Below are 57671 nucleotides of genomic sequence, written 5' to 3' on the forward strand. Positions count from 1 at the left end.
GGTGAGGAAAAAGCCTATCCGGTATTAGCTACCGTTTCCGGTAGTTATCCCAGTCTTACAGGCAGGTTGCCTACGTGTTACTCACCCGTCCGCCGCTAACCCAGACACTTTCCGAAGAAAGTGTAAGAGTCCGCTCGACTTGCATGTATTAGGCACGCCGCCAGCGTTCGTCCTGAGCCAGGATCAAACTCTCCATAAAAGTGTTTGACTTGCTCATTTGTAATGCTGACGAAATTCATTGCTGAATTTCTTATATCAAACGTTTCACTCGTTGTTCAGTTTTCAAAGAACAATTCGGCTCAGATCACTTATCTTACGACTCGTTTTCTTTCGCTCTCGTTCGCCGTGTTTCTCAGCGGCGACTCTTATAATATATCATGTTGTCGTTTCAGTGTCAACATCTTTTTTCAAAAACTTTTTCGTTGTCTTTCGACATCGTTTGTCTTTGTTTTTTTGTTTCGTCCGAAGCGACGTTTATTAATTTATCATACACAAGCCCCCTCGTCAACTATATAAACACTACCATTTTAAGGAATATAATTCCCGCTAATCCAGGCACCCCTAACAACCCTACTGTTATAAGGATTAATGGATTCACAGCCAGCTCTACACCCATGCCCAATCCTGACGAATTAACTAAGTACAACATAATAAACGCACTGACAGCATGAAGCATAAACCAGGACATCCCCTTGCGCATCTCTTTATTTCGCAAGAACAGCCCTAACAACAGCAATAAGGAAACTGCCATTACGACGATTACAATTAGCTTCATTACGAACACCTCTTAATCAATTGACGATAGGCATTCGTACGAAGATTAGTTTGCTTTGCTCGTTTCAACAGCATAGCTAATCGCTTTTCTGACGCTTCCATCGTAAAGATTGCATAATCTGTTTCATCCATGCCAAGGGCATGATCAAATCGTACTTGAGCTTGCCTCCACTCCACGAAAGCATCATCGAGCTCTTCGATTAATTGCTGATGTTCAAGCTCACTTTCAAGTTCAGCCTCTTTTGAATGATTTGCTTTCATTTTTGAGTCAGCATGACTTTTGAATACTTTCCTTACCTGATTATTTATGTTATCCCACCAAATCATCATCTTGAACACGCTAAACACCTCCATAAGCTCGTCTACTTTTAACTTATGGGTGAAAACTTCTATATAGAACGAAAACCGATACATGGATTCATAACAGAATCTACGTACCGGTTTATATTTGTTCATAATATATAGCCAACATGACCACTGTAGATAATTACAATTCACGACGCCCTTCTAAAGCTTTCGACAACGTGACTTCATCTGCGTACTCCAAATCTCCACCTACAGGCAATCCATGAGCAATGCGGGTCACTTTAATACCGAAAGGACGAACAAGACGCGATATATACATCGCTGTCGCTTCACCTTCGATATTCGGATTTGTCGCCAAAATAAGCTCCTTCACTCGCTCATCACTAAGGCGTTTTAATAACTCCGCTAATTTGATATCTTCCGGTCCAATCCCCTCCATAGGAGAAATCGCACCTTGCAGCACATGATAATGCCCTTGGAATTCCTTCATTCTCTCCATCGCCACTAGATCTTTCGTTTCCTGCACAACACATATAACAGAAGCATCCCTTGATTTGTCCTGACAAATTCGGCAAGGATCTGTATCCGTAATATTGCAGCAGACTGAACAGTAGGTTAGATTTCGTTTGACGTTGACCAACGCTTTGGCGAAATCAATCACGTCATCTTCCTGCATGCGAAGCACATGGAACGCAAGACGAGCAGCTGTCTTAGGCCCTACTCCAGGGAGGCGCGAGAATGCCTCAATTAGCTTCGCTATCGGTTCTGGATAATACATAATCCCGCTCCTCTTTTACTTGTCCATGAGTCCATGATACAAAATAGTGGTGCCCTGCATCCAAGTTGGAGCTTGACACCACTATAGTCGATCATTCATTTAATCAAACTACATCCACGAAATCAGGATTAGAACAATCCTGGAATTTTCATACCACCTGTGAATTTAGCCATATCATCATTAGCCATATCTTCTGCTTTAGTCAAAGCATCATTTACAGCTGTGATGATTAAGTCTTGAAGCATCTCAATATCATCTGCATCTACTACTTCTGGCTTGATATTAATGGAAAGAACTTTTTTGTGACCATTTACTTCAACGGATACAGCGCCGCCACCGGAAGTACCATTAGAGACTTTATCAGCCAATCCCTCTTGTGCCTTCAACATTTGCTCTTGCATCTTCTTAACTTGCTTCATCATTTGATTCATATTGTTCATCGCCGTATACTCTCCTTTATTGTCCAATTAGGATATTATTCCTTTATGATAACGAGTTCTTCTCCAAACATCTGGATAGCCTCGTCAATCCACTTTCCCTTTGTATCCTCCGCCCCTTCTTGTTCTAACTGAAACACTTCAGTTGGGGCATCAGAAGATTTATCCGTTACTTCCCAGTCCTTGAGCATCATTGTATCCAAACGATAAGGTTTGCCCAATACTTCCTGCAGAACACGCTCGATAACTTCACGATTGGAAGGCTTCTCAGTCGTGTCCCGATGAATGGTGTTCTTGAATGCAACCAAAAGGCCATCTTCAAGCATAGATACCGGCTCACCATTAACAAGCCATGCGTGGATCGTTACACCCACTTCTTTAACTCGTTGGAGCACTTGACCCCATTGCCCACGAACTTGTTGGAATTGCGGACTGTTGCAATTTGCTACATATTGTTCGAACTGCGGCGGCTTTTTAGCATGTACAGAAGTCCGAACATTCTGACGAACAGCAGCGGTTGTACGCTCACGTGAAGAACCTGCAGCTGACGATCCATCCGCATGAACACCTTGCTTCAAAGCATCATTCAACTTACTTTCAAGTGCAGCCACTTGGCGCTGAAGTTGCTGGACGACGCCAGAAGCCTCAGCAGGAATATTTCCAGCTGCTGGCGCTACCGATGAAGAAGCCGATACTGTTCCCGAGCGTTGCGTCGCTATATGCAAGAGTGCAACTTCAAACAAAGTCTGGGGCTGTGTTGCATACTTCATTTCTGTTTGATAACGATTTAACGTATCAATGACTGCGAATAAGTCCGAAGCGCCGTAAGATTCAGCAATATCACGGAACGTATTGACTTGTGTCAAACGCTCTGTCATCACTCCCCCATTCGGCACTAGCTTGACCATCAGCAGGTCACGGAAGAAGTATAACAAACTTTCCATACATTTGTCCGCACTTTTACCTTCTTGCATCATCTGTTCAATTACAGTCAGCACAGTCGCCACATCTTGTTCACGAACTGCTAGAGCTAACTTGGCGAACTGCTCTTCAGGCATGCCCCCTGTAATATCAAGCACTTGTTGATAAGTGACACGCCCATCTGTAAAGGAAGCCGCTTGATCTAATAGGCTTATTGCATCACGCATGCCGCCATCGGACAATTTCGCAATATATTCTAAGCCATCTCGATCTGCTTCAATCTTTTCTTCTGAACAGACTTGTGCCAGCCGATCTACTTGTTCCTCAAGGGATACTCGCCGGAAATCAAAGCGCTGACATCTCGATATAATTGTGGCAGGAAGCCGATGCGGCTCCGTAGTTGCCAAAATAAACATCACATGCGTAGGAGGCTCTTCCAATGTCTTCAACAGCGCATTGAATGCCTCGGTTGTCAGCATGTGTACTTCATCGATAATGTACACTTTATGACGAACTTCGGTGGGAGCGTATTTAACTTTCTCGCGGAGATCTCGAATTTCTTCAACACCACGATTAGATGCAGCATCAATCTCTACGACGTCCATCACTGCTCCAGCCGTTATACGTCGGCACGCTTCACATTCATTACAAGGCTCAGTGCTCGGACCACGTTCACAGTTAACCGCCTTGGCTAATATTTTGGCTGCACTCGTCTTCCCCGTTCCACGCGGGCCGCTGAACAGATAAGCATGCGAAAAGCGCTGCTCCCGCAACGAATTCTGTAGCGTTTGAATTATGTGCTGCTGGCCAACCATGTCACCAAATGACTGTGGCCGCCATGCGCGATACAATGCGATATGACCCATACTGTAACCTCGAAACGTTTATACTAACATCACTTCATACGAAGCTTGTTATATTATACTATATCACAATTACAAAAAAAACAGCCACACCCTCTAACACCTGTTATTGGGTATTAGTAAGGTATGGCTATTGTAAAGGTTGTACCGTATCCTTTGGATGCAACACGAATGCCGCCTCCCATATCAGAAATAATTCTCTGACACACAGACAACCCTAATCCGGTTCCATTAGGTTTTGTCGTAAAGAAAGGATCGAATATTTTATCTACGAGGAATCCTGGAATTCCAGGCCCAGAATCGTGTATATCCACCAGAACACACTTGCATGATTCGTCTATTTTCAAATAAATAGACAAATGTCCACCGTCAACCATAGCCTCAATTCCGTTCTTGGCTATGTTAAGGAATACTTGCTTCAACATCTCCCGATCAGCTACTACAGGCGGCAGCGGAACTGTATGTACAACACGTACGTCTACGTTATGCATAACCGCTTCATTTCGAATAATGGGAACAATCTCTTCCATTACCTGTTCGATACGAAGCTGCTCAATGTTCAAATCTTTAGGCTTGCTCAAAAGCAAGAACTCACCCACTAGCTCATTAATGCGATTTAATTCAGTAAGCATGATATCAGCAAATTCAACCTCTTTGTTCATACCACGTTCTGTTAGCGTCCTTTTGAACATTTGAAGAAAACCTTTAATAGAAGTTAGAGGATTACGGATCTCATGAGCTGTGCCAGCGGCAATTTGTCCAACCATAGCCAATCGATCATTTCGCTGAACCTGCTCTTCCAATGATTTAAGACTCGTAACATCTTTAAATAGTACATATGCCCCTAAAATACGCCCCTCTTCACAACGAACAACATTAGAATCCAGTAACAATTCATGCCGATATGTACCATTTTGCCACGAGAAAGCATAATTAGTAACAACTACTCCGCCTAAAAGCGAACGCTGGATCGGATGATGCTCTTTTGGCATTGCACCAAACAACTCGTTGATACGGTGATTCACCACCTGCTCCCGGCTCCATCCTAACAATTTGCAAGCCGTATCACTTATGTCAACCAGCCTAAATTGAAGATCTATGAGCAGTACGCCTAAATTCACATCACGTAAAAACGTATCAGCAAAACGCTGCAACAATGGTACAGCATCTCGTTCACCAGGAGATCTTCGCCCTTCCGCCAGCTTTGAGACAGCCTCTTCCAATGGTGTTGTAGGTCCGTTATGCACTCGCTCACCCCATATATATATTCATTGAAGTGTATGTTCAATGATGCATGTTTACGCTGTCGAAGCACCTCTCAACAAGCATTCATAACATCATCATTCTTATGTATTCTTCATTCACAACCAGTGCCTATCATATATTTACATATAAAAAAACACCGAGCAATATCGGTGTCAACGCGCTAGTCTAAATTATAATATAGAACCGTGCACCTGGTATTGATAATTGCGATCCAAGCGGCACTCCTATGCGACAGCTCAGGTTAGGCTTCCCTCCGGCACATATGCTAACTTACTTATGGCTGCTTCCTTCCGGACCTGACCAGGTTCATAAGCGCATATTGCGAAGGACCAAACCGTCAACACCACACATAGGCTCCAGCCTCACATCGACAAAACCTCTAACAGGAATTCAACCTCGCTACAGCGGATTGCGAGTTACAGGGCACCGCTACCTCCCCGTCTAGCACGGCAACACCTAGTATAGACTATTTACAGACAAGTTGCAACTCAAGTTAAACATTAACAGCCTAACCAACCTACTAAGTAACCATTCCATCTAACAAAAATCCAAGTGACATCTCAATGATTTTTCCCACATTACGCCTCTTCACCACGAATCATTTCAAAATCCAAATTAAGAGGATCTTCGGGCAAAGTGTGATCCTCATTTACAAATGAATCAGTAACGGGAACAGAATGATCCACTTCTTCTATTCGGATACCATCAACCCAAACCTGCCCCTCCCCACTCAATATAACGCCGAACGCAATCGCTTCGGCTAAAGGGTCAATATCAAGCACAACATCGTGCTGCGCCCAATCCTTCGTCCCCATAACTGGTCGATTCATCATATTGTCAAAGGCCAACGGTTCCTCATTCTTACTGTCCACACGCATCCACAAACCAGCCATTTGCGCTTCTTTTGTCTTTAAAAATCCAGTTAGTCGCAAGCGTTTGCCCTGATATTTTTTAGCCTTGAACATTTGCATCAAGGTCCCAAAGCCTTGCGAGTTAGCATTAACCAGCCCTTTAACAGTTGCTGACACCGTACCGCGGTGAACAACTAGTCGATCTAACTCCGCTTGATATTGATTAGGAAACACCCCCGTAAACATCCAGCCTACCGGAAGCTTGCTCTGCACTTTCTGCATCTCCTGTTGTTCTACATAATCATTGTAGTTTTGTCCCATTCCTGCCTCATACTCATTTGTAGACATATAAGAACCAACCTCCTTCTGTGTGCGTTGAAACACCCTAAATCCACTACGATACTGCTGCGGAGTCATCTGGTACTGACGCTTGAACGCCCGAGAGAACGAATCTTGGCCAGCAAAACGGTACTCCAAGGAAATGTCCAAAATACGTTTATTGGTCGAGAGCAACTCCATTGCCGCCAAGGTCAATCTGCGCTCTCTAAGATAGGCCGATGCACTAATGCCTACATGCTCCTTGAAAATACGATGAAAGTGAAATCTCGAGACGGCAGTATGCTGGACAACATCTTCGAACTCCACATCTTCTTTGAGATGAAACTCCATATAGCGAATCGCTTCTTGGACCCACTCTTTATGCTCCATCCACATAAAAGAAATGCACCTTCTTTCGTTACATCCACAGCATCATCATACAAGATAAAAAAGAGATTGTTTTGACATTTTGTGCTTATTAAAAATGGACAAAAAAATAAACTCCCTGCGTGTAAACACGAGGGAGTTTGTTCATATAAATTACATGCCGTATTTCTTTTTGAAACGGTCTACGCGACCACCAGCATCCAAGAACTTCTGCTTACCAGTGAAGAATGGATGGCAGTTGGAGCAAACCTCTACTTTAAGGTTTTCCTTAACGGAACCTGTTTCGAATGTGTTGCCGCAAGCGCAAGATACAGTCGTTACGTAGTATTTCGGTTGAATTGCTTCTTTCATCGAATTCACCTCTTTCCGCCCTGAGCCCTTTGCGTTCCCAGAGTTATAAATGACACATAGATGGATTATAGCACACGGATATATGGTGCGCAACTTGCATTTTATAATAAGAAACTTACGTTTCCCACTCTTACTTACGCTATGTTATCGGAAACTCACACGCAAAAAAATGAAGGGAGTTCAATCCCATCAATACTTTGCCTTCGCTCGCTGCAATAATTCAGGCGGAACGTGCGAGTAAGAACCAATGACGACATCTGGAAGCTCTTCCTTGAAAATCTCAATCATCGTCTTCATCCCAAGAATATCTCCTTGCGCCTTAGGAATGAGTTCCAAGTAGCTTTCAGGATCGATATTCAAGTTACGCATTTGAATGAGGCGAAGCTTCGTGCGGCGAGCGAACTCAACCATCGCTTCCACTTCTTCTTCGCGATCTGTAACCCCAGGGAATACAAGATAATTAATCGACGTATAAACACCCTGTTCTGATGCGTAACGAAGCGACTTCTCAACATTAGCCAAGTTATAAGCACGTGGTCGGTAGTAAGCATTGTAATGATCATCCAAAGCACTAATTGTACTGACTCGCATCAAATCAAGCCCCGCATCAACAATACCACGAATATGATCAGTCAAGCCCGCATTGGTATTAATATTGATGTAGCCCATATCCGTTTGGCTTCGAACTTCCTTAATCGCTTCGATAATAATTTTAGCCTGAGTAGAAGGTTCACCCTCACAACCCTGACCAAAGCTAATGATCGATTCCGGCGTCTTCAGATGCTCCATCATAATCTGTACAACTTCATCTACCATTGGTCTGAAATTCATGCGCGTCTGCGGGGCAGGGAAGCCACTATCATCCGGTTGTTCCGAAATACATCCATAACAGCCAGCATTACAGGAATAAGATACCGGTACCGCTCCTTCCCAACGCTGCAAGAAGGTGTTGGAAGCAGTCAAGCACTCATATTGCAGTGCACAATGGGATAAATGTTGATAAAGGCGATTTTCTGGATAGCGCTCCAAAAGTTCAGATACCTTCACACGAAGTTGTCTTGTATCACAATTTAACGGGTCCCACTTATGAGGATCATCCGTAGCATTAGCCGCTACATAAAATCCGCCATCTTTCCATACTACAGCTGTGTATCCAAACAACGGCAACTTCTGTTCCTTGTCTGTCTTCACATAACTTGGTATGTGCAAGCGAGTATAGCCTTGTGGTAGCAGAGCCCCTACTGCCTGTACATCTCCGGGTATAACAACCATTTCACCTGTATCTGGGTCAAGCCCAACTGGACGAGTGCTTGGTAAACCTACAAGCGTAGCCCCTTCCGGCAGAGGGATTAGCTCATCTTCAAATATTTCTACAATCATTTCCCCACTACGGGCTAGTCCAATCAAATGATCATGATCGTACATATTCCCATCTTGGTCAGCATATACTACATACATTGTCAGCAAGTCCTCCCTATATTTCGGTACATCCGTCAGCTGACAGAGGAACTGCGTGTACGGCGAGTTGGTGTTGGCGTTGGATTCGTTTCCTTAGAATCTAATGTCGCTAAAAACTCTTCGTTCGTCTTTGTATCACGCATACGACGGATAAATTGATCAACAAACTCTGGGGATTCATTCATGTTTTTACGAACCGACCATAGTTTGTCCAATTCATCCTTCGTCAATAACATCTCTTCACGACGCGTTCCAGAACGACGAATATCGATAGCTGGGAAAATACGACGCTCAGCCAATTTACGATCCAAGTGAAGTTCCATGTTACCCGTACCTTTAAATTCTTCATAAATGATATCGTCCATACGGGAACCTGTTTCAACCAAAGCAGTTGCCAAAATCGTCAAGCTTCCGCCCTCTTCAATATTTCTAGCCGAACCAAAGAAACGTTTAGGACGATGGAAAGCCGCCGGGTCGATACCACCACTTAGTGTTCTACCGGATGGAGGAACTACTAGGTTGTAGGCACGCGCTAATCTAGTAATGCTATCAAGCAAAATAACAACATCTTTCTTATGTTCAACAAGTCGCAAAGCACGCTCTAGCACTAGCTCAGCTACTTTAATGTGATTCTCAGGCACCTCATCAAACGTCGATGCAACAACTTCACCTTTAACAGAGCGCTGCATATCCGTTACTTCTTCCGGGCGCTCATCGATGAGCAATACGAACAATTCGATATCAGGATGATTCGTCGATATACTATTCGCAATCTCCTTCAGTAGTAATGTTTTACCCGCCTTAGGAGGGGCTACAATAAGACCACGCTGACCTAGACCGACTGGAGCAAGCATATCCATAGTACGGGTTGAAATCTTCTCAGGGGTTGTTTGCAATACGAGCTTCTTCTCCGGATATAGAGGAGTCAAGGCAGGGAAGTGCAGACGTTGTGAGGCTTCATCCGGATTCTCGCCATTAACCGCATTAATCTGCAGTAATCCAAAGTATCTTTCATTTTCTTTCGGTGGGCGACATTTCCCAGATACAAGGTCACCAGTACGAAGGTCAAAGCGACGAATCTGCGATTGGGAAATATAAATATCCTCTGGGCTTGGTAAGTAGTTAATAGGACGCAAGAATCCAAATCCTTCAGGGAGAATATCCAAGACACCTTCCATGAACATGAAGCCGCCTTGTTCTGCCTGTGCGCGTAAAATTGCAAAAATAAGTTCTTTCTTCTTAAGTTGACCGTAACTAGGAATCTGTAATTGCTTGGCCAGCTTATACAGCTCCGTCAATTTCTTCGTTTCCAAATCGGAAATTTGCAAATCCATGAATACAACTCCTATTCTATTCAAGAAATAACATTGATGTCTAAGTGAAAATGAGAATGAACTCCACTAGCCGCTCTGTTGTTGATATAGAGTGCCGAATACATTCATCCCAAGTATAAAGCCTGTGGCAGTCTGAATTAATGAAGGAAATAACGGGTACCTAACGCCTAGTAGAGTGGAATCATTCAAAGTAAGAATGACAGGCGATAGAATGGATAGCGTAGACTATTTATATATGATTACCCGCAATGTGAACATTTATTCTTATTCCCTCCATATTTCTGCGCCCAGCATCGTCAAGTTAGAAACGAGGTTATCATACCCGCGGTCAATAAACTCGACGCCTAGCACTTCGGTAACACCATCTTCTACAAGTAATCCCCCGATAACCAAAGCAGCTCCAGCTCGCAAATCAGCGGCCTTGACTGTAGCAGCATGTAACTTTGAACGTTCAATAATAGCAGAACGTCCTTCTACACGAATCTTGGCCCCCATACGCATTAGCTCAGGAACATATTTAAAGCGGTTACTGTACACATAATCCGTAAGCATACTTACACCTGATGCCTGTGTAAGTAGACTTGCCATAGGCGACTGTAGATCAGTAGCAAAGCCTGGGTATATTAGTGCTTTGACATCAATAGGCTCATAATCAGCCTTGCCAATAACACGAAGTGATTCGCCTGACTCAAGAATCTCCACACCCATTTCTTCCAACTTTGCAGTTAAAGCCTCCATATGCTTAGGAATTATATTATCAACGAGAAGATTACCTCGTGTTGCCGCTGCAGCAATCATATAAGTACCCGCTTGGATACGATCTGGAATAATCGAATGACGACAGCCATGCAAGCCGTCTACACCTTCGATACGAATCGTACCAGTACCAGCACCTTTAATTTTCGCACCCATTGCGTTCAGCAAGGTTGCTACATCTATAATTTCAGGCTCTTTAGCCGCATTTTCAATCGTAGTAATACCTTTAGCTCTTGTTGCCGCCAGCATAATGTTAATCGTAGCGCCTACACTTGCTACATCCAAGTAAACTTTAGCCCCACGAAGTTCTTTTGCATAAATATGAATGGAACCATGGTCATTAGTGACCGTAGCCCCTAGTGCCTCAAACCCTTTAATATGTTGATCAATAGGTCGCGGTTCAAAGCTGCAACCACCAGGCATGCCAATCGTCGCTTCTCCGAATCGCCCCAATAAAGCACCCATCAAGTAATAAGAAGCTCTCAGCTTCTTTACAAGACCATTGTGCATAGGTATAGAAATCATACGAGAAGGATCAATGTGCATCGTATTCCCGTCCCAGCTTACATCCCCACCCAATTCAACGAGGATTTCACTGTACGTTTCTACATCGCTAATTACTGGCAGGTTCTCCAACACTACGGTTGTCTCTGCCAAAATAGCAGCAGGAACAAGCGCAACTGCACTATTCTTAGCCCCACTAATCTGTACAGTACCATGCAGCGGACGACCGCCCTGAATCATTATCTTTTCCATAGTTGTAAAATGCTCCTCCTACGCCTTGCATACCTGCTTACCCAGATTGCTCGAAATAATAACTCATATCGCGATCACAGCAACACACTTCTACGATACAACACAACGGAACCCATTACGCACATGTAACTGATTGTAATTGTCCCGTCCTACAGTCTTCCCTATGAATTCGGTATCTCTACCTATATCTCTACAATTGTACTACAATAACTAGCTTAATGAAAAATGTTGAATAAGTAGAAAATGGGAAGAACACCGGACAGTCCCAGTGTCATTCCCATATCCGTTAACGTGCGAATGCGATCATCGCTTGTTATGCTTGGTTGCTGCTTCCGAACAAACGGATTTTTTCACGAACGACTTCAACGATAGATTCACGCGCTGGAGTCAAGTATTTACGAGGATCGTAAACTGTTTCTTGCTTCGCAAGAGATTCACGAATCGTCTTCGTGAAGGATACTTGGTTCTCCGTGTTCACGTTGATCTTACCTACGCCGCATGCAACAGCTTTCGTGATTGCGTCGTCAGGAACACCAGAACCACCGTGAAGAACGATTGGAACTGGAATCTTGCTCGTAACAGCTTCCATAATATCAAAGTGAAGCTTAGGCTCGCCTTTGTACATACCATGAGCAGTACCTACAGCGATTGCCAAAGCATCAACGCCTGTCTCTTCATAGAAGCGGATTGCTTCTTCTGGATCAGCCAATTGTGCATGTGCTTCATCAACTGTCAAGTCGTCCTCTGTACCGCCGATTGTACCCAATTCACCTTCAACGGATACGCCCATAGCGTGTGCAGCTTTAACAACTTCTTTAGTCAAACGAATGTTGTCTTCGTATGCATGGTGGGAACCATCGAACATAACGGAAGAGAATCCTGCACGGATACACTTCATAGCTACTTCAAATGTGCTACCATGGTCAAGGTGCAATGCGATTGGCAAGCCGGATTTCTTAGCAGCTGCTTCAGCCATTGCTACAGTGTACTCGATACCCATGTACTTCAATGCACCTTCGGAAACACCGAAGATAAGTGGGGAGTTCTCAAGCATACCAGCTTCTGTGATAGCTTGTACAAACTCAAGGTTGTTGATGTTAAACTGACCTACAGCAAATTTGTTTGCTTTAGCTTTAGGCAGGAATTCGTTCATCGATACTAATGGCATGGTTACTTCCTCCTATGGATTGTCGTCTGTTTCTGTTATGGCTAGCCGACATCTTTACAGTCGTTATTATACCACAATTGCACATCAAAAAATATACAAACTCTTGACAACAAACGAAGTTCACAAATGACTTTGCCAAGGATTATATGGTTAAAATGTCCGTTGTTATATATACATGGATATTAAGCCTAATTATCTCACCAAAACTGTATCTAAGTATGCCATCTATAGCGCTTACGAAGATATAGATACCGACGAACCTGAAGAACGCTCTAGTGTCATGTTGACAGCAACACGCATTTCATCAATATCAAACGGCTTCGTAAAATGCATCAGTGCTCCAAGATCAGTCGCTTCCTTAATCATGTCCAGCTCACCGTAAGCAGTCATCATAATGACATTTAAGTCTGGCTTCATTTCTTTAATTTGCTTCAATATTTCAAGGCCATCCATGCCGGGGATCTTCATATCAAGCAGCACAATGTCAGGTGTCTCGTTGCGCACAATTTCTAAGGCCAACTTGCCATTGGATGCCTGATAAGTTATATACCCTTCGCTGCTGAACACTTCCATGAGAAGAACACGTATACCGTTCTGGTCATCTACGATCAATACTTTCTTCTTATCCAACTGGTACCCCTCCCATTGTGTTTCACGAACGAGCAATGGTAGCCAAATGACTATCCCTCGCTTGCCCTATCATCTCATCGTCATGATGGGCAAAAACGTCGTAAAAGTACATATTCGCGTCTTCCCTTAAAATTCCTTCTTTGAAAAAGAAATCGCTTAAAGTTTCCAAAAACAATGTGGAACAACAGCATTATTACTAAAACCTATGTAATAAAAAAAGCGAGCGCATGCCCTTCACAACAACTAGGCACACACTCGCTTCCTATATATTTACACCAATAATTAACCGCGGTTCTTAATTGCAGCTTTGACGAATTCACGGAATAGTGGCTGCGGACGGTTAGGACGAGAGATAAATTCCGGATGGAATTGAACTGCCAAGAACCACGGATGGTCTGGAAGTTCCACGATCTCAACAAGACGTCCATCAGGAGATGTACCTGAGAATACAAAACCTGCACGTTCCATTTGCTCACGATATTCATTGTTGAATTCGTAGCGATGACGATGACGCTCGTAAACAAGCTCATCTTGGTAGCAATCCATCGCAAGTGTACCTGGTTGCAATTTGCAAGGATACAAGCCAAGGCGCATCGTACCGCCAAGATCTTCAATATCCTTCTGTTCTGGCAAAATATCAATAACAGGGTACTCTGTAGCTGGATTAATCTCAGAGCTGTTTGCACCTTGAAGACCAACAACAGAACGAGCGTACTCGATTACTGCCACTTGCATACCCAAGCAAATACCGAAGAATGGAATCTTATTCTCACGTGCATAGCGAATCGTAGATACTTTACCTTCTACACCACGATCACCAAATCCGCCTGGTACAAGAATACCGTGAACGCCGCCAAGTTGCTCAGCTGCATTCTCGTCTGTAATTAATTCTGCATCAACCCAACGAACTTTAACATCCGAGTTCGCTTCAAAGCCAGCATGAGACAATGCTTCTACAACGGACAAGTATGCATCATGCAACGCAACGTATTTACCCACGATTGCAATCTCAACCTGCTCTTCGAGCGACTTAACACGATCAACAAGCTGCAACCAGTCACCCATATCCGGTTCTCGTGTTTGAAGTTTCAAGTGATTCACAACGATGTCATCCATACCTTGATCACGAAGCATCAATGGCACTTCATACAAAGTAGAAGCATCTTGACATTCTACAACTGCATTTGCATCAATGTCGCAGAATAGTGCAATCTTCTTCTTCATTTCTTCTGTGATTGGTACTTCTGTACGCAATACGAGCATATTCGGTTGAATACCAATGCTGCGCAATTCCTTAACGCTATGCTGCGTCGGCTTCGTCTTCACTTCGCCCGCAACTTTAATGTAAGGAATTAGCGTTACGTGAATATACATCACATTTTCGCGGCCTACATCACTCTTGATTTGTCGAATCGCCTCTAGATAAGGCAAGCTTTCGATATCACCAACCGTACCGCCAATCTCTGTAATGACTACATCCGAACCAGATTCTTTACCTGCGCGGAATACACGCTCTTTAATCTCGTTCGTAATGTGAGGAATAACCTGAACAGTACCACCCAAGTATTCACCGCGACGCTCTTTGGAAATAACCGAAGAGTACACTTTACCTGTAGTTACATTGCTGTTCTTAGATAAGTTAATGTCAATAAAACGTTCGTAGTGACCCAAATCGAGATCCGTCTCTGCACCATCGTCCGTCACGAATACTTCACCGTGTTGGTAAGGACTCATAGTTCCTGGGTCCACGTTAATGTATGGGTCAAACTTTTGGATTGTAACTTTCAATCCGCGATTTTTGAGCAATCTGCCCAGGGATGCAGCCGTTATCCCTTTACCCAAAGATGATACGACGCCGCCCGTTACAAAAATATACTTTGTCACTGGTGAAACCCTCCTATGATCAAGTGCATTCATGACAAGTCCTCGGGAGGCTTTGATTGCGAATCAGGTTCGATGCCATTTGATGCATGTTGTTATCGTAACCCATTTGCAGGTGAAAAATTGATGCTGAGGAACATGAAATTTATCATGATTTCTCCGCTCGTTTCCACAAATCAATACCTATAAAAAACAAAAAAGTGACTCCCGTGGTCACGGGGCACTTTATACTCACAATATATATATAATTAATAGATAAATCCAAAGCCCATATGCTAGTTTACTCGTTAGGTTGTCCAATGTCAAGGGAAGGAGAAGGGGAAAAAATAAGTATAAAAAAAGCCATCCAACCTACTTGAAGCAACAATACTCCAATAGTTGGACGGCTTTTGAAAAACGAGGCGCTATTGCCTATTATTTTTCTTCTTCCTCGTCTTCATATTCATCTTCTGAGTCCTCATCTTCCGATGCTTCCTCATCCAGATCTTCGTCTTCGATCATAACTTCTTCTTCGTCTTCTTCGACTTCAGAATCTTCGTCTCTGAATGCATCATCTTCGCTGTCATCATCTGCGAAGTCAAAGTCTTCGTTGTTATAGGAATCGTCTTCCTCTGTGTAGTCGTCTTCCTCTAGATCATCATCATCATCGTTGATAATGCGCGGACGCTTCGTACCACCTGTAATATTCTCATCAGCGCGGTCAACTGGATACCAGCGTTTCAAGCCCCACATGTTGCTTCCTACACAAGCGAATCGACCATCGATATTAATCTCGGTATATAACTGAGCGATGACATCAAGAATTTGCTCCTCTGTCAATCCACGAAGCTTCGCTACTTCATTCATAAGGTCACGGTAGTAGAAAGGCGTGTTGGCTGCTTTCAATATTTCAAAAGCAAGATCCACCATCGGCATTTCTTGTACTTTGTCGGGATCCAGCTTCAATTCCAACGGGGTGCTCATACGTACACATCCTCTCGCAAAAGTTCAATAAAACACTGCTTTATCTACAAACATATCCATGTTCACACCTTAGTAAAACCGATTTGAAGTGAAAATGCAAGTTTTCTTCTTACAATTAAGCCGATATGTCAATCTAGGACCAATTACGCTTAAATTCGTCAAAAAAAGAAACGCGAAGGCTCCCCTTCGCGTTCGACTGTATCCGCGCCGGAGGGCAGTTCGCTGCTCCAGCTATGGCCTGCAGAGCCTGATAAAGCTCTACTCCATACTATGTCCTGAGTCTTTAATTGACACGGAATAAGGCCTAACTTCATTAAAAAAGGCAGCTATACCAGTCCACCTCCCGCCAAATCGCATACGATACATTCACAAGACCTGTCGGGAGGGGAATGCACATTGGATGTGTCTGTCTTTCTCCACCTAGTACTTCAAGAGATCTCCTCTGGCGGACAAGGCTTACGCCCATACCTTATCGGCTTCAACGATCGAAGTCTCTACGAGCGCTGTCGTAAAGCCCTAAAAGATCTGCGTTACAGCCATTCTGCTTTAGCAAGCATCGAAGAAAGGCCCATTATATCCAGCCTCCGCTGTTATTTTCCTAAGAAGTTGGAACAGCGCTGGTATCCGTTCAAACAAGCACTCACTGTCGAAGAGGATACTCGTATGGTGATTAACACCGCCTTCCGCACGACTTCTACTGGGGAAAGAGGTATTCCATGGGGTGTGCGTCACATTAAAGCCCCACTTGCATGGAGCACCACGACTGGTCATCGGGTCCGGATCGGAGTTATTGATACCGGAGCTGATTACCACCACCCTGATTTGCGACACTCACTTTTGTCGGGAATCAACTTTGTTCAACCTGGACGCCCTCCACAAGATGATAATGGACACGGTACTCATATAGCCGGAACGATCGCAGCCGCCAATCAAATGTACGGTATCATCGGAGTAGCGCCACGCGCACTCATACACCCCGTCAAGTCATTTGATGAAAATGGATCGGCCTATGTGTCTGATATCGTGCAGGGCATCGAATGGTGTGTGCGCAACAAGCTTCACCTTATTAATATGAGCTTTGGCATGAAAACGCGCAGTAAGTCCTTGCTGCACGCTGTTACTCAAGCTACCAACGCAGGCATTGCCGTAGTCGCCTCCTCTGGCAATGATGCCAAGCGAAAAACGATCGACTATCCTGCCCGCTACAGCCAAACCATTTCTGTAGGAGCTACCGATAACAGTCGTCGTATTGCACCATTTAGCAACAGAGGTAGCTATGTTGATATATATGCGCCTGGAGATAAAATTGTATCGGCATGGCTTCACGGTAATTATCACGAAATGAGCGGCACATCAATGGCAACTTCCCATGTAAGTGGCGCTATTGCTTTACTCCTTGCCCTTAAACCAGAATTAAAGCCAACCGAAATTAAAGCCTTACTTCGTCGTACAGCCAACCCCATTTATCCGCTACGCGGACGCGCCAGCAGTACCAAGGAGAGTGCAGCAGGAGAAATTGATATTGCAAGACTACTTCAAGAATGTAAATAAGCACCTAACCAAAACACCCGTCCCTGTTGGACCAGAGACGGGTATTCGTTATATCGCTTTACTTCTTCATGAACGTTCGCCACTTATTCAAAAAACTTTGAGATTGGGTTAACTTCAAACTTTTCCGCAGTCACTTTACCTTGTCCATTCATTTGGAACCATTGATAAAAGTCGCTGCTAAAGTTAGATGTCTTCATCATAGTTTGCATCAAAGTAGGCCAAGCATTAGCGTTAACCTGCTCTGACGTCCAGTACATGTGCATAAGTAGGCGGTCTTTATGATAAGGATGCTTTACCATATAAACTCCGGATGTATCTTTCTGCTGCATCGCCTTGTTCCAATCCAATTGAATAGCCTTTGCTCCCTTTTGAATGCTTGGCTTCAATGCTTGAATAACCGGATTGCGAAGAGAACTGCCGATCGCAATAATATGACTCTTCGAAAGTTCTTTCTCCAGCTGCTTCTTTACTAACGAGCGCTCTGTTACAATCTTCGCTTCAGCCCCACCCATTTGCATCAGGGTTTGAATCTGTTCTGCCAACTGGTTTTGTTGTTTCATTGCCCTTTTTGTTACACCATCGCTAAGCACGATCGTTACAGGCTCCCCATTATAGGCACGATGATACATACGAGCAAACACTTCTTGCGGTAAGTTGGAGTGGCCTGCAAAAATTTGATCATACGCTGACTTCATCATGAGCCCCATAAGACGCTGCTCTTCTTCGGGAGTTAACTTATACTCATCTGATATATCAAAGTTCGGTTCATACAGCGCTTTGCGCATATGCTTTTGAATATCTGCACCAGCGATATCCCCTATAGTTTGCAGCCAGTCTGTAATCGTAGCATTTCGAAGTGCATAACGATTGTAGTACTCTTGCATAATACGATCGAAGGTTGTTTGTCCTACTTTGCGATACAGCTCATAAACGGCTAACCGACCTCTTTCATAGTAAAGCGGATGTGCTTCTCCCCCTGCCTCTTCATTGTTGGAGGCGATCGCTTTATCTAAAGGCCCTGATGCCATACGCATCCCGTTAAAGCCTTGCATGTCATCCTTTTGTTCTTCATAGAAGTATGAAGTTGCAAAGTGAGTTAATCCCTCATCTAAAAATCCTTCTGTTTCGGAGTTGTTACCGATAATCGCATGGAACCACTGATGGGCAATTTCATGAATAAATACCGAATCAGCTTCCACAGCTTGTTGATCAGAAATCTGACCCATCTGGATTACCCGTGTATATTCAATCGCAACGCCCTCTACATAAGTCTCCATAATACGAAAATCTTTATAAGGATAGGCTCCGAATTTGTTTCCGAAAAACTCAATCGCCTTAGCTGCTTGTTCGACATAACGCTCGGCCACGTTCTCTTTTTCTTTGCTATCTCCGAAATAGTACATTTCAATATTAATTCCATTTACGTTCTTTGACTTCACTTTGTAGTCCGGGCTAGCAAAGAATACGAATTCACGCGTCTTATCCGCAGTGGCCGTAATAACTTTACGACCATCCCCAGCAGATGTCTCTTGCAGTTGTCCCGGCATGCTTATTTTATAATTGCTCGGTACATTCAGGCTTACTTTATAGTCAGACGCTTCAAAATAATCAGATTCGAGGGTCTTGCTGTACGGCAGGCGATTCCACTCCTGCTTGCCTTCATCATACATCGCTAAAATAGGATAGAAATGAACAGCACTAATTAATTCCTTATAATGAGCCATACGCTGCATTCCAAATGGAATATCAATTGTATAATCAAGCTCAACGACAACTTCCTCACCTGGCTTGAGTGTTTTACCAAGATTAACGGTTAACGATTGATTTTTATTTTCGAAGCTAAGTTTACTGCTGTTGGACTTGTCCATAACTCGCTGAACATCTATACCACCTAAAAAATCTTCAGGCTTCTTATCAGGATACTCTTTGGCAATGTCCTTGTTCCGTGCTTGAAACATAGATGTCTGCGTATCAACTGAACGATAGGCGTCCGCAAACGTATGGAAAACGAGTTCTGACAAGTCATCCTTCGTTTCATTACGAAACAAGACAGACTGAGTGCCAGAAAGCTTCATTTGTTTCTCATCTAGTTGGAGATTAATCGTATATTGAATAGGGCTCGTCCGTCGGCCATCTTCTACTACATTCACTGTATGGCCTGCTGCTAGAGTCGAAGCTTGTACGTTCTTTGCAGCATGATCGCTGGCTGATGCCCCTACTAATGATGGAATCATAAGAAATTGTGCTGCTAGTGTGACCGATAATAGGCCAGCAGCCATTCGGATGAAGCGATTTGACTGTTTGTTTTTCATATTTTCAAACCCCCTGGTGTGGATCAAGTTGTTGGTTGCCATTTAATGATTTCTTTCATACATGTGTTGCTTTTATTATAAATGTCGAATCTACAAAGTACCTTAGATTACCCTTGCAACATAAGCCATGAAGCTTACAGTATTGTCAGGTAGATAGACTCCTTAAAATTTTAGACACAAAAAAACAAGGCACCTCCGAAGAGATGCCCTGTCTATCTAAGATGACTGTACCTGATGGTATATAGTAATTTGGGATTACATTATGTCACAGATACTTTTTCAAGTATGGGTCGTGGTGTGTTCCATAATTGCGTCCATTTCTTAATCGCAGAGACCATAATAATGATTCCGAGAACTAGCATAATGATGGACAATGCTGCATTTAGAACGCTGTAGCCTTTTGCCGCTTCGTTCAAGTACACATTTTGAATCATCCAGAATCCTGCATAGTTTACCGTTATGAACAAGTACGCAAGTGGGATGAGACAAGTAAGTACATACCAGCGCTTGTCCGCAATTTTCAAAATAACCGTCGCTCCGATAATAAGACCAATCGATGCCATCAACTGGTTCGATACACCGAACAATGCCCATACCGAGCCGATATCGCCGGAGAAGAGTAAGTAGCCCCACATGAAGCAAGCTAATGCACTTGCAAAGATTGCCCCTGGCACCCAATCAACACGTTTAAGCGGCTTGTAGATTTCACCGAAGAAATCTTGAATCAAGTAACGAGATACACGAGTACCTGCGTCGATCGCTGTTAGAATGAATACTGCCTCAAACATAATTACGAATTGGAAGAAGAATGCTGCCAAGTTTTCAAACCAAGGAATTTGGGTGAAAATATACGTCATCCCTACCGCTAGCGTAACTGCGCCGCCTGTTCTTCCTTCTAGATCCAACCCAATTTGCTGTGCCAATTCAGGCAAGTGTACAACTTCCATACCAAGTGTCTTGAACACTTCAGGTGTCGAGTTAATTGCAAAGTAGTCAGCTGGCTGCAATGCAGTTGCTGCAATAAGAGCCATAATCGCTACTACACACTCTACCAACATCGCACCGAAACCAACGCTCTTAATATCGCTCCAGCGGTTAACCATTTTCGGCGTTGTTCCAGAACCAACAAAGGCATGGAAACCAGAAATCGCACCGCAGGCAATTGTAATCGAGATGAACGGCCATACCGGACCCGCTAGTATTGGACCGCCGCCATTAATAAATTCAGTAACAGCCGGGAAAGGAATCGCCGGGTTAATAACAAATACACCGATAATCAAGGCGATAAATACGCCAATTTTCATAAAGCTGCTCAAGTAATCACGTGGTGCAAGCAATAGCCATACCGGCAATGCTGCTGCAAAGAATGCGTATATTGGCAAAATGATTGCCAATGTGCTTGCATCTAGCGTTAACCAGTCGCCAAGCATTGTTCCTTGAATGTAAGGACCAGCGAATACACCGATCATCATCAAAATAAATCCGACTGTCGTTGCAAGCTTCAAGTTGCCTGTTTTCTTATGGAACAAGCCAACCCCGATTGCAATCGGAATCGTAATCGCAACTGCGAATGTTCCCCATGGATTGTTCTCCAATGCGTGAAGGACAACCATCGACAAGCCTGCCATTGTGATTGTAATGATGAACAACATTGCCAAGCCTGTACAGAAGCCAGCTACAGGACCAAGCTCTTCTTTTGCTACTTCAGAAAGTGACTTTCCTTCTTTGCGCATCGAAGCGAACAACACGACCATGTCGTGCACGGCGCCTCCGATAACCGCACCGACCAACAACCATATCAAACCTGGTAAATAACCGAACTGGGCTGCTAATATCGGTCCAACGAGTGGACCTGCTGCAGCGATCGCTGCGAAGTGGTGGCCAAAAGTCACCCATTTATTAGATGGAACATAGTCTTTACCGTCATTTAATTCATGCGCAGGTGTAGGCTTAGAATCATCCAATTTGAGTACCTTTGCCGCCATAAATGTTCCATATAGACGATACGCTATCATAAGAATACATATAGAACCGATTACTATCGTTACCGCGTTCATGGAGATCGACTCCCTTCTCAACTTTCTATACTTGTATTTTATGAGATGAAAACGAAAATAAAGCGTTTTCAAAATAAAATGCGTGAGATTCGCTTCCACTTGCAAAAATCGAGGGTTGAGTTGCAACAAACAAAAAAAGATCGAGCTCAGGTTCCTACAAACCACAGCTCGATCTCTTAAATCTGCTATTATTAAAATGGATACCAGAACGTCCCGAAGCCCTGCACTCGTGCCGTAATAGAAATAGCCAATACGACTGCACAAATGATAACAACCGCAACATCCACTCTTCCCCATGGAGACGAGGAATACCAGGTCCGTTTCGCATGTTTACCGAAGCCACGCAAGTCCATTGCATTTGCCACCGTATCAATCCGCGAAAGCGAAGATTGTACAAGTGGAATTGCTATTGCTGCATAATGTTTTAAACGCTGAACAATCGTCCCTTCCCCGCGAGCCATGCCGACTCCGCGAGCCTGCATCGCATTTGAAATGCTAAGGAAGTCTTTTTTCAGGTCAGGAATGTAGCGAAATGCAATATTAAAGGCATAGGCAATTTTGTATGGCACACCTAGGCGGTTCAAGCTCCCAGCAAAACGAGTCGGATGTGTCGTATATACAAACAATATCGAAATAGGCATTAGCGACATATATTTCATCGATAGTGTCAGTATATAAAATACGGTCTCTAGTGTAAGCACCTCATAACCTAAGTCTATGAGTACTGTCGTCGTCCCGTTCACTTCACTTCCATAGGCAGGTGACACAAGTATCGTAAATAAAGAGTTGAATATATTAAATACGATAATAACCCATACGAGCAGCCTAATGCGTGTCCAAGGCAGCTGCGCACTCTTAAGGAGTCCAATCCCGAAGATGAAAAGTACAATGAAGACACGAATGTCCTGAAATAAAAAGACGATCACTGTCCATGCAAGCAGCATAAGCAGTTTAACGGCACCGTCTAATCGATGGAACAAGGTATCCCGCTCGATGTACAACATGCCCGCTTTACTCATGCTCACTCACCTGCTTCTTCTGTTTCTCATACCGGATAAAGTAACGCACCAACGCTTCTGGAGTTGCCACCTCAGTCGAACGAGAAAGCATACTCAAGGATGTCTCCTTTAAATTCGCACGATTCATAATCTCTGTGTTGGTCAGTACACTAGCCGTGGAGCCTGATGCAATAATCTCCCCATTGCAAAGTACGGCAGCACGCTCTGTATACTCTAGTGCTAGATGCATATCGTGGGTAATAAAGAGCAACGATACGCCTTGCTCCGCTAGTCGTGACAAGAAGTCCATAAACTGCGTATAATGCTTGAAATCCTGTCCGGCAGTTGGCTCGTCCACAATAATAAGCTGCGGCTCCGTCACCAAGATAGAAGCGATCGTAACCCGCTTCTTCTGTCCGTAGCTAAGCGCAGATACAGGCCAGTCACGATAACTGTACAAGCCGCAAATACGCAGCACTTCTTCTACTTTAGTTGTGATTTCTGCTTGAGGCAATCCTTGTATACGCAGTGCCAAGCCGACTTCATCCCTAATCATCGTTTGGGTAATCATATGATTCGGGTTCTGCATCACGTAACCAATCTGCTCGCCTCTACGACGAATCGACCATTGACGGATGGACTCTCCATTCAGCAAAATATCACCTGATGTCGGCTTCACCATGCCAGTTAACAGTTGAGATAAGGTCGTCTTTCCTGCTCCATTATTACCAAGCAGCGCTATTCGTTCGCCCGCTCCAATCTTCAATGAAACACCTTTAATTACTTCTTTGCCTTCCCCGTAGGCAAAACGAACATTTTTCAGCTCTAGCAAAGACCCATTCTCACTATTCATCGAAGAGTTATCGATCACTTTGACCCATTCTCCAAGTGTTTGACGCACTTGCTTGTTGCTACTTAATTGCTCCAGAGAGGATGGCTGTATACCTGGTGTCAGCTCACAGCCGGCATACTTCAACGCAGAAATATACAGAGGCTCACGCAGGCCATTTTCCTTCATCACATTGGATGAAAGAATCTCATCGGGCGTACCAACCGCAACAATTCTACCTTCTGCCATCACAACAATTCGGTCAACTGGCTGTTCCAGCACATCTTCAATTCGGTGCTCAATGATAATAACGGTCTTGCCGCTGTCACGATGAATGTCTTCAATCAGCTTCATTGCATGTTTACCACTCACAGGATCCAAATTTGCCAACGGCTCATCAAATAGTAAAATATCAACGTCCATAGACATGACTCCTGCCAAAGAAACACGCTGTTTCTGGCCGCCAGACAGTTCATGCGGACTTTGATTCATGTGCTCCAGCATATCAACCATACTAAGCGCTTCGGCTACTCGTGGCTTCATCTCTTCAGGAGCAACACAATCATTTTCGAAAGCGAAGGCAACATCTTCGTCTACCGTCAATCCAATGAACTGACTGTCCTGATCCTGCATGATCGTACCGACACTGCGGCTAATCTCAAAAATACTTTGCTCTGCTGGGCAGCGACCCTTCAATGTGTAGTCGCCTGATATTTTCCCTTTATGGGCGAATGGAATTAGCCCATTGATACAATGGGCTAACGTGGATTTGCCGGAACCGCTCGGGCCAGCTATTAATATTTTTTCCCCTGGGTAAATATCGAGGCATATGTCATGAAGGGTAGGCTCAGCCAAGCTACTATATTGAAAGCTAAACTTATTAAAAGAAAGAATGGATTCTGCCATCTTATTCATTGCCCCTATTTGCCTTTATTCAAGGATTTCTGCAATCCTATTACTTTGATACTTTGAGATTGGAATTGCTGCGATTCACTTTCAACAATCCAAGTACAGCACCAACACCTAGAATGACATGCACGGTAATGTTAGCCAAAGAAGCCGCGGTGAATTGCAATAGCATTTTATCTGGCGCTTCTCCAAATAGATAAATATCAAGCACGCTAGAAATACCGAAACCAACGACCAATGCCAATGATCCGACAATAGCTAAAGTCGCAATATTACCTTTAGTTGCACGCCCTTCTTTAACACTAAATGACTTGCTCATAAATACGAGTCCCATACCTAGACCGCTAATCGCCGATCCCAACACCCAAGACCACCAGATCGTTCCACTAGATAAGTCGAACACGATGTGACCGATAGCCCCGCTCAAAAAGCCAACGATAGGACCGAACAAAGCTCCAAATATCGTCAAGATTGCAATTGCTGGACGCAGTCCAGTCTGTGGTGCTACCGGAATCGAAACCCAGTTAAGCAAACCGTACAATGCCGCTCCGATTCCAATCGCAACAACCGTCTTCGTGTCCAAGTTGAAAATAGATTGCTTCATCATCTTCACCCTTTCTTCCCCAATATGGATTTATCGCGCGCCTGCTTGAGCAGGTAGCATCATTTGTATATTACAATCTATATGCCAATCTAGTTGAACATAAAACAAGCCACTGCCTTCTATGGCAAATGGCTTAGATTGCAAGCATTATTATAGCAAGGTGCGTGTAATTATGCACCAATATTTTGCCTGCCTTTTATAGACCAAGTTTCTGCTTCAAGTCTTTCACATACGTGCGGCTGACCGGTATACTTGCACCGTCTTTCATTTTCATCACATACGTAGAATTGAACCATGGTTCAATCTCTTTTACATAATCTACATTAACTAAATAGGAGCGATGAACACGTAGCATAGAAGGATGATTCAGCTTGCGCTCCAGCACCGTCAACGCTTCACATACCTTATATCGCTGCCCTTCCGTCACAACGACTGCCTTACCTTCTTCAGACTCGATATAAATAATACGGTCAACATGTAGAACCGCAATTCGCTCATCTACGGTCACTGCTAACCGTTCTGTTCGCTCCACAGCTTTAGCAGCGTTAGAGTTAACAGCCCCACTCACTGCAATAGGCTGAGACGTAGGTACTACAGCTAGCCGCTGAATAAGTTTCTCTACCGTTTGCTGTACACGTGCCTCTTCGTACGGTTTTAAGATGTAGTCTGCAGCATTCAACTCAAATGCTTTTAGCGCATATTCATCATAAGCTGTCGCAAATACGATAGCAGATTGACATCCGTCTTCTTTAAGTCGCTCTGCAATCTCAATGCCTGTTGCATCTGTCAGCTGAATATCGAGAAAGATCACGTCAGGTGTTGTTTCCTGAATGCCATCCATCGCCTCTTCATACGACTCAGCTTCTCCAACAATGTCCACCCGCTTCGTTCTGCGAAGCAAATACATGAGCTCATCCCTTGCCAATGGCTCATCATCAACAACAAACGCTCTAATCACGCCTATGCACCTTCCTTAGTGTCATTTCGCGGCAGTTTAATGATTACCGTAGTCCCTTCTCCTAGACTGCTCTCTACTATAAAAGAAGCTTGGCTGCCGTAAATTTCTTGAATCCGACTGCGAATATTAACAAGTGCTGTTCCCGTACCCTCCTGCGAAGGCACTACTTCCCTGCCCAGTGCACCGATAGCATCTGTCGAGATGCCGCTACCATTATCTTCCGTTATAAGCACCATCGTATCTCCCTCCGCCTCCGAGCAAATACGAACATATCCTGTTCCTTTAAAACCTTTGCCGAATCCATGCCTCACTGCATTCTCCACTAACGGCTGTAAAGTAAACGGCGGAATGAGCACTTCCTTAAACGAAGGATCAATGCAAAATTCAATCGTATACTTACCCGGAAAACGAGCCTGCTCAAGCGACAAATAAGCTTCTACATGCTCTAGCTCTTTGTGAAGCGGAATAAGCATCGAGCGAGCCCCTTGGAGATTGCTGCGGAAAAAGACACTAAGCTGCTGCAGCAACTTGCGTGCTTGTTCCGGGTTCGTTCTACAGAGTACAGATATCGTGTTAATCGCATTGAATAAGAAGTGCGGATGGACTTGTGCCTGTAGTGCTTTAATCTCTGCATCCTTCAGCAACCTGCTCTGCAGCTCTGCTTCTGCCAACTCCAGTTGATTGGAGAACAGCTTGCCAAGACCTTCAGCAAGCTCCTTCTCTACTTGATCTAGCCGAGATGGACTTTTAAAGTATAGCTTCAATGTCCCTACCGTCTTGTTGCGCACATACAGCGGTATCACATATGCCCCATGCAGTGGACAGTGCCCACTGGAACATTGAATTTCTTCGCGGGAACAAGCCTTATGCACGAGCCCCTCGTCCAAAACTCGCCGAGTTAACCTTGTCGTAATTGGCTGCAAAGCAATATGATGATCAGCGCCTACGCCTACATGGGCGAGGATCCGTGTTCTATCCGTAATCGAGATGGCATCCGCATTCGTTTCTTTCAATATAATGAGCGCCGCTTCGCGGCAAGAGCTCGCACTTAAACCTTGACGAAAATACGGTAACGTTTGATCCGCGATGTGCAGCACCTTATGCGTTTGCACAGCTCTCGAACGTTCTTCTTCTTGAAAAATGGATTGGATAATCGTCATAAATAAATACGTACCAAAGCCATTTATCACAATCATCGGTACAGCAATAACCTGCACAAGTGCAAATGCCTCGGTTGACGGAGCCGCTACTAGCAAAATAATACCCATTTGGGCACATTCCATTAAAATACCGATTCCCGCCGCATGCCAAGGCGCATGCGGATTGCGAATCCGGAATTTACGGGCAATGAATCCGGTTACAATACCTGCCGCAATGGTGGAAAACGCACAGGCAATGGCCGTGAATCCCCCTAGAAACAAGCGATGCAATCCTGCAATTACACCTACACCCGATCCAACAAGCGGACCGCCCAACAAACCACCAATGACGACTCCCATAATTCGGGTATTTGCAATCGCGCTATCGGGATCAACAGCTACATTCCATGCTTGCGAAGATACGAGCTCATTGTATATGTGTACCCCCGTATAGTTACTAACGACGCCAAATGAACCAAATACGACAATGAGCAGCACTTTTTCTTTCCAGCCATGCTCATAGTGTATAATCCGTCGGAACGACTTCATCCTAGATAGGACGAAGGCGATAATAAGCAAGATACCTACTCTCTCTAGCATAAGAGGAAGTAATTGTAACATGGAATAGGCACCCCCGTGCTTCTATTTATTTTCTGTGACTTCATTATACAAGAACAGGGCAAATGCGAGGAGGTCAAGCTACAGGATAAATATGACAGGGAGTACCTGAGAGAAACATAAACAATAAAAAACGGTATCACCATTAAGGTGATACCGCCCGTTACATCATTCTATACATGTACTAGCCTAATGCTAGAATTTTGAAATTACATACGATCTGGAGCGGATACGCCCACAAGACGAAGGACGTTCGCAATTACTGTGCGAACTGCGCCTAGAAGTGCCAAGCGAGCTTGTGTTTGCTCTGCATCTTCCGTAATAACGCGCTCTGCCTTGTAGTAGCTGTGCAGCATAGATGCAAGCTCATACACATAGCGGATTAAGCGATGTGGTGCATAGTCGCGTGCTGCAACTTCGATTTCCGCTTGAAGTTCACCCATCTTGCGCAGCAAGTCAAGTTCATGCTCAGCTGTCAATGTGCTGAGGTTCACTTCGTTCAATGGCTTAAGAGCAACACCTTGCTCTTCTGCTTGACGGTAGATGCTGCAAATACGTGCATGCGCATACTGTACGTAGAAGACAGGGTTTTCGTTGGATTTGGAAATCGCCAAATCCATATCGAAATCAAGATGAGAATCTGTCGAACGCATTGTGAAGAAGTAGCGAATTGCGTCTACGCCAACTTCGTCCATCAAATCTTCCATCGTTACAGCTTTACCTGTACGCTTAGACATCTTCACTTTCTCGCCATCTTGGAACAAGCTTACCATTTGCGCTACGAGCACGATCAGCTTATCTGGATCATTGCCAAGTGCCTCCATAGCTGCCTTCATACGAGGAATATAACCATGGTGGTCAGCACCCCAGATGTTCATGACACGATCAAAGCCACGAGCATATTTATCACGGTGGTAAGCGATGTCTGGCGTCAAGTACGTGTAAGTACCGTCATTTTTAATCAATACACGGTCCTTATCGTCGCCGTACTCTGTCGTACGCAGCCATGTAGCGCCGCCTTCTTCAAACACTTTTCCACGTGCTTTCAGCTCATCCAACGCTTGCGTGATTACGCCGCTCTCGTACAAGGAAGTCTCGCTGAACCACACGTCAAAGCCAACTTTGAAACGAGCCAAGTCACGCTTAATTTTATCTAATTCTTTCTTCAAACCGAATTCACGGAAGAACTTCGTGCGCTCTTCTTCTGATAGCTGGAGAAGGCGATCGCCTTCTTGCTCAACTAACTCTTGTGCAAAGCCTTTAATATCTTCGCCATGATAGCCATCTGCTGGCATTTCTGCGTCAAGCCCAAGCGCTTGCTTATAGCGGCATTCAAGAGACAGAATCAAGTTCACTACTTGATTACCCGCATCGTTAATATAGTACTCGCGTGTTACTTCATAACCCGCGAAGTCTAGTACGTTACAAATTGCATCACCAACAGCTGCACCACGGGCATGACCTAAGTGAAGGCTTCCTGTCGGGTTCGCACTAACAAACTCCATTTGTACACGTTGTCCTGCACCCGCTGTAATACGACCGTAGTTGTCACCTTGCTCTGCTACTTCTTTTACCACATCGTACAAATAGCTCTTATTCATACGGAAGTTAATGAAGCCTGGGCCTGCAATTTCCGCGCTCTCAATGAAAGCCGCAGCATTATCCAAATTCTCGATAATCGCCTCTGCAATTTGACGAGGGTTGCGCTTCGCAATACGAGTAAGCTGCATCGCTACGTTGGTCGCCAAGTCACCGTGTGTCTTGTCTTTCGGAACTTCTATTACAAATGCAGGCATTTCCTCACGTGTTACGATACCTGCTTTTAGAATTGATTCTTCAATAGCCTTTATAACCCCTTGATTAATCCGTTCAATAACTCCAGTACTCATATTCATTGCTCCCTCTCTGATGTGCTCGACCAATCCAATGTCAATGCCAAAGCAAATTGTCCGACGCAGTCTTCTTCTATATATAAGTCGTATGCCCATGCGACATACTCTGGTAAATGCGCAATAACTCCGTTCTTCTCAATAGCGCGGTCACGGCGTGTCCACTGCTTTGTATCCGTAACGAGCGGAAACCGTAATGCTGCCGAGCGATAGTAGCCGTTCAAACGCATGTTGGGCGCAAAAGACATTTCCGATTCCACATCCCCGCGTCGAGTCAGCTTCCATTCGTCCGCGCTGAGCTTTAGCATCACATTTGTGACCGGTGCTGCTTGGACCTGCTCATCTGCCGTTCCAGCTGAGCTACTTCGTCGCTTAACCGCCTGGGAACGATCCTCTTTAGCAGCCAAGATTGGCTCCTCATATCTAATGTAGATATGATTGCCCTTGCAGTATACGTCCGCATCCACAGTATGCTCAACTTGTTCCTTATTCTGCACACTCTTAATTGTAAGATGGGTGCGATATTTGTTCGCTGCCGCCGGATTCCCGTTCGACAAGTGCACCTTGTCTGCCATCGTGTAACTCCCATTTCCTAAATAATCTGATTCCATCAATTATCCGGGAAACGCCCGCAATTTGCAACCTTTTGGGGGCTTTTGCAATCCATTTCTGCCTTAACGCCTATAATGCTCGAAAGTGGCAGTGCTCTAGGCTCGAAGCGAATACAAATAATACACGCACGCTATCGTCCACACATCAACTTCTTCCGAATGATTCTTTACCGTAATCGTCATAGGAGGAAGCATTTTATCATATGTAATTTCTGCATGGAGCATATTTGACTCGCCTTGCACGCGCATAGTCCGATTACCTATATCTTTTGTGAAGAGATACCACTTTTCTCTATATTGTAATTCATAGCGGATATGTGTCTTTATCTTCGTCTTGTCTGAAATGCGATTATTTCCACCATCTACACACTTTATTTTCCATTCGCCACCAATCATTTTTGTCAATGGAGTAACATCCTCAACGGTAATAAGAGAATGTCCATCCACATGAAACGCTTTAAGATTCACTTCGTATTCATCTATAAAGTGATCAACAACACGCATCCATTTATTTTTATAATATCTCTGTATCGACCCTATTCTTTTATGATTCTCATCTAAAATTTCTATTTCTTTTGTACTTTTTTTGTAAAAATGAGGTTTATATGTATATACAGCCATTTTATCTACACCTCTTTCAAAATATAAATTGCTGATATTTACGCATTTCGCCCATACAATCCAAGCAGTTTAATACAACTTTTCAGTTGAAATCAAAAAATATAAAGCATACAAATTTGAGGTAAAAATTTTATATTTAATAGATTTTTAACCTATTTCATCTTATTTCCTGATACAATATGTTGGTAAATTAAACCTTTATTTTTAAGTTTTATACTGCACTTATTACGAAGAATAACTCTATTTCATTATCATAATATGAAAATAGTGTTTTGGGATATTTTTCATGAATATATGTGCATATATTTTAATTGGAGGGGACAGCATGTTCAACGTCAGCATGAAGAAGACCGTTATTGCTTCTACACTAGCACTAACCATCGCTACTGGAAGCCTAACAGCAAGTGCAGCACCTAGCATCATCATTAACTACGATCAGTCCACGACTAGTGAAGTAAATCCAATTGTTAAAAATGGAGTTTCCTTAGTTGAAGTTCGCCCGCTCTTGCAGCAGCTCGGCTACAAACTCAAATGGAACAAAACCAATAAAAGTCTGACCGCAAGCAACGCTTCACAAACCGTCGTATTCCAAGCAAATTCAGCGAAAGTGAAGCAGTATAAAGGAAATGCAGAAACCAACCATAACATGCTTGCATCTGCCGAGCTAGTAAAAGGACAGCTCTATGTCCCACTGCGCTCTGTAAGCGATATTATTGGTCTTGAATTAAAGGTAGACGGCACCAAACATACATATACTCTGCATGATTCACAAGCTGCAGCACTAGAAGAGAGACGACTCGAAGAAACAAAAGACTTCTTTGCCAAATTAGCTGCCTATGAAAATAGTGGTGATAGAACTGCTTACCTGAACATGTTCGACAAACAATCTCACTTCTATAAGCTAATGGAGAAGAACCTGAGTCAATACAGCCACAAGCTTATAAAAACGAGCTATGAAGATGTATTGGTAGCAGATGTGAATGAAAATGGGGTTTCCGTCAGCACAACTGTCGTATCCAGCGTTTATAACGGTGACCAAGCAACTGCATCTATGACCATGCCTACTTCCTTCTTAGTAAAGCTAGATAAGAGTGAAGAAGCGCTGGAGAGCATCATTTCCATGACACCAAATTCCGTATCCTATCAACTGAAAGATGGTTGGGAGAAAACGAAAGTAACATTACCTGAAGCAGATCAGCAAGCGTTCAAAGATGTGGCTAACCTCGTGATGGAATCCATCAACACGGAGAACTGGGATAAACTGAACAGCCTATTTACAGCTGATAATTATCTTGTGAAAATGATGCTGTCCAGCAAGTTTAAAACTTTGTTTGCACAAGTTGATATGAAAGCAGAGCTCAAACAGCAAGTTGTGCTTGCGGCAGACGACAAACATGCCTTTTTCGCGACGGTTGAGAAATATACGATGTTGAATCAGACGGATACACCACCTATGGAATCAACGATGCTCTACTCGTTGGAACGAGGAGAAGATGGCAAATGGAAAGTCTCTTCGATCGACGAAATCTCAACTACAGTAATAGGCGGTGAATGATAATGAACCTTCGACTTCGTACTATGCGTACAATCGTTAGCTTTTTCCTGACATTTGCGTTGCTAACTGGTGTTTTCGTTATTCAGCCTGATCAGGCATATGCAAATACGGAAACGGCCGCAACGACTTCACTAGAAGTTAAAAAAGAAGCAGCAGGGCTTATTGAAGAGCATTACGGCATCACATTTTCAGAAGAGCAAATTAAAAACAATACGATGCAGGAACTGACAGCTACGCTTAATGACCCATTTTCTCGTCATATTACGGCTAAAGAATGGGAGCAAATGAACAACTGGTCTGAGAGTGAAGAAATGGCTCATATCGGGATCACATTCGCGAAGCAGCAAGGCCAATATCGTATCGTTACGGTTACTCCAGGATCTCCTGCTGAGCAAGCAGGCTTTAAACAAGGGGATATTATCATTTCTATCGATGGTGCAGCTGTTAAAAATCAAACAAAACAAGATATTTTCTCTGTTTTATTCGGCAAAAAAGATACATCCGTCAAAATGGTTGTACAACGCGGAAAAAATAAGATGACGAAGTCAGTTAAACGCGCCGTTCTTCCTATGGCCGCTGTAGAAGGCCAAATGCTGGACAAACGTACAGGCTATATTCGCATCTACACATTTATGGACCAAATGGTGTATGAGCAATTCGAAGCACAGTGGAATGCACTGCGCAAACAAGGGATGAAATCTGTCATTCTCGATCTTCGCTACAACACAGGCGGGCTGATGGAAGAAACGAGACAAGTTGCCTCCTTACTGCGTGACAAAGGCGTGTTCACTTACTACAAGAGCCCAGCAGGATTAGTATCTACTTCTACTCTTGATAAAGGCAAGAAGCCAGATTACACGATGACGGTTCTAGTAAATGAGTATACAGCGAGCTCTTCAGAAGCTCTTACAGGCTTCCTACAAGGTTATAATCTTGCAACGGTTGTAGGTACCAAAACATACGGCAAAGGCGTTATGCAAATGCCTTATGAGCTTAGCGACGGCTCTTACTTGATGCTGACGACACAAGAATTTTTCGCACCAGACATGACAAAGATTCAACAACAAGGACTTCAGCCGGATGCGATTTCGAAAGATAAAAAAGCGGAGCTGAACCGCCTACTTGTTAACTCCGGGCTTATGAACATATAGAAAGAAAGTAGCCCTATATCTACCTGTCTCCTAATGAAGAATGTATAACTAGAAATAAGCGCCCAGTATTCCTCTTTCAAGATGGATATGCTGGGCGCTTCTATTTATTTTTAGCCCTACCTATGAAAATCATGCAAATATATCAGACTATCAGTACAATCCCTTACTATTTTCTTGCATTTACTATAAGCAGATATATAAGGAGGGATTCCAATGAAATATAAAGTAAACATGAAAGTTGTAAAGCCTAGAAGTTCGATACGAGGTATTAAGACGGTTAGAAGCGCTAATACAACAAAACAGGTTGCTAGATTAAGAGCAAGCAATCCAGATGATATTCAAGATTTGAATGGCGGAAATCTATATCGTCTCGTATACAACCGTATCCTCGCGCCTGGCGTATTTCATGAGTTCCTCTTTAACGGAAGACAAGTGGACAACAACAGAGTTTATAGACCTGTCAGTGGGGGTTGGTGGATTGAAGATAATAATGTTGATCTTCCGACTTGTACTACCAACTACTCCGCTTCCCAATTTCAATGGAATACGGTCCTTTATAATCCAAGTACAGAGTCAAGAGAAGCCAAATTTGTCATCATTGCAAGAAGAACTCAAAATTAAAGAGAATAGAGGGGTAACCTATGCGAGTTAGATTTAACACGAAGGTGATTAAGCCTCGAGGCTCGGCAAGAATATTAAAAACAGCTAGATCTGCTAATACAGCGGTAAATATTCCTGACCATGCTAAGAAACAAAAAGTCACTGTTGCACCTAACGATGCAAAAACAACTCAAGATTTAGGCCAGGGCTTTTACCGATTCACATTTTTTTATGACCTTGATCCGGGCTCTTTCTTCACGTTCTACTTCAGAGGGAGGGAATATAGCAATTATAAACCAATCAGTGGAGGATGGTGGGCTGTAAATAACTTAGAAGACCTCGTTATATGCAATTCCAACTATGCTGTTGATGACTATGACTGGGTCACGGTTCTTTACAATCCTACCGACTATACACGTCAAGCTGCATTCGTCATTACCGCCAAGCAATAGAAGAAACCTTTCTCACAAAACTAAACAGCTAAACTCGACCACTATCCTTGCAATCTACATCATTACTATGATGGACATAAATTAAGTTCAAAATGTGGAGTGATACTACGAATTCAATCATTTAACAAAATACCAATTTGATTGCAGCAAAAAACCACCCTTCTTCTACGCAAACCAAGCGCATAGTCAGAAGGGTGGTTATTCAGATAATACTATTTTACAAACCCCAGTAGCATCTCACGAATGAGTTTGCTCGCTGCAATCTGCGTTTGCTCCGTTGGATCATAGATCGGTGCAACTTCAACCAAGTCGCAGCCGACGATGTTCGCTTCAGAACCAGCAATTAGATGAATCGCTTCAAGCAATTCCTTCGTCGTAATACCGCCAATTTCCGCCGTACCTGTACCAGGTGCGCAGCTAGGGTCCAATACGTCGATATCGATCGTTACATACACCGGACGGCCAGCAAGCTCAGGAAGTACTTTGCGCAAAGGCTCAGCTACTTCATACGGATAGAAATTGATGTTCTCACGAGCATATGCCCACTCCTCACGGGAACCAGAGCGAATGCCGAATTGATAAATATTTTTGCTGCCGATCAACTTCGCTGCTTTAAGCAGTGGTGTTGAGTGAGACAACGGCTCGCCTTCATAGTCTTCACGCAAATCAGCATGCGCATCGATATGAATAATTGCGAGATCAGGGTACTTCTTAAATACCTCTTGAATAACCGGCCACGAAACAAGATGTTCGCCACCAAGCCCGACTGGGAACTTGTTGTCTTTCATCAAGCCCGCTACATACTCTTGAATAACATCCAAGCTACGTGCAGCGTTACCGAATGGCAACAGCAAGTCGCCTGCATCGAAGTATGTTACTTCTTCCAAGCTCTTATCGAGATAAGGGCTGTATTCTTCTAATCCAACAGATGCTTCACGAATGCGGCCAGGGCCGAATCGGGAGCCAGGACGGAATGATACCGTGTAGTCCATCGGCATACCATAGATAACTGCCTTGGATTCCTCATAGTTGTCAGAGCTTAGAATAAATACGTTGCCTGAATATTTTTGATCTAATCTCATCGTCTTCTTCTCCTTTGCGCTCCGCTTACTTCGTCAAATCTTCAACGAACTTCGGCAAGCAGAATGCTGCATGGTGAAGGCGTGAGGAGTAGTATTTTGTTGGCATATCAGGGATTGCAGCTGCATCCACTTCGAGCGGATCATGCGTCTTGCTACCCATTGTGAACGTCCACAAACCGCTTGGGTAAGTTGGAATGTTCGCACCATATACGCGAACGATCGGGAAGATTTCCTTCACGTCACGGTTAACTTGCTGAATGAGATCAGCTTTGAACCAAGGGTTGTCCGTTTGTGCAACAAACAGGCCATCCTCTTTCAATGCTTCGTAGATGCCTTGGTAGAAACCACGCTCGAATAGCGGTGCTGCAGGGCCTACTGGCTCTGTTGAGTCTACCATAATTACATCATACTCATTTTTGCTGTTCAAAATGTGCATGTAGCCATCGTTAACAATGACTTCTACACGAGGGTTGTCCAGCTCGCCAGCGATTTCTGGCAAGTACTGTTTGGAGTACTCGATGACTTTACCGTCAATTTCAACAAGTACAGCCTTCTCAACAGAAGGATGCTTCAAAATTTCGCGAATAACGCCGCCGTCTCCTCCGCCTACAACTAGAACTTTTTTCGGATTCGGATGCGTCACAAGCGCAGGATGAGCAACCATTTCATGATATACAAACTCGTCTTTAACTGTCGTCATAACCATGCCGTCCAGTACGAGCATTCTGCCGAATTCTTCGGTCTCCACCATCGCTAAATGTTGGAATGGCGTCTGTTCATCTACATAAGTCTCGCGAACCTTTGCCGTAATGCCGAATGCCGGCGTTTGCTTCTCCGTAAACCACAATTCCATAACAATCAACCTTCTTTCTTCTGGTGATGGTATCGTTGGTCCCAGTTAGAAATGCTCGTAATGGTTCAGGTGTAACATTCGTAACACTTCATCTCCAATTTGCACCAAACAAAAGATATTATATAGAATCCCCCCCAAAAATCAACCTATTTATATCATCGATAGAAAAATGAACAGGCTTACACCCTGATTAAACTGTAGTAAAATGGAAAATAGACTTGCAGCAATTAAATTCATTATTCGCGTAACACTCTTATTTCTATTCAAAAAAAGGAGATCGAACAGCGATGAAAATGTACCAACGATTACTAACATCTATGATTGTGTGCTTACTATTATTTTTCAGCTTCACTAGCTCTAATTCTCTTGCCTATTCAGGAACATTTGAACAAGATGAATCTCATTACAAAGTAGTAGATATAACCAAGTTGGATAAAAAGTACATCGATGCCGTAAACTCAGCAGCAAAAAAGGAGTCAGTTCTCGTCGCCAAGCCACTTGTTAAGCAAATACTAGGTATCGACATTTCAAGCTATAAACCTGTTTTCAACACAGAGACCAACCAATTACGTCTATACAAGAAAAAAAGTGCAATCATTGGCGTCGATTTCGATGACTTCAATAGAATAAACGGAATTTATTTTGTTCAATAGTCAAGGGGTTGTGCCCAAACAAGCTATTTTGAGTGCAAATCACGTTACAATGAATATCCTTAATGTTCCTTTTCCATACTGATTACTAAGATCAGCTGCGGCATTGCTGTCGCATGAGGAAAAGAGGAACTCGAAATGGCCGTCACAACGCAACGCAAAATAAAAAACCGCTGGCTCCGATGGTTGTTGACCGGCTTTATCACTCTATTCGTACTCGGCCTAGGCACGACAGTAACCGTACTAGGCTACTTATATATGACAGACCTGCCCCCTTCGCAAATTCAGCAGGATTCCGAGCTGTTAGACCGAGAAGGTAAACCTGTTGCTATGCTTACATCTGGATCAATGCAACGGCAATCCGTCAAGATTGATCAAATCTCACCGTATATCATCGATGGAACAATTGCCACAGAAGACCGTGGCTTCTATAATCACTGGGGAATAGATGCACGCGGTATCGTCAGAGCAACTCTCGTTAACTTAGAGCACATGTCAAAACGACAAGGAGCAAGCACACTCACACAGCAGTTGGCGCGAAATCTATATTTGTCGCATGAACGAACATGGAAGCGCAAGCTGAAAGAGGCATTGCTCGCCTTACAGCTTGAAATGAAATATAACAAAGACGAAATTTTAGCGTTGTACTTAAATAACGTCTACTACGGGCACGGCTCTTACGGAATCGAAGCTGCCTCACAAATGTACTTCGGCAAATCAGCTCATAAGCTGTCGCTTGCTGAAAGTGCGATGCTTGTCGGCATCCCGCGCGGGCCTTCTTATTATTCGCCTTGGTTAAATATGAAAAATGCAAAAGATCGACAGCAAGTTATCCTTCGCGGCATGGTTGAGCTTGGTCAAATTACAGAACTTCAGGCCAAAAAAGCGTATGACGAAGTGCTCACGTTCCGTTCACGTACCGATCGTTCTGAGCTGCTGGTTGCCCCGTATTTTCGTGATTATGTAAAAAAAGAATTGAGTGCACTAGGGATTTCCGAGGCAACACTTGCCACAGGGGGCCTTCGTATCTATACGACGCTGGATCGTCAGGCTCAAGCAGCCGCCGAAGCTGCAATAGCTAAGCATATCCCTGAGGAAGGCGAATTGCAGGCAGCCATGGTTTCCATTGACCCTCGCTCAGGTGATGTAAAAGCAATGATTGGAGGCAAGGACTATCGCACCAATCAATACAATCGCGTTTTTGCGGAGACAAGGCAGCCTGGCTCATCATTTAAGCCAATCGTCTATCTAGCTGCACTTGAAAAGAAAGCTATAACGTCAGCTACGCGCTTCGTGAGCCAACCGACTTCATTTACCTATGACGAGGGCCGCAAAGTGTACAAGCCTAACAACTATGGCGATAAATATTATGGGGATATTATGCTTCGACAAGCCATTGCAGCATCGGATAATATTTATGCCGTCAATACGTTGATGCAAGTTGGCGCTGAGCAAGTTGTTCGTATGGCGGAGAGATTGGGCATTCACAATGGACTTAAGCCTCTTCCCTCGTTAGCATTAGGCACTTTTCCTGTTAGTCCTTTTCAAATGGCAACCGCCTATGCTGTACTTAGCAATGAAGGGCGGCAAGTAACCCCGCGTACCGTGCTAGCGGTAACCGATGCGGGTGGACGTTTATTGTATGAAGCACCCGCACCTGTGGAGCAGCAAGTTGTCCTCCCCGAGGAGGCATATATCCTTACTAACCTGATGGAGAGTGTATTTGAGGCAGGAGGAACAGGTAATCGGGTATCAACCCTTATTAAACGACCTGTAGCTGGCAAAACAGGAACAACTGATTCCGATTCTTGGATCGTTGGTTATACACCTGAGCTGGCAACCGCCGTTTGGGTAGGCTATGACAAAGGCAAAAAGATAACACAGACAGACGCTCGTCGATCCGCGCCGATATTTGCCCAGTTCACTGAAAAAGCATTGGCGAATGTACCACCGAAGCTGTTCCCTGTACCAGATAACATTGTAAGTACCTATATTGATCCGAATACCGGGAAGCTTGCGGGCGAAGGCTGTAATGCCAAACAACTTGAAACCTTTGTTCGTGGTACAGAACCTAAAGAAATATGTAATGAGCATGATCAACAACAAGTCCGCAAGTCTAAGTCAGAAACTATATTACCCGAAGCAGAAGATAAGAAAAAGTCTTGGTGGCAGCATTTTAAACGCTGGTGGTCGGATTAAAAATGGAAATAAATGAAGTAAAAGCCCTGAAGATGCTTCTACAGGGCTTTTATTTATTGTTCTTACTTATGTTTTACTATTCAATTTAAAAAGTCTGCTGAGCAACTAGGATTCTTCCATTGTAGTTGAGCTATTTAATTGCCCTCTATCAACCTTCAGATGTAATCCCGGCCAAAAAGCAGCACGTCCTAATACAGCCGTAATTGCTGGCACTAACAGCGGGCGAACAATAAACGTATCAAGTAGTACACCTAGCGCCGTAACTGTACCAAACTGCACTAACACTTGAATAGGTAAAGAGGCAAGTACTGCAAATGTGCCCGCTAGTATAATTCCAGCCGAAGTGATGACGGAACTCGTCTCACTGACACCTTCACGAATAGCTTGCTTTAGCGGCAAAGACCGGCTCTTTTGCCAAATACGAGACACCATAAAAATGTTATAGTCCTCACCTAAGGCAACAAGAAAGACAAATGCATAGAGCGGTATTGCGCCTTGTATCGCCTCTACACCGAATCCATAATGGAAAATGATCCACCCCAGACCTAGTGCAGAGAAATACGACAACACTACCGTAGCAATTAAATATATAGTCGCGACAATGGAGCGCAAATAAATGAGCAGCAATAAGGAAATAAGACCAATAACAACTGGAATAATAAGCTGTGTATCTCGTTGGCCTATTACCTTCGTATCATACTGTGCAGCAGTTTGACCGCCTATCCATACTTTTTGTTCAACTTCCGACAATCCTGCTTGCTGAAGCGATAGCTCTACCGTCGAACGAATAGCTGGTATATGCTCCATTGCCTCTGTGGAGTAAGGGTTTATATCCAACTCAATGTTGTGAGCGATAATCTCTTTGTTTTCCTGCCCCACTTGAGGTTCGGACACATTGGATACAAACGGCAGGGCGCTCAAAGCCTCTTCCACGGAAGTTGGCTTGCCATTTGAATCATAGATGACTTGAACGGGAGCCAGTTTACCAACCGCAAATTGCTCTCCGATTACTGTAAATCCTTCTCTGGATTCCATGCTGGACGGAAAGGAAGACAACAGATCATACGTATACTTGATTTGTGGTGAGAAGCTTGCAAGGCCACCTAGCAAAAGAAGCGTCGCGACAATAACACTCCAAGGTCTACTCACAACCAACCTCCCTACACGACTGTCTGAAGGGTTAGCCTGCTTCTCCTGAATGCGACCTGTCTTACCAGTACGTTTCGCTCTTTCTTCCTGCATCTGTGGTGTGCGAGGAATGAATGGGAAGAAGGAAACTCTCCCTAGAATAGCAAGCATAGCAGGAACTAGCGTCAAACTAGCTATCCCCATAATAAATATCGAAATACTGAATGGCACAGCAAAACGCTGATAAGGCCCATATTCAGCAAGCAGCAGGGCAAATAGTGCAAGCACAACCGTAAGACCGCTCATTGCAATAGCACCTGCCGAACCACGGAAGGCAGAGACTAAGGCGCGAACTTTATTAGCTTCTACCGTCAACATCTGTCGATAATGCGAAATTAGGAATAAGCAGTAATCCGTACCAGCGCCAAACAAAAGGACTGTCATAATGGAAATGGCTTGCGCATCCACCGTAATCCAGCCTTGTTGAGCCATGTATCCTAATATTGGACTCGTAACACCAAAGGCGAACCCTACCGCAATTAATGGAATGAGTGCGAGTATCGGCGAGCGATAAATAAGCAACAATATGACCACAACAAGCAGAACCGTTCCAATAAGCAAGGATACATCTGCATTTTTAAACAATCCTGTAGCATCAATTTGAATACCAACAGGCCCGGTAATACGGGCAGACAGCTTCTCCTTATCATCTAAACTTGCGTTGAATGGATCATCAACGAACTGAGCTGTGACATCTCGCTTTAACTGTTCCACACCTTCTTTTAATTGGTCAGGATCTGCCTGTTCTTCAAAAATAACTGGAAGGACGAGCGTAGAACGATCATCCGATAACTGCGACATTACCGCAGGGGCTGGGAGTTGATGCAAAGGTATAACCTTTTCCATATACGGCAAAGGAGATTGCTCCCATTGCTTCGTTAATGCCTGCAGCTTTTGAATATCTTCGACCTGGATGCCTCCCTCACGCTTCCATACGGTCAGTGCTGGTGAGCCTTCTGCACTTGGAAATTGTTTGTTGGCTATTTGTTCCGCCTGAACAGACGGAGCCGAATCAGGCAGACTTGGCTCATTATTTTTCTCTTGTGAATTAACATTCGGCCAAATGAAGCTTAACACGATCACAACAGCAATCCAGACCGCTAGTGTTATCCATCTGCCATACTTTCCAGTAACCCACCTGGTTACTCCACGATAACTTTCCATTGTGCTCCTCCTTTATTTCGGTTACACCTACTCACCAATAGTTACTTCGTTCTCTACCCATGCTGCGGGTGATTTTTACAGCGTAGAAAGGTATACTAGACCATAACTAAAGTCCGACTAAATCTGTTGTCTAAACGTATGAATTAAGAAATCATAATATTATATATACCCGAAGGTTAATATTTAAACAAGTACTTTTTTTATTATATAGATGCACTTATTCTGGAAATGGAGTGACCTTATACGTGTTGAAGCAAAAACGAACATCTCGTACCCCTGGCAGACCGAAACTCAATGAACAAGATATGCCTATTCAGGAGCTCATTATTCGAACAGCTGCCAAGACATTTATGGAACAAGGATATGAAGCTATATCTTTACAGCAAATTGCTGCTATATGCGGCGTTACGAAAGCTACTATTTATTACTACTACTCCAACAAGGCCGAACTTTTCACCGCGTCTATCGAACATATGCTGACAATTGCACATCAGGCGACTAAATCTCTAATGGATAGTGAAGGGCATTTGCGCGATCGTTTGGAACGTGTCGCTTATGTTAAGATTGCGCGGCCCCATAGTGACTTGGAAACGATGTTAAAAGAGGCAGAAAAACAGCTATCTGAGGAACACGTACAGCGAATTCGCTTGGCTGAGCAAATGTTGTATGATTTGCTCGCACGCCATTTTGAGGAAGCGATGACACAAGGACAACTGCAATCAGGATCGTCTCTGCTGCTCGCCCATGCTTTCTCCTCATTGCTCATGATGGGTAACCGCGATAGCGCGCGCCAACTGTTCTCATCTCATGAGGAGTTGGCTACCTCTATCGTAGATCTTTTCTGGCAAGGAGCAATGAAGAAGTAGCAGCTAAAGAGCATTTTAAACGCTGGTAGTCAGAGTAAACATTGCCTGGCGTGAAATTACGCGAACTTTGTCGAATTTTACCTATTGAACTCGAAAGCGAATTTTGCTAATATTTGTAACGTAGCCTTTAGACATGATTCACCATTGAATTAATGCTTGAGGTTACATTTTTGCGTTGAATTAAATCCCTTCATTAGGTAACAGACGTTTGCCCACCCCGCGACTTTATATTCTGGGGTGGGACTTTTTTTGTCTTTTTTCCGCTATTAGTGCCCTTTCTATCTCACAGCCCCACAAGTAAGCAAGAAAAAAAACAACCCTCATTACCGCAGCAAGCTACGGAACAAAGGTTGTTTATTCATCATTATCACGCCTCTAACGCCGACTTAAACTCGTCTGGAGTACGTTCCCACCATTCTGCATTATGCGTTTCAAGCAATTGACGAAGCGCTGCTTTTTCTTCAGCACCAAGTCCGTCAACGATAACACGGCGCTTCATCGCATAATCCATCTTATTTACGTGTTCAGCTAGAATCTTCCATCCGCGCTTAGCTTCTGTATCTACCAGCATCTCGCAAGCTGACAATCCTCCGTAGAAAGAGCCTTCTGGTGAACGATCTACCGCAACCCATACAATCCAGCATTGACGACCGTTAGGCACGTCTTCCTTATTCATGGAGAATTTAATGCCACGCTCTACTTTACTTTTTGCGTGCATCGCACCCATATCGATGTAAGCTCGGCCCTCATCGATAATGACTGGAGATACACTATTCAGATCGATGCTGCCTGCACCGAATCCTTTATGCTTATCATTGCTGCTTACAACATTAAATGCAAGCTGCTTCTTAGCTTTCTTTTCTTGTTCCATTGTCTATTACTCCTTCCTCGTATGCAGATGCTCTCTCCTTATTGTCTAGATAGCAGCATACAACCGGATCACAATCATTTTTTATTTTAGCTAATAATCGGATAAAAGCCAACATATACATGCGGTAGATGCTTGTCAACGGGAGGTACAAATCAATGACCCGAGCTCATGCTTATCGCTCCGCCTTATATGCTATCGCATTGATGACAACGGGGTTCTGCTTGCTAATATGGCTGCTGCCTAATGAACTAGTCCCTTCAGTCGGACCTGAAGCAGCCGGACAAATTACGAGGAAAGAGGGGCCCACTGCTCCCCCACCACCTCCGATCGATACTCCACGCTCAGAGCGAGTTGCAGAGTATCATATTGACGTGAAATTGGACGAGGCGTCCAAGACCCTACGCGGCTTGCAAGCAGTAACTTGGAGTAATCCAGGGCGCAAAACCGTAAATGAGCTGTATTTCCACCTCTATCCGAATGCCTTTGAATCCGCGGATACCACTTTTATGAAAGAGTCAGGAGGGAAGCTGCGGGGAGATAAAATGCCTACAAATGGATATGGCAATATGCGGCTCACCGCCATTCAGACGGAAGATGGCTTGCCTCTTATGAATCGACTGGAATATGTTCAGCCAGACGATGGCAATGCGAAAGATCGAACGGTGATTAAGCTACGCCTACCCCAACCGGTCAAAGCTGGTGAGAGCATTACATTAAAAATGAAATATGAAGTTAAGCTACCGAGCATATTTGCACGCATGGGCGCCACTGACAACTTCGTTATGGCAGGACAATGGTTCCCGAAGTTGGCAGCCTATGAAAAGGCAGGTACAAGAGGACGCAATACGGATGGATGGAATGTGCATCAATACCATGGCAACTCCGAGTTTTACTCGAATTATGGGATTTTCAATGTCCGAATTCAAGTTCCCGAATCTTATATCGTCGCAGCAACTGGATTTCCCACAAAAACACCCGTGACTGCCAATGGTAATAAGGTGTATCACTTTTATGCCGATGATGTACATGATTTCGCGTGGGCAGCGTCTCCTCATTTCATCTATGTAGAAGAACCTTTCTCGTCCAAAAATATACCTGGTGTGCGTATTAAGCTTTATTTAGACCCGAAGCACCAAGCGTTAAAAGAACGTTATATGTATGCAGCCAAAGCTGCATTAAACCAATTTAGTCAATGGTATGGAGAGTATCCGTACTCCACTTTATCTATTGTAGTGCCCCCACTTGAGGCAAACGGTGCAGGCGGCATGGAATATCCAACACTGGTAACGACATTTGGAGCAGGAGACGATAGCCCAGGCTATGACCTAGAACGAACCGTTGTACATGAGATTGGCCACCAATATTTCTACGGCCTACTCGCTTCCAACGAATTCGAGGAAGCCTGGCTCGATGAAGGCTTTACGTCTTACGCAGAAGATAAGCTTATGGAATCGGAATTTGGGATTACCCCGAATTTGATGGTGGAGTCTAGTTACATTACTTCCCCTGCCCCATTAAAGCAGTCGGCTTGGCAGTATCATAATCAAGAGCACTATGCAGAAAATGTTTACGTGAGAGCAAAGCTTGTACTCGTAGCCTTAGAGCGTCAAGTAGGCGAAAAGACAATGAAACGTATTTTAAAAACCTACACCGAGAAATACCGCTTTAAACATCCTACGACGGCCGACTTTCAACGTGTAGTCGAGTCGGTTACTAAACAGAACTGGTCTTCCTTTTTTAATCAATATGTGTACGATCGACAGATGGCTGACTTCGCAGTGGAATCTATTGAACTAAACGAAATCGGTCACCAGTATGAATCCATCGTGCATATTACGAAACGTGGGGCCGACTATCCCGAAGTGCCCATTGTATTCCGATTCGAAGATGGGAGTACAACGAGAAAAGTATGGTCCGGCGAAGGAGATCGCATACAATACAAGCTGACCCATTCCTCACCGCTCTCTTGGGTATTCGTCGACCCTCTGCATACAATCGTGTTGGACAACAAACAAATTAATAACTACATGAAGGCGTCTGTAAAAGAACCAGTACGCACTCGTGTCGATTGGACAGCAATGAAATGGATCGAAATGATGAGTAAGCTGTTAGGATGGTGATCAGTAGATGACGATGAAAACTCATATTCGTGCGGGATGGGATTGGGTCAAAGAGCATCTATACATCTGGATTATTCTATTTATGTATCAGCTGTTATGGGGATTCTTCTTATACCGCTTCATTGATCATATCGTCGTTCCGTTGCTGCAACGCTATCCTGAGCCTGCACCAACAGAATTAAGCCGTTCTTTATTCCATATCGAGGCGCACTTTCAATTGACCAAAACAACAGAATACGCACCTTATTTATGGACACTTGTCGGATTTGTGGCGCTTCGGATGCTGTTTACTCCACTCATTCATGCAGGATTGCTATACAGCATGTCTTATTCGCAACGTAATAGTAAAGGACTTGCATTCTTTCGCGGTATGAAAGCACTATGGAAATCGATGAGCTTGCTATATATATTCGAAATGATTATTGTTCTTCTCCCTGCCTATTGGATCGTACCCAAATTAACGGCCCTTCTAGAAAGTACTATGGGTGCAACTGAACTATTACAAAATGCAGCACCATTACTCGTTCTGTGGCTTGCCGGTGGCTGGATTGTACATCACTTGTTCTTATTTATGCAATTTGGAAAGGCCAGTGAACAATCGATAGGGCCAGCCTTGGTTACTGGTGTGCGTGGCCTCCTGCCTATTCTCGGAATATCTTTATTATTCCTTGCTATAGGTTTTCTCGGAAGTGCACTAGTAACAGCGGCAGCCATGTTTTGGACAGGAATGACCGCACTTTTATTACAGCAGGCTTATCCAGCCATAAGGACTTTGTTACAAATATGGAGTCTTTCTAGTCGGTTTGATGTGTGGCAAAAGATCGACAACAGGCCGTTTTGAACAGATTGCATGCGTAAAATCGAGATATAGTGAGAAAATAAACAAAAAAGAATGAAGTAAACGCTTGCTTGAGCCTAAACGATGGGTTTAAGCAAGTTTTTTTGCGTTTTTGGACATAAGCAGTTTGTAAAATCGGAAAATGTCTGTTAAAATAAACCTTAGATTTATTACAAGTTTGTCATGAACGACGATGAAATTCTTGCAAAATTGTAATTACGTGTGACGGAAAGAAAGATGTCCTATTATGAAAGCCGAATTCCCGAGACATCCGGGAAGCGGGGGAACCAAGTTTTTGGGTGAATTGATCTCGGATTGCACAGGGATCATAGGGAGACCTTCAACCGAACCCTACAGCTAACCTCGCAGGCACGGAAGGGGAACCTATAGTTGAAGAAGAAATTAATCACAGCCGCACTGGCGACAAGCCTACTGCTTTCATTTGGAGCAGGAAGTGCATTCGCAGCAACATCAATGGATAGCGCAATCGACAAAGTAATCGGAGTAGATTACAAATACGGTGGTACAACAACAAGCGGCTTTGATTGCTCAGGTTTCACTAGCTACATATTCAACAAACTAGGCTTGGATTTGTCTCGTACATCTGGCTCTCAGTTTGAAGAAGGTACCAAAGTTTCTAAAGACGACCTTCGTCCTGGAGATCTTGTATTCTTCAATACTAGCGGCAAAGGTGTTTCCCATGTTGGTATCTTTGTAGGCGACGGTAAGTTCGCTCACTCTGCTACGAATAAGGGTGTTACAATCGACAAGCTTAGCATGAACTACTACGAAGAGCGTTACTTGGGTGCTCGTCGCGTAATGAGCGACACACAATACGAGAAAAACGCGAAATAGCAATTATTTCTTTTATACGAAATACTCGATACCAAGCCCGGTGGGAGGTGGCTAACACATCCTGTCGGGTTTTTTATTATCCCCTCACCTGCTATTCGAAAGGAGAATTTCCATGTACGTCTGGTTTCATCGACGTGATTTGCGTACGACAGACATGCGATTATTTGATAAGCTTCGCTCATTGCACATGACTGGCATTCATTTGCTCGTTATAGATCCTATATTGTTAGATGAACGACGCGCTCATGAGCACAGCGGTCGACATTTCTTGCAGCAGGTTAGTCGCCTGCAACAATACTACCAACAAGCCAACCAGCAGCTAGTGATTGTCTACGGCTCACCTGATCAAGTTCTACTCAAGTTAGCCTCCCACTACCCACTGCAAATAGTGGCTTTTCATGAGGACTTGACTCCTTATGCCAAGCAACGTGATCAGACACTATTCCATACGGCTCGAGCTTGCGGGCTAGAAACAATAACAGATATGGATCATATGCTTATCGATGCTGATTCTTTTGATCATTTCACCAACCGCGATCAGCCTTACAAAGTATTTACCCCATTTTATAGCAAATGGAAACAGGCTATGCATCTTTTTGCGGAACCACCTATGCTTACTTCGCTAACTGACCTTGTAACCGTACAAGTTTCGCCGAGTATTGTAGAAGCTTTTACGCTACCTGTATGGTTGTATGACGCATTGAAGTCAACATCCCCTTCAATTTCGACAGAAGATCCGCAGAATAAACTACAACAATTCTTCGTAGAAAAGCTTCCTGACTACGAACAAGGAAGAGATAGGTATGGATGGAGTTACACAAGCCAAATGAGTGGATATATAAACACAGGAGCTATTTCTATTCGACAAGTATACGAACAAGCGACACTAACGGGGAGTTCTTATGTAGATAGCTGGATTCGCCAGCTCGCATGGCGCGACTTTTATCTTTATCAAGCATTGCGAAATCCTAATTATTTCTCGTATGAAAAGAACTTGGATTGGTCTGGGTTCAGCACAGCTGCATTCGATTATTGGGCGGAAGCGAGAACGGGAATACCCATCATTGATGCCGCCATGACACAGTTAAAAGAAACAGGTGAAATGCCTAATCGCCTTCGGATGGTGACGGCCATGTTCTTAACGAAGCAGCTTCTTTGTCCTTTTTTCTATGGTGAAGCTTATTTCAGGGACAAGCTAGCTGACTACGATCATGTACTCAATCGAGGTGGATGGCTGTGGAGCTCTTCGCTAGGATATGATGCTGCCCCCTATTTTCGTATAATGAACCCGGTACGCCAATCAGAGACCTACGATCCGAGCGGCGCTTATATTCGGCGTTGGCTGCCACAGCTCGCTCACCTCTCTGACAAAGCGATACATCAGCCACAAACGAATGCCATTGTCGATTTGAAGCAAGCTCGCCTTCGCGCAATTGAGCAATACAGCTTGCTGTTGAAGCAAAACAAATGAAAAAAGCAGGCTTTTCGGAATTTTATCGTCCGATGTAAGCCTGCTTTTCTATGTGATCGATTACTGCAGCAAAGAGGAGTTAAAGACACCTATGTCACCTTATATGATCGCAAATACCCTCTTCGACACGTTCACTATTTCTCGCTTTTATTACGTTCTGAATCGACATGTTTCTCGTGGAACAAATTGCTTTTTTCCCGCGTCAGCAGCCGTTTATCCGGATTATCGACACGCTTTTGCACTTCCGCCATTTTAATGACAGAAGGTGCAGATGGAGCCGCTTGAGCGGATATCGTAGGCGCTAATAACATCATCATTGAAAAAGACCACGCCGCCGCGGCACTTGTCGATTTTTTCATTATCATTTCCACCTTTCCAATTGAAACTCGTTGTTCCTTTATTTATTCAAATAGTTAAAGTTCGATTATAGACAATCCTCTATATGTGTTTCCCATACGTTATTAACCATAACATTAGGTTTGAAGCAACTTATTAGCTATTATGAAGGATAAACCTGAAAATGAAATGAAATACACGTTAACTTTATGTGATAACTAGAGGGAGCGAATATTAAACTACCCTCTTCCTTGTTCTTAGTTACTTTGAAAATCCGACATATCCTGAAGGCGATAGTTTTCAAGAACTGGATAGAGGAAAGGATCTAAGCCATATTACTCAATGAATCTACGACCTTATCTGAATCCATAGAATCAAAATTGGATTCACAGCGAGATCAGTATTGCTCATTTTTTACAGCATCGATATGATAGAGTTGTTTCTAGTTTCTTGCATATTTACTAGTGAAATCGCTTTCTACTGAATGGTGAAGAACGGGGTATAGACTCTGCAAAGATAAGAGTTTATATATATTCGCACTGACGAAAGGAGGCGTTTATTTTTTATGTTAACCAACAAGCAGGCTGCGGCTTTAGAACGCTAGGGCCCGTGTTAGTACCTGTGCCACAGATTATGCTTGCCTATGAATGAATATAAAATGGAGGGATTTATAATGTCTTATTTACACTTATCAAATCGCAATCCGTTAAAAATTCTTATCGCTAGCAGCATTACATTCGCACTCCTCTACACCATGTCCCTCATACTAGCGGATCATGCTTCTGCACACGGTTACGTAACGAATAGCCGCGCAGGTCTTTGTGCGAACAACGTAAATGCTAACTGTGGGTTAATTATTTACGAACCATATAGCCTCGAAGGCACGAAAGGATTTCCGTCTGGAGGACCTGCTGATGGGAAAATTGCAAGTGCTGGTGTTGGCATGTTCTCTCAACTCGATCAACAATCCTCTACTCGATGGTCAAAAATTAATATAAGCGCAGGCTCCAATACCTTTAACTGGAGTATCAAAGTCCCTCACGCAACAGCAAGCTGGAAATATTACATCACCAAGCAAAATTGGGACCCTAACGCCCCACTTACTCGCGCCTCGTTCGACTTAACCCCATTCTGCAGCGTATCTTCTAATGGTCAGAAGCCAGGCGGCACTTACTCAGATACTTGTAACGTCCCTAGCCGGTCAGGCTATCAAGTCATTCTCGCAGTATGGGAAATTTCCGATACTTTAAATGCTTTCTATAATGTTATTGATGTTAACTTTGGAGGAGGAAGCTCCGATACGTCGGCTCCAACTGCTCCGACAGGTGCAGTTGCATCCAATATTGGTACGACAAGTGCAAAAATCAATTGGAATGCATCCACAGATAATACAGGCGTAGTTGGCTATCGTATCTTTAATGGTTCCAGCCAAATCGCAACTACGAACGGAGCATTGACTACTACTTTGACTGGTTTGACTGCCAATACAACCTACAACATTACGATTAAAGCTATTGATGCTGCTGGCAACGTATCTGGGGCCAGTAACAACGTGACTTTCAAGACCCTTGTTACTAGCGGTCCAGATACACAAGCCCCAACAGCTCCTAGCAGTCTTCACGTTATGGGTGCAATCGGCTCCACCACAATACCTCTGATGTGGGATGCGTCAACAGATAACATCGGAGTTACAGGATATCAAATATTCCGTGGCAATACGTTGATAACGACCGTTTCAGGAACAGCAATCGAATATCTCGTTACAGGCTTAACGCCAAATACAAGCTATTCCTTTACCGTCAAAGCTATTGATGCTGCTGGTAACGTATCGGCAGCAAGCAACGTGCTTAACGTGACTACAACTCCAGCCCCAACCAACTATCCGGCATGGAGTGCAACGACCGCTTATGTAGGCGGCAGTAAAGTGACACATAGCGGTGTAAACTATGAAGCTAAATGGTGGACACAAGGCGAAACACCTGGCACTGCAGGTGTATGGAAAGTAATCCCTTAGCATTGAAGCATACGTATTAAACACGAATGGCCGAAGACACCTGAACAAGGTAACTTCGGCCATTTTGGCATGTATAAATGAAATCTATATACACCTAGGTGCGAAACAACAGCGAAATTTATCCGTAACGCAGTAAAAAGTCATTGCTGTAAACGAGTTATGATGATACGTTCTAATTACGCAGCAAAGAGTAAAGATGATGAATAATCCGGCTACCTTAAATAGGGGGAAAAACATGCTGCTCTCAAAAATATTACCCACTGTTGCAAACATGCATCCAACCAACTATGCAATCAAAAGTCACAACATCACCCTTACTTATGAGCAGTTGCTGCATCATGTCAATTGCGTAGCCTATAGCTTTCATCAGCTAGGCTTCAAACCTGGAGATCGAATAGCTTTGCTAGGCCATCCTAGTCCCTATCTCGCTATTGCAGAATGCGCTGCTGTAGTGATAGGTGCTATTCCAGTTACCCTATTCCCCAACTTAGTACCTAACGAAATCAATCAAATACTTCAAAGTGCAAACCCTATCGCTATCGTATACGACTCTCATCATTTACAAGCAGAAGAATATGTCCCTTTACTAAACAGTACTTATGCTATTCCTTTACATGCTTGCGCTGATACACACTCCATAGAAACTTTCATAGCTACATCTCAATCGTTATCACAATGGTATGAGCCTAATCCAGATGATATCGCACTTATCATCTATACAGGGGGCACAACCAGCCATTCTAAAGGGGTCATGCATTCCCATCGCAGTATCAGTCACTGGTCTTTTATGGATCCCAAAAAAGAGGGAGGTCACAATCCTACAAAGAAGTCTATCATATTGAATCAGGCTCATATAACTGGGCAATTTATGCTGTGGACGACCTTGTATGAAGGTGGTTGTCTTATTTATGCGCAGTCCTATCCTTTACGAGCCGAAGAAGTTATTGATATTATTGAGCGCGAGCAAATAAAAAACCTCGGCACGGTTGGTCTTTTGCTTAGAGATATCGTTACAATGGACGGCATACAAGACCGATGTCTCGATTCCGTTGAAGTCATCTCCTGTGGCGGGGCTCCCATCAGCGTGGATACATTACATAAAGCACGTAAAATTTTTCCTAATGCTCAAATTAAAGAAGTATATTCACAGACAGAAAGCGGTCAATGTATTAGCTTCCTATCTGTAAACCAGTGCATGATCGATGGTAAATTAGAGCGTCTCTTATCTGTAGGCAACCCATCTGATATAACAAGTTGGGGCCAACAACCTTTTGAAATACGTATCGTTGATGAGCTCGGTCGTGACGTCCAATTAGGAGCTGTAGGAGAAATTATTTGTAAAGGCGAGCAGATGATGCTGGGTTATTGGAACAATCCCGTAGAAACGAAACACGCAATTCGAAATGGTTGGCTATACACAGGAGACTTAGGAAAATTTGATGAAGATGGCTATTTATATCTCGTTGATCGAAAAAAGGATATGGTCATCGTGAATGGTTCAAATGTTTACTGTTCGGAAGTCGAGGAAGTATTAAGTAGACACCCTTCTATTCGTGAAATTGTTATAATAGGGACTCCATTGCCTGATGAAGGAGAAGAAGTTACGGCTGTCATTACTTTGAATACAAAATCGTGGATTACATTAAGCGAATTACAGCAATACTTCTATCGAAAACTAGCCAATTACAAGGTTCCTACTCGACTAGAAATTATGGATAATCTCCCTAGAACAACGGTAGGAAAGATGAATAAAGCAGCTATTAGAAGGGAGTACTGGATGGGAAGAACAAGAATGATTAACTAATGCTACAATACGCTCTACCTGTGCCCTACTTACTAGATTAACCCAGTTCATTATGTTAGCATTAACATAAATTTTGCAATTGATAATATTCTTTTTTAATGCAATATTAGAGCTTCTATTTATTATATTTACACAATTACCATGAAAATAAGGGGATAATAGAGAGATGAAACAACAAGGGGAATCCACTCGCTTAGGAAAGGTTTTTCAGAAAATATCTATTCGTACCAAAATACTAATTGCAGTCGCTGTAGCCCTTTTAACAAACCTTTTTATCGGGGGAACAGGTTTGTACAATCTTTATAAAGTACAAAGCACATTAGAAAAAAGTCTAAATGTTCACGCACAAAATACTGAGCTTATACGGGCAGTTGGTATTGATCTTTACCAGTGGATAACGGCTGAAAGATCGCTCCATATGCATGAGCCCGGTACGGATAAGTTTAAAAGCCAGCTCGAATATTATGAAAAGCAAAAAAATCAAGCTCATTCAAGATTTAGCGAATATACCGCCAACAATCTATCTCTTCCCAAAGAGATGGAACTTATCGAGGCTTATAACAAGTCTAGAGGAGAATTCGAGGCCATTGCAGATCGCGTTTTAAAAGACATCTCATCCACAGATCCTGCTTTACGCCAACAAGGTATTCAACTTTCCTATGGTGAGGCATATGACAAGTTTAATAGCATGGAAGAAAATCTGGATGCAATCGGTGAGCTTTATAATGAGGAAAATGAACGGATGCGCACTGAGGTCAAACAAGACTATCAGCTTTTATTGTGGTATACCGTTATCATTATCTTACTATGTGTACTACTCAGTTCGCTTCTAAGCTGGGGTATTATTCGCTCCATTAACCGTCCAATTAGCCATTTGCGTGACAATGTGAAACGAATGGCTGAAGGGGATCTTACGGTGCAAATTCAGTCTATGGCGGAAGATGAGCTTGGCGCACTTTCTAAAGACTTTAGAACGATGATCGACCAAACCCAGTCACTAATTGCTACGGTAGGGAGCTCCATACAGGATGTCAGTGAATCTGCCGAGGAATTGAGTACAATATCAGAGGAGACGACCGCTACGAGCGAGAGTATTCAAAAAGCCATTGTTAATATTGCAGATGGTGCAGCTCTCCAAGCTTCATTGACAGAGGCGGCACACCAGCGCACGTTAGAATTGTCTAATAATATTGAACGAGTTAGTGAGAAGAGCAAGGAAATTAACGGCCTATCTTCTCAAGCGGAACAGGTATTAGGTGGCGGCATGGATAAGGTACGTGACCTCCAAGAAAACACGGCACAAGCCGACGAAGTACAACGCAAGGCTACTGTAGAGCTTGCCCGTCTGGCCGATAATATGAAAAATATTAGTGTCGTCGTACAAACGATCAATGAGATTACCGAGCAAACGAAGCTGCTTGCCTTGAATGCTAGTATTGAAGCGGCACGTGCAGGCGAAGCAGGGCAAGGATTTGGCGTGGTAGCCACTGAAATTCGCAAGCTAGCAACACAATCATTCGATGCTACTGCACAAATTAAAAATACGATTTCCAGTATTAATAATGAGTTTAGCAACACACTGTCTATTATGAAAACGACTGAACAAATTGCAAGCAAACAAAGCCAAATTGTTGCTGAAGCTGGCACGGTCTTCGAATCGATGTTTGTCACTTTTGAGCAGATTGTTACTTCTATTCATACGGTTAACAGTGACATTCAACAAATTGAACAGTTAAGAAGTCATGTCCTAGATGCCATCGAAGAAATATCTAATGTTGCTGCCGAAGCAGCTGCGACAACGGAAACGATCGGTGCCTCGTCTTCTGATCAACTGGCGGCATTCCAGTCGTTACATACATCAGCAGAGCGTCTACACTCGCTGAGTGAAGTTGTCTCTGCAAGTATCGGACAATTCAAAGTGAATGAATCATAGTTTCAGAATATGTAAGGCCGGAGTTTCCAAGAGGAGACTTCCGGCCTTTACGTTTGTTTGCTTACTTCCCGCTTCAAATATCCAGTTTACAGCCCAACTATTAGAGAAGTTAGAGCAAAACGGTGTGCGGGTATATCCTGTCGAAATGCATGCCATTGATAACGGAAAACATCTGCATCTCATCATTCTTGGTTATGGAAATTTATCTGAGGAGCAAATAAAGAAGGGCGTTCAGAGGCTAGCTTCTATTTTGAAATGAATGGAGCAGATTGCAAAAAGGCTGTGACCCGTCATCATCCGATAACCATCACAGCCTGTAATCCTTTACCTATTGTAGATTTATCATGATTTAAAGATTAGTTTGCTTTTTTCTTTCTTTTGAAAATGAACACCAGTACACCAAGACCAGTTAGAGCGATAAGCGCATAGACGATGTTAGAGTATGTGTCCATGTAAGAAACAATCGTTTCCCATGAAGCACCGACAGCTGCTCCAATCAACACTAGCGCGATGTTCCAAATTAATGAACCGACCGTTGTCAGTACCATAAACAATCCGAAGTTCATACGCGTACTACCCGCTGGTACAGAAATAAGACTGCGAAGCAACGGAACCATGCGACAAAGGAATACCGCCCATACCCCATATTTCGTGAACCAACTGTACGTTTTCGTCACATCACTAGGAGTTAATTGCAAGAAGCGGCCATACTTGCCGACAAAGCGCTCCATCCTATTTACATCAACAAGATAACCAACGTAATAAAGCGCAATTGCTCCTACGATGGATCCCAATGTAGAAGCGATGACAACACCGACGACACTCATATCAGAGTACGTTGTCATAAAGCCACCAAACGTCAGAATGACCTCTGAGGGGATCGGCGGAAATAAATTTTCAATCGCGATCAATAGAAAGACGCCGATATAGCCGAAATCATTCATAATGCCTGTAATCCAATTTTCCATTATTAAACTCCTTTAATAAGCAATATTAAAATACAATCTGCAGAATCTTGCTGTATCCATGTATTCAACACACAAAAAAATAAAATGAATATGAAATGAAATCCATTCACTAGAGTATCATAACAACAATTAAGATAGGCAACAAGTTTAGAAAAAATAGTACCTAACTATTCTAGGTACTTTATAGTAAGAAATCAAATTCCATTTCATGTTGATAGTAGCTTATATATTACATTTTCGTTTATGCCTCTTATCGACTTGAAGTGAATTGAGAATATATATATTGCAAACGAAAAAGGGCGCAACAGCCTACCTATGTAGGTGTTGCTACCCATATTAGACGTATTTTAGTCGTATTTACCCTTCGCTGTCCTCAATTGGATCGTTCAAACTTGCCTGACCTGTCGCAACAGGAAACTGGGACTCCTCGTACGAACACCAATCGCTCCAACTACCAGCGTACAGCTTCACATTGTGGAACCCAGAACGCCACAAAGACAGTACATTCGGACAAGCAGTTACACCTGAACCGCAGTATACAATAATCTCTCCAGCTCCATCGACAAGATTATGCCAAGCAGCCTTTTCTTCGTTATTATCACGTACGTATCCCTGTTCATTCAACCCGTCACGCCAAAATCGGTTCAATGCCCCAGGAATATGGCCTGCCTTCGGATCAATTGGTTCTACCTCACCGATATAGCGTACATGTTCGCGTGAATCAATTAAACGTACAGTAGGGTCATCTAGTTTGGAGCGTACATGTTCAACGTCCACCACCAGCTCGAATCGAACAATGGGTTCATAGTGCTGCGTAAGCTTTGTACGCGGGTTGGATATACCTGCTTCACCCACAAGTCCTGCCCGCTGCCAAGCCGCATATCCACCGTCAAGTACATATACGTCTCCTTCATGACCTATCCATTGCAGCAGCCAAATTAGACGGCTTGCCATTGCACCGCCCTGCTCGTCGTAAGCAACAACTGTATCCTGCTTGCTAATTCCATGAAGTGTTAATGTACGTGCCAACTGCTCTGGTTCAGGGAGTGGATGTCTACCCCCATGCTCCTTTCGAGAGGAAGACAGATCACGGTCAAGATCCATATAAATAGCATTTGGTATGTGGCCAATCAAATAAGATTCATAGCCTTTAGCAGGCTGGTCCAGCCAGAAACGACAATCGACAACGTGCAGTTGCTTATGCTCCTGCTCTTGTCTTTTCAATTGCTCTTTCAATTCAGACACTTCCATGTACCAAGATTGCTCACTGATTCTTGAACTAACCATATACTCATCCCTTCCTCAAAGCGTTGTGAGAATAGCAATAATAGTATCGTACGGTAGAGTACGATACAGCCTATCACCTAAACAGCATCCCCTGCGTTTCTGCCTTCAGTAGAGTCTTCA

47 protein-coding genes, 1 rRNA gene, 1 other RNA gene and 1 riboswitch are annotated in these 57671 nt (G+C 43.6%); of the genes, 15 read left to right on the forward strand and 34 right to left on the reverse strand.

Annotated elements, in window-relative coordinates:
• From IFO66_RS19360 to rpoE, 17 genes are all read right to left on the reverse strand, one after another.
• Nucleotides 1–199, reverse strand: a 16S ribosomal RNA gene (locus IFO66_RS19360); the annotation flags it as partial.
• Between the two features lie 309 nt (nucleotides 200–508).
• The gene (locus IFO66_RS19365; protein ID WP_192026749.1) at nucleotides 509–775 is read right to left on the reverse strand and encodes a pro-sigmaK processing inhibitor BofA family protein; all 267 of its coding nucleotides are present in this window, start codon (nucleotides 773–775) and stop codon (nucleotides 509–511) included.
• Nucleotides 775–1113: a DUF2508 family protein gene (locus IFO66_RS19370; protein WP_420488686.1), complete on the reverse strand. Its 339-nt coding sequence runs from the start codon at nucleotides 1111–1113 to the stop codon at nucleotides 775–777. Before IFO66_RS19370 ends, IFO66_RS19365 begins: the two co-directional genes overlap by 1 nt.
• Nucleotides 1114–1261: 148 nt before the next feature.
• Nucleotides 1262–1858, reverse strand: a complete 597-nt coding sequence (recR, locus tag IFO66_RS19375) for a recombination mediator RecR (protein WP_028594978.1) — start codon at nucleotides 1856–1858, stop codon at nucleotides 1262–1264.
• A 128-nt stretch (nucleotides 1859–1986) separates the two neighbouring features.
• On the reverse strand, nucleotides 1987–2298 hold the full coding sequence (locus tag IFO66_RS19380; RefSeq protein ID WP_028594977.1) for a YbaB/EbfC family nucleoid-associated protein: 312 nt from the start codon (nucleotides 2296–2298) through the stop codon (nucleotides 1987–1989).
• Between the two features lie 35 nt (nucleotides 2299–2333).
• Nucleotides 2334–4082: a DNA polymerase III subunit gamma/tau gene (gene dnaX / locus IFO66_RS19385; protein ID WP_192026750.1), complete on the reverse strand. Its 1749-nt coding sequence runs from the start codon at nucleotides 4080–4082 to the stop codon at nucleotides 2334–2336.
• 113 nt (nucleotides 4083–4195) lie between these two features.
• Complete coding sequence (locus IFO66_RS19390; protein WP_192026751.1) at nucleotides 4196–5326, reverse strand: ATP-binding protein; 1131 nt, start codon at nucleotides 5324–5326, stop codon at nucleotides 4196–4198.
• 202 nt (nucleotides 5327–5528) lie between these two features.
• An RNA gene (ffs, locus tag IFO66_RS19395) (signal recognition particle sRNA large type) lies at nucleotides 5529–5795 on the reverse strand.
• Nucleotides 5796–5923: 128 nt separating this feature from the next.
• On the reverse strand, nucleotides 5924–6910 hold the full coding sequence (locus tag IFO66_RS19400; protein ID WP_192026752.1) for a helix-turn-helix transcriptional regulator: 987 nt from the start codon (nucleotides 6908–6910) through the stop codon (nucleotides 5924–5926).
• A 144-nt stretch (nucleotides 6911–7054) separates the two neighbouring features.
• Nucleotides 7055–7252, reverse strand: coding sequence for a 50S ribosomal protein L31 (gene rpmE / locus IFO66_RS19405; RefSeq protein WP_028594973.1), 198 nt, complete (start codon nucleotides 7250–7252; stop codon nucleotides 7055–7057).
• Nucleotides 7253–7441: 189 nt separating this feature from the next.
• Complete coding sequence (locus tag IFO66_RS19410) at nucleotides 7442–8710, reverse strand: radical SAM family protein (protein ID WP_028594972.1); 1269 nt, start codon at nucleotides 8708–8710, stop codon at nucleotides 7442–7444.
• Between the two features lie 35 nt (nucleotides 8711–8745).
• On the reverse strand, nucleotides 8746–10044 hold the full coding sequence (rho, locus tag IFO66_RS19415) for a transcription termination factor Rho (protein ID WP_028594971.1): 1299 nt from the start codon (nucleotides 10042–10044) through the stop codon (nucleotides 8746–8748).
• A 264-nt stretch (nucleotides 10045–10308) separates the two neighbouring features.
• Nucleotides 10309–11556 (reverse strand): UDP-N-acetylglucosamine 1-carboxyvinyltransferase, encoded by a 1248-nt coding sequence (locus IFO66_RS19420; protein ID WP_192026753.1) that lies wholly within the window; start codon nucleotides 11554–11556, stop codon nucleotides 10309–10311.
• Nucleotides 11557–11869: 313 nt separating this feature from the next.
• Nucleotides 11870–12724 (reverse strand): class II fructose-1,6-bisphosphate aldolase, encoded by an 855-nt coding sequence (gene fba, locus IFO66_RS19425; protein ID WP_144995262.1) that lies wholly within the window; start codon nucleotides 12722–12724, stop codon nucleotides 11870–11872.
• A gap of 234 nt (nucleotides 12725–12958) precedes the next feature.
• The gene (locus tag IFO66_RS19430; RefSeq protein ID WP_028594968.1) at nucleotides 12959–13354 is read right to left on the reverse strand and encodes a response regulator; all 396 of its coding nucleotides are present in this window, start codon (nucleotides 13352–13354) and stop codon (nucleotides 12959–12961) included.
• A 282-nt stretch (nucleotides 13355–13636) separates the two neighbouring features.
• The gene (locus IFO66_RS19435; RefSeq protein ID WP_192026754.1) at nucleotides 13637–15238 is read right to left on the reverse strand and encodes a CTP synthase; all 1602 of its coding nucleotides are present in this window, start codon (nucleotides 15236–15238) and stop codon (nucleotides 13637–13639) included.
• A gap of 411 nt (nucleotides 15239–15649) precedes the next feature.
• A complete protein-coding gene (gene rpoE / locus IFO66_RS19440; protein WP_192026755.1) occupies nucleotides 15650–16198 on the reverse strand; it encodes a DNA-directed RNA polymerase subunit delta in 549 nt (182 codons plus the stop codon).
• 396 nt (nucleotides 16199–16594) lie between these two features.
• Here rpoE and IFO66_RS19445 point away from each other — a divergent pair, with 396 nt between their 5' ends.
• Nucleotides 16595–17749, forward strand: a complete 1155-nt coding sequence (locus IFO66_RS19445; RefSeq protein ID WP_225445912.1) for a S8 family peptidase — start codon at nucleotides 16595–16597, stop codon at nucleotides 17747–17749.
• Between the two features lie 83 nt (nucleotides 17750–17832).
• On the opposite strand, the gene IFO66_RS19450 is transcribed toward IFO66_RS19445, so the two are convergent.
• The 10 genes from IFO66_RS19450 to IFO66_RS19495 all read right to left on the reverse strand — a co-directional run bounded on the left by IFO66_RS19450 (nucleotide 17833) and on the right by IFO66_RS19495 (nucleotide 31294).
• Complete coding sequence (locus IFO66_RS19450; protein WP_192026757.1) at nucleotides 17833–20061, reverse strand: M1 family metallopeptidase; 2229 nt, start codon at nucleotides 20059–20061, stop codon at nucleotides 17833–17835.
• A 260-nt stretch (nucleotides 20062–20321) separates the two neighbouring features.
• On the reverse strand, nucleotides 20322–22118 hold the full coding sequence (gene cstA, locus IFO66_RS19455) for a carbon starvation protein CstA (protein ID WP_192026758.1): 1797 nt from the start codon (nucleotides 22116–22118) through the stop codon (nucleotides 20322–20324).
• 191 nt (nucleotides 22119–22309) lie between these two features.
• Nucleotides 22310–23137, reverse strand: a complete 828-nt coding sequence (locus IFO66_RS19460; protein WP_192026759.1) for an energy-coupling factor transporter transmembrane component T family protein — start codon at nucleotides 23135–23137, stop codon at nucleotides 22310–22312.
• Nucleotides 23130–24851: an ABC transporter ATP-binding protein gene (locus IFO66_RS19465; RefSeq protein ID WP_192026760.1), complete on the reverse strand. Its 1722-nt coding sequence runs from the start codon at nucleotides 24849–24851 to the stop codon at nucleotides 23130–23132. The genes IFO66_RS19460 and IFO66_RS19465 overlap by 8 nt, the downstream gene beginning before the upstream one ends.
• Before the next feature lie 49 nt (nucleotides 24852–24900).
• Entirely contained in the window at nucleotides 24901–25461 is a 561-nt protein-coding gene (locus IFO66_RS19470) for an ECF-type riboflavin transporter substrate-binding protein (protein ID WP_225445920.1), read from the reverse strand.
• A gap of 193 nt (nucleotides 25462–25654) precedes the next feature.
• Nucleotides 25655–26416 carry a LytTR family transcriptional regulator DNA-binding domain-containing protein gene (locus IFO66_RS19475; protein ID WP_192026761.1) on the reverse strand — a complete coding sequence of 254 codons (762 nt, stop codon included), beginning with the start codon at nucleotides 26414–26416 and terminating at the stop codon, nucleotides 25655–25657.
• Nucleotides 26417–26418: 2 nt separating this feature from the next.
• On the reverse strand, nucleotides 26419–28176 hold the full coding sequence (locus IFO66_RS19480; RefSeq protein ID WP_192026762.1) for a sensor histidine kinase: 1758 nt from the start codon (nucleotides 28174–28176) through the stop codon (nucleotides 26419–26421).
• Between the two features lie 206 nt (nucleotides 28177–28382).
• The gene (gene argS, locus IFO66_RS19485) at nucleotides 28383–30062 is read right to left on the reverse strand and encodes an arginine--tRNA ligase (protein WP_192026763.1); all 1680 of its coding nucleotides are present in this window, start codon (nucleotides 30060–30062) and stop codon (nucleotides 28383–28385) included.
• Nucleotides 30063–30064: 2 nt separating this feature from the next.
• Nucleotides 30065–30637: a YwiB family protein gene (locus IFO66_RS19490; RefSeq protein WP_192026764.1), complete on the reverse strand. Its 573-nt coding sequence runs from the start codon at nucleotides 30635–30637 to the stop codon at nucleotides 30065–30067.
• Between the two features lie 132 nt (nucleotides 30638–30769).
• A complete protein-coding gene (locus tag IFO66_RS19495; RefSeq protein ID WP_192026765.1) occupies nucleotides 30770–31294 on the reverse strand; it encodes a tubby C-terminal domain-like protein in 525 nt (174 codons plus the stop codon).
• Between the two features lie 325 nt (nucleotides 31295–31619).
• Between IFO66_RS19495 and IFO66_RS19500 the strand changes: the two genes are divergently transcribed.
• From IFO66_RS19500 to IFO66_RS19515, 4 genes are all read left to right on the forward strand, one after another.
• Nucleotides 31620–32849: a copper amine oxidase N-terminal domain-containing protein gene (locus IFO66_RS19500; RefSeq protein ID WP_192026766.1), complete on the forward strand. Its 1230-nt coding sequence runs from the start codon at nucleotides 31620–31622 to the stop codon at nucleotides 32847–32849.
• A 2-nt stretch (nucleotides 32850–32851) separates the two neighbouring features.
• Nucleotides 32852–34000: a S41 family peptidase gene (locus tag IFO66_RS19505; protein WP_192026767.1), complete on the forward strand. Its 1149-nt coding sequence runs from the start codon at nucleotides 32852–32854 to the stop codon at nucleotides 33998–34000.
• Nucleotides 34001–34213: 213 nt separating this feature from the next.
• Nucleotides 34214–34621, forward strand: a complete 408-nt coding sequence (locus IFO66_RS19510) for a hypothetical protein (RefSeq protein WP_192026768.1) — start codon at nucleotides 34214–34216, stop codon at nucleotides 34619–34621.
• 20 nt (nucleotides 34622–34641) lie between these two features.
• The gene (locus tag IFO66_RS19515) at nucleotides 34642–35052 is read left to right on the forward strand and encodes a hypothetical protein (protein WP_192026769.1); all 411 of its coding nucleotides are present in this window, start codon (nucleotides 34642–34644) and stop codon (nucleotides 35050–35052) included.
• Between the two features lie 212 nt (nucleotides 35053–35264).
• Here the strand turns inward: IFO66_RS19515 and speB are convergent, their stop codons facing one another.
• Complete coding sequence (gene speB, locus IFO66_RS19520) at nucleotides 35265–36134, reverse strand: agmatinase (protein ID WP_028594950.1); 870 nt, start codon at nucleotides 36132–36134, stop codon at nucleotides 35265–35267.
• A gap of 25 nt (nucleotides 36135–36159) precedes the next feature.
• Nucleotides 36160–36987, reverse strand: coding sequence for a polyamine aminopropyltransferase (gene speE / locus IFO66_RS19525; protein WP_192026770.1), 828 nt, complete (start codon nucleotides 36985–36987; stop codon nucleotides 36160–36162).
• Nucleotides 36988–37274: 287 nt separating this feature from the next.
• Here speE and IFO66_RS19530 point away from each other — a divergent pair, with 287 nt between their 5' ends.
• Entirely contained in the window at nucleotides 37275–37640 is a 366-nt protein-coding gene (locus IFO66_RS19530; protein WP_192026771.1) for a hypothetical protein, read from the forward strand.
• A gap of 135 nt (nucleotides 37641–37775) precedes the next feature.
• Nucleotides 37776–39836: a transglycosylase domain-containing protein gene (locus tag IFO66_RS19535; protein WP_192026772.1), complete on the forward strand. Its 2061-nt coding sequence runs from the start codon at nucleotides 37776–37778 to the stop codon at nucleotides 39834–39836.
• 105 nt (nucleotides 39837–39941) lie between these two features.
• Here IFO66_RS19535 and IFO66_RS19540 read toward each other — a convergent pair whose 3' ends face one another.
• A complete protein-coding gene (locus tag IFO66_RS19540; protein WP_192026773.1) occupies nucleotides 39942–42188 on the reverse strand; it encodes an MMPL family transporter in 2247 nt (748 codons plus the stop codon).
• Between the two features lie 245 nt (nucleotides 42189–42433).
• On the opposite strand from IFO66_RS19540, the gene IFO66_RS19545 reads away from it, so the two are divergent.
• Nucleotides 42434–43054 carry a TetR family transcriptional regulator gene (locus IFO66_RS19545; protein ID WP_192026774.1) on the forward strand — a complete coding sequence of 207 codons (621 nt, stop codon included), beginning with the start codon at nucleotides 42434–42436 and terminating at the stop codon, nucleotides 43052–43054.
• A gap of 367 nt (nucleotides 43055–43421) precedes the next feature.
• Here IFO66_RS19545 and IFO66_RS19550 read toward each other — a convergent pair whose 3' ends face one another.
• Entirely contained in the window at nucleotides 43422–43925 is a 504-nt protein-coding gene (locus IFO66_RS19550; RefSeq protein WP_028594945.1) for a YwhD family protein, read from the reverse strand.
• Between the two features lie 155 nt (nucleotides 43926–44080).
• On the opposite strand from IFO66_RS19550, the gene IFO66_RS19555 reads away from it, so the two are divergent.
• From IFO66_RS19555 to IFO66_RS19570, 4 genes are all read left to right on the forward strand, one after another.
• Nucleotides 44081–46045 (forward strand): M1 family metallopeptidase, encoded by a 1965-nt coding sequence (locus tag IFO66_RS19555; RefSeq protein ID WP_192026775.1) that lies wholly within the window; start codon nucleotides 44081–44083, stop codon nucleotides 46043–46045.
• A gap of 7 nt (nucleotides 46046–46052) precedes the next feature.
• Complete coding sequence (locus tag IFO66_RS19560; RefSeq protein WP_225445913.1) at nucleotides 46053–46886, forward strand: carbamoyl transferase; 834 nt, start codon at nucleotides 46053–46055, stop codon at nucleotides 46884–46886.
• A 239-nt stretch (nucleotides 46887–47125) separates the two neighbouring features.
• A riboswitch (cyclic di-AMP (ydaO/yuaA leader) is annotated at nucleotides 47126–47270 on the forward strand.
• A gap of 3 nt (nucleotides 47271–47273) precedes the next feature.
• Entirely contained in the window at nucleotides 47274–47738 is a 465-nt protein-coding gene (locus IFO66_RS19565; RefSeq protein WP_192026776.1) for a C40 family peptidase, read from the forward strand.
• Nucleotides 47739–47850: 112 nt separating this feature from the next.
• Nucleotides 47851–49209 carry a cryptochrome/photolyase family protein gene (locus IFO66_RS19570; RefSeq protein ID WP_192026777.1) on the forward strand — a complete coding sequence of 453 codons (1359 nt, stop codon included), beginning with the start codon at nucleotides 47851–47853 and terminating at the stop codon, nucleotides 49207–49209.
• A 134-nt stretch (nucleotides 49210–49343) separates the two neighbouring features.
• On the opposite strand, the gene IFO66_RS19575 is transcribed toward IFO66_RS19570, so the two are convergent.
• Nucleotides 49344–49568, reverse strand: a complete 225-nt coding sequence (locus IFO66_RS19575; RefSeq protein WP_192026778.1) for a hypothetical protein — start codon at nucleotides 49566–49568, stop codon at nucleotides 49344–49346.
• A 650-nt stretch (nucleotides 49569–50218) separates the two neighbouring features.
• Here IFO66_RS19575 and IFO66_RS19580 point away from each other — a divergent pair.
• From IFO66_RS19580 to IFO66_RS19590, 3 genes are all read left to right on the forward strand, one after another.
• On the forward strand, nucleotides 50219–51559 hold the full coding sequence (locus tag IFO66_RS19580; protein ID WP_192026779.1) for a lytic polysaccharide monooxygenase: 1341 nt from the start codon (nucleotides 50219–50221) through the stop codon (nucleotides 51557–51559).
• A gap of 196 nt (nucleotides 51560–51755) precedes the next feature.
• Nucleotides 51756–53363: a class I adenylate-forming enzyme family protein gene (locus IFO66_RS19585; RefSeq protein WP_192026780.1), complete on the forward strand. Its 1608-nt coding sequence runs from the start codon at nucleotides 51756–51758 to the stop codon at nucleotides 53361–53363.
• Nucleotides 53364–53529: 166 nt separating this feature from the next.
• Nucleotides 53530–55296 (forward strand): methyl-accepting chemotaxis protein, encoded by a 1767-nt coding sequence (locus IFO66_RS19590; RefSeq protein ID WP_192026781.1) that lies wholly within the window; start codon nucleotides 53530–53532, stop codon nucleotides 55294–55296.
• A gap of 356 nt (nucleotides 55297–55652) precedes the next feature.
• Here the strand turns inward: IFO66_RS19590 and IFO66_RS19595 are convergent, their stop codons facing one another.
• Nucleotides 55653–56264 (reverse strand): DedA family protein, encoded by a 612-nt coding sequence (locus IFO66_RS19595; protein ID WP_192026782.1) that lies wholly within the window; start codon nucleotides 56262–56264, stop codon nucleotides 55653–55655.
• 357 nt (nucleotides 56265–56621) lie between these two features.
• Nucleotides 56622–57551, reverse strand: a complete 930-nt coding sequence (locus IFO66_RS19600; protein WP_225445914.1) for a sulfurtransferase — start codon at nucleotides 57549–57551, stop codon at nucleotides 56622–56624.
• Nucleotides 57552–57671 lie beyond the last annotated feature (120 nt).

The sequence above is a fragment of the Paenibacillus arenosi genome (assembly GCF_014841135.1).
In the GTDB taxonomy this organism is placed as follows: Bacteria; Bacillota; Bacilli; order Paenibacillales; family Paenibacillaceae; genus Paenibacillus_B; species Paenibacillus_B arenosi.

Coding starts and splice junctions, on each gene's coding strand:
- IFO66_RS19365 (WP_192026749.1), bottom strand. CDS start 775: ATGAAGCTAATTGTAATCGTCGTAATGGCAGTTTCCTTATTGCTGTTG.
- recR (WP_028594978.1), bottom strand. CDS start 1,858: ATGTATTATCCAGAACCGATAGCGAAGCTAATTGAGGCATTCTCGCGC.
- IFO66_RS19380 (WP_028594977.1), bottom strand. CDS start 2,298: ATGAACAATATGAATCAAATGATGAAGCAAGTTAAGAAGATGCAAGAG.
- dnaX (WP_192026750.1), bottom strand. CDS start 4,082: ATGGGTCATATCGCATTGTATCGCGCATGGCGGCCACAGTCATTTGGT.
- IFO66_RS19400 (WP_192026752.1), bottom strand. CDS start 6,910: ATGTGGATGGAGCATAAAGAGTGGGTCCAAGAAGCGATTCGCTATATG.
- rpmE (WP_028594973.1), bottom strand. CDS start 7,252: ATGAAAGAAGCAATTCAACCGAAATACTACGTAACGACTGTATCTTGC.
- IFO66_RS19410 (WP_028594972.1), bottom strand. CDS start 8,710: ATGTATGTAGTATATGCTGACCAAGATGGGAATATGTACGATCATGAT.
- rho (WP_028594971.1), bottom strand. CDS start 10,044: ATGGATTTGCAAATTTCCGATTTGGAAACGAAGAAATTGACGGAGCTG.
- IFO66_RS19420 (WP_192026753.1), bottom strand. CDS start 11,556: ATGGAAAAGATAATGATTCAGGGCGGTCGTCCGCTGCATGGTACTGTA.
- fba (WP_144995262.1), bottom strand. CDS start 12,724: ATGCCATTAGTATCGATGAACGAATTCCTGCCTAAAGCTAAAGCAAAC.
- rpoE (WP_192026755.1), bottom strand. CDS start 16,198: ATGAGCACCCCGTTGGAATTGAAGCTGGATCCCGACAAAGTACAAGAA.
- IFO66_RS19450 (WP_192026757.1), bottom strand. CDS start 20,061: ATGAAAAACAAACAGTCAAATCGCTTCATCCGAATGGCTGCTGGCCTA.
- cstA (WP_192026758.1), bottom strand. CDS start 22,118: ATGAACGCGGTAACGATAGTAATCGGTTCTATATGTATTCTTATGATA.
- IFO66_RS19460 (WP_192026759.1), bottom strand. CDS start 23,137: ATGAGTAAAGCGGGCATGTTGTACATCGAGCGGGATACCTTGTTCCAT.
- IFO66_RS19465 (WP_192026760.1), bottom strand. CDS start 24,851: ATGGCAGAATCCATTCTTTCTTTTAATAAGTTTAGCTTTCAATATAGT.
- IFO66_RS19470 (WP_225445920.1), bottom strand. CDS start 25,461: ATGATGAAGCAATCTATTTTCAACTTGGACACGAAGACGGTTGTTGCG.
- IFO66_RS19480 (WP_192026762.1), bottom strand. CDS start 28,176: ATGTTACAATTACTTCCTCTTATGCTAGAGAGAGTAGGTATCTTGCTT.
- argS (WP_192026763.1), bottom strand. CDS start 30,062: ATGAGTACTGGAGTTATTGAACGGATTAATCAAGGGGTTATAAAGGCT.
- IFO66_RS19490 (WP_192026764.1), bottom strand. CDS start 30,637: ATGGCAGACAAGGTGCACTTGTCGAACGGGAATCCGGCGGCAGCGAAC.
- IFO66_RS19495 (WP_192026765.1), bottom strand. CDS start 31,294: ATGGCTGTATATACATATAAACCTCATTTTTACAAAAAAAGTACAAAA.
- IFO66_RS19500 (WP_192026766.1), top strand. CDS start 31,620: ATGTTCAACGTCAGCATGAAGAAGACCGTTATTGCTTCTACACTAGCA.
- IFO66_RS19505 (WP_192026767.1), top strand. CDS start 32,852: ATGAACCTTCGACTTCGTACTATGCGTACAATCGTTAGCTTTTTCCTG.
- IFO66_RS19510 (WP_192026768.1), top strand. CDS start 34,214: ATGAAATATAAAGTAAACATGAAAGTTGTAAAGCCTAGAAGTTCGATA.
- IFO66_RS19515 (WP_192026769.1), top strand. CDS start 34,642: ATGCGAGTTAGATTTAACACGAAGGTGATTAAGCCTCGAGGCTCGGCA.
- speB (WP_028594950.1), bottom strand. CDS start 36,134: ATGAGATTAGATCAAAAATATTCAGGCAACGTATTTATTCTAAGCTCT.
- speE (WP_192026770.1), bottom strand. CDS start 36,987: ATGGAATTGTGGTTTACGGAGAAGCAAACGCCGGCATTCGGCATTACG.
- IFO66_RS19530 (WP_192026771.1), top strand. CDS start 37,275: ATGAAAATGTACCAACGATTACTAACATCTATGATTGTGTGCTTACTA.
- IFO66_RS19535 (WP_192026772.1), top strand. CDS start 37,776: ATGGCCGTCACAACGCAACGCAAAATAAAAAACCGCTGGCTCCGATGG.
- IFO66_RS19540 (WP_192026773.1), bottom strand. CDS start 42,188: ATGGAAAGTTATCGTGGAGTAACCAGGTGGGTTACTGGAAAGTATGGC.
- IFO66_RS19550 (WP_028594945.1), bottom strand. CDS start 43,925: ATGGAACAAGAAAAGAAAGCTAAGAAGCAGCTTGCATTTAATGTTGTA.
- IFO66_RS19555 (WP_192026775.1), top strand. CDS start 44,081: ATGACCCGAGCTCATGCTTATCGCTCCGCCTTATATGCTATCGCATTG.
- IFO66_RS19560 (WP_225445913.1), top strand. CDS start 46,053: ATGACGATGAAAACTCATATTCGTGCGGGATGGGATTGGGTCAAAGAG.
- IFO66_RS19570 (WP_192026777.1), top strand. CDS start 47,851: ATGTACGTCTGGTTTCATCGACGTGATTTGCGTACGACAGACATGCGA.
- IFO66_RS19575 (WP_192026778.1), bottom strand. CDS start 49,568: ATGAAAAAATCGACAAGTGCCGCGGCGGCGTGGTCTTTTTCAATGATG.
- IFO66_RS19580 (WP_192026779.1), top strand. CDS start 50,219: ATGTCTTATTTACACTTATCAAATCGCAATCCGTTAAAAATTCTTATC.
- IFO66_RS19585 (WP_192026780.1), top strand. CDS start 51,756: ATGATGAATAATCCGGCTACCTTAAATAGGGGGAAAAACATGCTGCTC.
- IFO66_RS19590 (WP_192026781.1), top strand. CDS start 53,530: ATGAAACAACAAGGGGAATCCACTCGCTTAGGAAAGGTTTTTCAGAAA.
- IFO66_RS19595 (WP_192026782.1), bottom strand. CDS start 56,264: ATGGAAAATTGGATTACAGGCATTATGAATGATTTCGGCTATATCGGC.
- IFO66_RS19600 (WP_225445914.1), bottom strand. CDS start 57,551: ATGGTTAGTTCAAGAATCAGTGAGCAATCTTGGTACATGGAAGTGTCT.